Origin of the sequence: Staphylococcus sp. FSL W8-0304 (assembly GCF_038006565.1) — a bacterium.
GTDB lineage: Bacteria > Bacillota > Bacilli > Staphylococcales > Staphylococcaceae > Staphylococcus > Staphylococcus epidermidis.
Genome location: NZ_JBBOVL010000001.1, coordinates 1,153,433 through 1,211,103, shown reverse-complemented (window position 1 = coordinate 1,211,103; position 57,671 = coordinate 1,153,433). Strand labels below are relative to the sequence as shown.

Below are 57,671 nucleotides of genomic sequence, written 5' to 3'. Positions count from 1 at the left end.
TAATAGTTGTTTAAATAATTGTGGTGATTGTGGCAACGCGTAAAATTCACCCTCGTGTACACGGGAAGGTACTAAATAATCTCGCGCACCCTCAGGTGTTGATTTTGTTAATACTGGTGTTTCAATATCGAAGAACCCATTATTATCTAAGTATTGACGGATAGAACGCGTAGTTTGATGTCTCATTTTAAAAGTTTGTGCTAATTCTTGTCTACGCAAATCTAAATATCTATATTTTAATCGAATATTTTCATCAACGTTTACATTTTCTTCATTAATTGAAAATGGAGGTGTTTCTGATTTGTTAATAATCTCAATATTTGAAACTTGAACCTCAACTTGACCTGTTTTGATTTTTGGATTAATAGTTTCAGCATCACGTTTTGTTACTACACCTTGAACTTCGACTACATATTCTGAGCGTACTGTTTCAGCAACTTGCAATGCTTCTTCTGAAAAGTCAGGATTAAAAACTATTTGGACAATACCTTCACGATCTCTTAAATCAACAAAAATTAATCCACCTAAATCGCGTCTGTTATGAACCCAACCTTTTAATGTTACTTTTTCGTTTAAAAATTCTTCTGTGACTAAACCACAATACGTTGTTCTTTTATTCATTTTTAGACTTCCTTTCTATTTTTAAAATAGTTAATCAATTCATCTAATTGCACATTTTCTGTTTCACCTGAAATCATGTTTTTCACACCAATTTCATTATTTTCAAGTTCTTGATCTCCAATTACTACAGTATATTTAGCATTAAGACGATCAGCTTGTTTCATTTGTCCTTTAATTTTTCTGTTTAAGTAATCCTTATCTACCTTTATTCCATTTCTTCTTAAATCATTGATTAACTTAACAGCATAACGATCGGCATCTTCTCCCATTGTCACAACAAATAAATCAAAATCTTCACTTACATCTAATGAAATACCTTCTTCATCAAGTGCCATTAATAATCTTTCAATACTTAGTGCAAATCCAATACCTGTTTCATCTGGACCATCTAATAATTGTAACAATCCATTATATCGACCGCCACCACATAATGTAGTGATAGCTCCATCGTATTCAGGATTATCAATCATTAATTCAAAGGCAGTATGAGTATAATAATCTAATCCACGAACTAAGTTAGGATCTTCAACATAAGATATGTTCAAATTATCAAGATGTAATTTAACTTGTTTATAATAAGATTTAGAATCATTATTGAGATAATCTGTGATACGGGGTGCATTTTTTACTGCTTCTTTATCTCTATCGATTTTACAATCTAAAATTCTCATAGGATTAGTGTGTAATCTTGATTGACAATCTGAACAAAATGTATCAATCACAGGTTCAAAATGTTTTACTAATGCTTCGTTATATTCTTTACGTGACTCACTATCTCCAATACTATTGATAACTAACTTTAAGTGTTTTAATCCGAAAGACTCATAAATATGCATAACCATAGCGAGTATTTCAGCATCGATACTAGGGTTTTCCGCTCCTATTGCTTCGACACCAAATTGGTTAAATTGGCGATATCTTCCTTTTTGTTTACGTTCATATCTAAACATAGGACCATTGTAGTAAAGTTTGATAGGTTGATTGGGGTCACCTTGCATTTTATGTTCAATATATGAACGTACAACAGCTGCAGTTCCTTCAGGACGTAATGTTAAACTACGATCCCCTTTATCTTTAAATGTATACATTTCCTTTTGAACAACGTCAGTAGAATCCCCCACGCCTCTTGCAAAAAGTTCAGTACTTTCAAAAATTGGCGTTCTTATTTCTTTATAATTATACAATTCCATTAATGTGTGTAATCGATTTTCAATGTAACGCCATTTAGCAGAATCTTGCGGCAAGATATCTTGAGTACCTCTTGGCATCTTAATCATAAAACTCTCTCCTTTATTATTAAAAAAGATCAAAATAGTCTTTTATTTTCATATGGGTTGTAAAAAATTAAAAAGTCCCTTGTATAGTGCAAAACTATACAAGGGACGATTCACCGTGTTGCCACCCTATTTGATTATACTGATAAAAGCATAATCCACTCTAAACGCTTAACGTGCGCCATCCGACTTTTAATTAAAAGTACCTCTTCTTGCGTTCAAATTTTTAAATTACTAAGTACAATCTTACAGCCAAGGATTGTATTTCTACGCATTAAATGCTACCCACTTCATTTAAAATTTCAAGAATCATATCGGTTTTATTTATAAAGTTCATCAATAATGATAACGATTTTTAGAATAATTTGCAAGGTCTAGGATGAGAAATATTGTTTTAGACCATCAACAATAGCTTGTTCAACCACCTGTCTATGTAATTGATCATTAATCATAGATTCGTCAGTAGGGTTACTTATATAGCCTAACTCTAACAGTACTGCTGGTATATCTGTCTGTCTCAACACTTGATAATTTTGTTGTCTAGAACCTCGATTTGTCAATAATGCCTTCTTTTGAATTGCAGAATTTAAAGTTTGTGCAAGTGATTCTTGCTTGTCTTTAAACCAATAAACAGTTACTCCATTGGCATTTGAAGAATCAAGCGCATCATTATGTATACTAATAAATGCGTCACCCTTTATATTTCTATCATCCAGGGACACATATTTATCATTGGAACGAGTCATTTTTACATGAGCACCTTCCTTGTTTAATAACTTTTTCAATTCTTTAGCAGTTTTAAGCGTGTAATTTTTTTCGAGACTTTTAGATGGCGTACTACTTGAGGCACCCTGGTCACTTCCACCGTGACCAGGGTCAAGTACAATTGTTTTTCCTTTTAGAGGGTTTGACGAAAGTGATTGATCAGCAGGAATGTTCAAATTCGTGTGCCAACCAGCAACCCAGCCTTTCTCAGTGCCAGCATGATTTTGAACTTCAATCCATTTCCCTTTTCGATCTATTTTCTTAAAACTTTCGCCTTTATCTATTTTATATATAACAGGATAGGCGGCATTAGGTCCTGTTCTTAACTCAGCATTCTCAGTTATAGTAATTTGACCTGTATCTTCATCGCTTAAATTAACAAACATAAAAAGTAAAATTAAAAATATAATAAAAATTGCAATTACTACAAGCGTAAGTCGATTTTTTAGACCATGTTTAGTTAGCCATGAATCTATTTTCTTCATATTATTTTCCCATCCTGCGATTCATAGATCAATGTGACAGGTCCATCGTTATGAATTTCTACATTCATATGTGTTCCAAACTCACCTGTTTTGACAATTAAGCCATAACCTTCTAATTCTTTATTAAATTTTTGATATAAGTCTTTAGCTTGTTCTGGAGCTTTAGAATTTGAGAATCCAGGTCTATTTCCCTTTTTAACATCAGCGTATATAGTAAATTGGGAAACTGAAAGAATTTCTCCTTCGACTTGTTGAATATTTAAATTCAATTTGTCATTTTCATCTTCAAAGAGACGTGCATGAGCAATCTTTCTTGCGATGACTTTTACATCCTCTTCGGTAGAACTTTGACCTACTCCTACAAGTAAACAATACCCTTTATTAATTTGGTTATCAATTGTATCATTCGTAACTCTAGCATTTTTAACTCTTTGTACAATTATCTTCATTTCTTTTGCACCTCTAGTTCCAAACTCTAGATACTGTATAAACGTCACCTAGTTGTTTAATTTTTTCAACGACACGGTACACATCATTGACATTTTTCACCATCACGCTAATATTAATTACGGCATTTTTATCAATGTCTGAACGCCCAGAAACTTTAATCAAGCTTCCAGCAGTAGAATTCACAGCTTGTAATACTTCGTTGAGCAAGCCATTTCTATCATATGCAGTAACCTCTAAATCGACTTGATATTGTTGTGTTGAATCTTTAGATTTTACCCACTCTACCGAAATCAATCGATCTGTTTCATTTTTTATATTTGGACAATCTGTACGATGAACTTTAATCCCGTGTCCTTTAGTGATATAACCAACAATATCATCACCTGGTATAGGATTACAACATTTTGATAACTTGATTAAGACGTTTTCTAATCCCTCAACGTATACACCACTGTCTGTGGTAATATCTTTTTTTATAGGTACAGATTTTGTAACTTCCTGCGCCTCATTTAATGCCTTTTGTTTATCTAATATTCTTTGTCGTTCAGTTAATTTATTGACGATTTGTATTGATGTAACACCACCGAATCCAACAGCTGCGTACAAATCTTCATCATTTGCAAAATGATATTTTTCATTAACGACTTCTAAATTTTTCTCAGTTAAAATATCCTCAACACGGAATCCTTGTTCTTTAATCTCCGCTTCTACCATAAATTTACCTTTTTCTATATTAGAAGAACGATCTTGTTTTTTAAAGAAACTTTTGATTTTACTTTTAGCACTAGAAGATTTTACAATTTTCAACCAGTCTCTACTAGGACCGTAAGAGTGTTTACTTGTACGAATCTCTATAATATCACCAGTTTGTAGAACATAATCTATAGGTACGATTTTACCATTAACCTTAGCCCCAATCATTTTATTTCCTACTTCACTGTGTATTGCATAAGCAAAATCAATTGGTACTGCACCATAAGGTAACTCTATAACATCACTAGCTGGTGTAAATGCATATACCTTATCGCTCTGTAAATCATATTTTAAGGATTCCATAAATTCTTGCGCATCTGCAGAAGTATGGTCAGTTTCAGCAAGTTCTTTTAACCAATTAAGCTTATTTTGAAAATCCTGTGTTTTTTGATTAACTGTCTTACCTTCTTTATAAGCCCAATGTGCAGCAACACCATGTTCAGCGATTTCATGCATTTCGTGTGTTCGAATTTGTATTTCTAAAGGGTCGCCATTGGGTCCAACTACAGTGGTATGTAGTGATTGATACATATTTTGTTTAGGCATAGCTATATAATCTTTAAAACGTCCAGGCATTGGTTTCCATAATGTATGAACTAAACCAAGCGTCGCATAACAATCGTTTATCGAATTAACTATAATACGTATAGCAAGCAAATCAAATATTTGATCAAATTGCTTTTTTTGTTTAATCATTTTGCGATATATACTGTAAATATGTTTTGGTCTACCGTTAATTTCGCCCGAAAGACTCATTTTAGTCATTTCGTTTTTAATTTTATTGATTGCATTTGTAATGTAAGATTCGCGTTCACTACGTTTTTTCTTCATAAGATTAACGATGCGGAAATATTGGACACTGTCAATATATCTCAGCGCTGTATCTTCAAGTTCCCACTTTATCGTGTTGATTCCAAGTCGATGTGCTAGCGGAGCATAGATTTCTAAGGTTTCCTTAGAGATTCTTACCTGCTTCTCTCTTGGCATTGCCTTTAAAGTTCTCATATTATGAAGCCGATCTGCTAACTTCACTAAAATTACACGTACATCTTTAGCAATAGCAATAAATAGTTTACGATGGTTTTCTGCTTGTTGTTCTTCCTTAGAACGATACTTAACCTTTTTAAGTTTAGTTACCCCGTCTACGATTCGTGCAATTTCTTCATTAAACATATCTTTAACATCTTCAAATGTATAAGAAGTATCTTCAATCACATCATGTAGAAATCCAGCGACAATAGTGGGTCCGTCTAAATGCATCTCTGTTAAAATCCCTGCAACTTGAATAGGATGCATAATATATGGTAAGCCATTTTTTCTAAATTGACCCTTATGTGCCTCATAAGCTATATGATAACTTTTGAGAACATATTCATATTCACTTGTTGATAAATATGATTTAGCTTTATAAAGCACCTCATCCGCGCTATATGGATACTCGTTATTCACTTTAATGACACCCCACTCAATTCATTACTTTCGTTTAGTACTCATGTTGCAAAGATGTTTAACATACCACATGAAAGTACTTATTCATTGTTATTGTATTCATTTTACCATAAATCATTTATAGCTTAAGAAAGTAGAAAGGTTCTACATATATCAAATTATCATGTTCAACTATATAATTGAAACTCATTTATTAATTTTCTAAATAATAGTTTCATGATACTACAATATGACTTACAAATAAATAAATGATGTTAAACTTTAATCACACATTTAAATTTATATTTAAGTTGTCGGTTCCAATTAAAAAATTAAAACACATAATTTTATTTAATATCGATTTAAAACAATGTCCAATTATAAATAGAGATGAATACTTAGCTGATGTTCACAGCAGTTATAAAATAAACTAATATAAAATTGATAATCATTTTAATACATTAAGCTTTTCAAAAAGATTAATGAGCCTGATATTATTTTTTCAGGCTCATAAAAATCTAAATTTTATTATTTTTATTCATCATATGAAATCAAACTCATCACATCATAATCTTTTATTTTATCAATTCCATTCAAATATTTAAGTTCAATAATAAACGCAATACCTACAACTATACCACCTAATTGTTCAACAAGTTTTATTGCAGCTTCAATTGTTCCACCTGTAGCTAGTAAATCATCAGTAATTAAAACTCGTTGTCCAGGTTTAATCGCATCTTTATGCATAGTTAATACGTTAGTTCCATATTCTAAATTATATTCATAACGAATAACTTCTCGAGGTAGTTTTCCTTCTTTACGTACTGGAGCAAAACCAATGCCCATTGAGTAAGCAACTGGACACCCTATTATAAACCCTCTGGCTTCAGGACCAACTACTATATCTATATTTTTTTCTTTTGCATATTCAACAATTTGATCCGTAGCATAGCCATAAGCTTCACCATTATCCATTATAGTTGTTATATCCTTAAAGCTTACACCTGCTGAAGGCCAATCTTTTACTTCTGAAACATATTGTTTTAAATCCATTGTTTTTCCTCCTGAAAGCTATGTTAACTTTGATATTATCCATTCTTTTATATTTAAAAAATCATCATAGAGAAGGCGTTCTTCTACTTCCATACGTGCTTGTCTCATTTGGTAAATACGACTATTTTCTATATCTTGTTTATTAGGTGCTGGATTTATCTTAATCAATCCCTTTTCATCGTAAATAAACTCCAATTCTTTAAAGACTTTAAGCATGAATGTTAATATTTCTGGCTTAATATTTAAGTAATCACAAAGCAACATACCTTCTTTAATTAAGTCAGTTTCTTTTTTGTTTATTAAAGCTTTGTAACACTTTTTAAAAAGCGACTTGCTAGGGATACCTTCAAAATATATTGACTTTTCATGCTGCAAAACTAAATATAGTTGAGAAATTTGTGAATGTTCTAAAGTTTGTTCAATTTCAACCATAGTATTAGGTAAGTCTCTAAACACTATTTTATCATAAGGTCTATCAATAGCCTCACCATAATGATAGTAATGTGAATTGCTTTTTTTGAGTTTTGGATGAATGACATAGGCAACATTTGATTCAGTTTCTTTAAATTGTATAGTTTTACGTTTACTACGATAATCCAAAATTTGTAATTGGTCTATAGCAATATCTTTGATGATAAATTGAGGTGTTTGATTACCATTCCATTCATTAATTTGCAATGTTCCTATTATATGAATCGGTTGACTTGCTTCGAGTTCACTTGCTAAATGTCCATGATTCCAAAATAAAGCAGTTAAACCTGAATGACCAAGCGTTAACTTAAGATGTTTATTATCTTGTCCGATTCCTTTTGTTGACTTGACAATTAAATCTCTAACCATAAAAAGAGGACTATTAAAGTCCGTACCAAAAGGCCTTAATTGAAATATATCTTTAATATTTTTAATGTTAATTTCTGTTTCTTCAAGTTGCGCATCCACCTTTATTGAAGGCTCTAATGAAGTGGTAACAGTAAGTTCCTTCATCCACTCATCTAGCTCTTTATGTAAACCTTCAATATTATCGATGGGCATCGTCATTCCTGCAGCCATGTGGTGACCACCAAACTTATCAATTAACTGTTGATGATCATTTAAAATATCAAACATGGAAACTTGTTCAATCGACCTCGCAGAACCCTTGGCATGATTTTGATTTTCATCAATATTTAAAATTAATGTAGGTAGTGCATATGTTTCTACAATTTTAGATGCAACAATACCTAATACACCCTCATGCCACCCCTCTTTGGCAAGTAAAAGAAACAAATGTCCTTGATTGATTTGTTCCTCGGCTAATATCAATGCTTCATCAGTAATTTTAGATACTATATCTTTACGTTCTTGATTAAAATGTTCAACTTGTTCAGCTAAAAATTCCGCCTCTTCAAATTCATCGGACAATAAAAGTTCAGCAGCTAATGATGCATCTTCTAGTCTACCAACAGCATTTAATCGAGGTCCAATAATAAAACCAATCGTTTCTTCTGTTATTTCATCATTAAAACCCGCTTGATTTAAGATAGCCTTTATGGACGATGGTGTATGACTGTTTAATATCTTTAATCCTTGCTTTACAATATATCTATTCTCATCTGTTAATGATACTAAATCTGCAATCGTACCTATGGCAGCTAATGCTATGAAATGTTGAGGTGGATGCTTTATCAATCCTTGGGCCAATTTATAAGCAACACCCGCACCACATAAATATTTAAAAGGATATTCAAAATTAGGATGCATCGGATGTACAATTGCAAAAGCATCAGGTAAAGTTTCTCCTATTTCATGATGATCTGTCACTATAACATCTACACCTAATTCTTGTATGGTACTTATTTCATGATGTCCTTGTATACCATTATCTACAGTTATTATTAAGGAGATCCCTTCGTCATAAGCATTTTTAAATGCTAATTCATTAGGTCCATATCCTTCTGTAAATCTATTGGGAATATACCACCCCACCTGAGCGCCAAGTAGACGTAAAGTAGACACTAGAATTGTAGTAGATGTAACACCATCTGCATCATAGTCACCATAAACTAGTATTCGTTCATTATGATCGATAGCTAATTTAATGCGATCAATCGCTTTTTGCATATCACTTAATAACATATAATCATGACTAATGTTAGTGTCTTTAAATAGATTTTGAATCTCCTGATTATCCACAATATTTTTACTCTCTAATACCTTTTTTACTATGGGTGAAAGTTTAAATTGATCACAACTACTCTCACTTATAAAGGTGTCGGGTTGAGTTATATCCCAATTATATTTTGATTTAATCATTATAATCGTCCTCATTTCCACAGGTCATTATACCGAAATTTTAATGAAATAAAAAGTACTTGCATTTTTAAAAGAATATAAAGTTACAATTCTTCACAAAACTTTTATCGTTCAGTTTTTTCATTAACTGCTAACTTAATGATTAAACGCTAATACATGAAATCAAGCCAACCAAAGTAGATAATTCACCTTGGTTGGCTTGTAAACTTTTAAAATTATAAAAATGTGAAGAAGTTAAACTAAGATTTTTTCATCGTTAGATTTCTTCTCTTTGTGCACTATTAATTTATTATTTTTTGTCTTTTTAAACTGTCGTTTCTTAAACATGCCCCATAATGGTACAGCAATGAAAATTGATGAGAATACACCAGATAATAATCCAATTAGCAATGCTAAAGAGAAGTTAAATATTGTTGGTGCACCTAAAATTAAAATTGAAACTACCACTACAACTACAGTTAACACTGTATTAATAGAACGCGTCATAGTTTGTCTAATAGAGCGGTTGACTATATCATCAATTTGATCAGTATGCGTAATGACTTTAACTTTATGCAGATTTTCTCGAACACGGTCGAAAGTTACGATTGTATCATTGATTGAATAACCAACGATAGTTAATACTGCTGCAATAAACGTTAAATCTACTTCTATTCTAAACAAACTAAAGATTGCAATGATGATAAATACATCATGTAATAATGCAAGTACAGAAGATAGGCCCATACGCCATTCAAATCTTAGTGAAACATAGATAATAATACCTATAGAAGCAAGTATTAATGCAGTTACAGCATTTTTAGCAAGTTCTTGGCCAATGAGAGGTGAAACGGTATTAATTTGTGGATTATCTCCAAATTCAGATTTCACCTTAGCACTTAATTTATTGTCTTCCTCACGTGATAAATCTTTTTTAAACTGAACTGTGGCATTTTTATTTCCACTACCATTAATCTGTATTTGATCTGGTTCTAATCCAGCTGATTTTACAGTTTTCTCAACCTGTGCTTGTGTTATAGCATTTTTAGATTGAATATCTGCTCTTGTTCCGGATGAGAAATCAATACCTAAGTTTAATTTAAATATCGAAATGATAATCAATCCAATAATTACAATTAAAATACTAAGTGAAATAAGTGGCTTAGCTAATTTAACAAAGTTTAACTTTTCATATGATGTTTTTAAATCATGTACATCTTTACCTTCATTAATATCATGTCTATTCTTCTTCTTAACACCAAATAACCAGTATTGTTTTTTAAAGAGGTTTGAAGATACCAGTAATGATAACAACCCTCTTGATAAGAATACTGCGGTTACAAATATCATTAAGATACCTAAGAGTAACATCGTTGCGAAGCCTTTGACTGAACTTTCTCCAAAGAAGAAAAGCACAGCCGCAGCAATGACAGTTGTTAAATTGGAATCAAATATAGTTAAGAATGAACTTTTATTTGCTTTAGAATACGCTTGTTTAAGCGTGCGTCCAATTCTTAGTTCATCTTTAATACGTTCATACATAATGATATTGGCATCGACAGCCATACCTACACCTAAAACTAATGCCGCCAATCCAGGTAGAGTTAATACACCTGATATGAAATTGAATGCGACTAAAGTTAAATAAATATAAGTGGTTAGCGCAATGATTGCAACTAAACCAGGCAAACGATAGAAACCAAGCATAAATAAATAAATTAATGCTATACCTACAATTGATGCAAACATGGTCTTATCTAAAGCATCTTGACCAAATTGTGCACCAACAGAGTTAGAGTAAATTTCTTTTAAATCAACTGGTAATGAGCCGGCATTTAATAACTCAGCTATTTGTTTCGCTTCTTCAACACCTTTTTTACCATTGAAGCCACCTGAAATTTCAACACTACTAGAATTAATAGGTTGGTCTACACTCGCTGCAGATATAAATTTAGGCTTTTTACCTTCTTGTTGCTTTTTAGCTTCTTTCTTGTAACTATCGCCTTTTTCGAAATCTAACCAAACTACCATGACATTGTCACGTTTTTTAGAAATCTTTTCAGTTACTTTCTTAAATTTATCTTTACTTTTTACTTTAAATGTAACTGTTGGTTGATTAGTTTCTTGTTTAAATTCTTGTTTAGCAGAGCCTTGTTTAATGTCTGAACCAGACATTAAAACATGATCTTCAGCATCTCTAATTGTTAAATTAGCTTGTGTCGATAATAATTTACGCGCTTGTGCTTGATCCTTAATACCTGCTAATTGTACACGAATTCGATTAGGATCTTCGATTTGTATTTTCGGTTCTGATACACCTAGAACATTTACACGATTTTCTAATGTTTGAGATGTAGCCTGAAGTGCTTTTTTATCAATTTTATCTCCTTTATTTAAAGGATCTACTTGGAAGAGGACTTCAAAACCACCTTGCAAATCTAGACCTAAATTAACATTTTTAACTACATTCTTATACGTCATACCCATTCCAGTGAATAGTAGAGCTACGAGGAGTATGAATGCAATTATTCTACTCGTTTTCTTCACATGAACACCTCATTATTTACTTATGTATCTAGAATACTCGATGAATAAATTATCGTGCAAGTTAAAATGATATTACGTTCACTTTAACGGACTTACTTATATTAACATACTCATAGAAATAGTGAAATTATTGTCTAAAAATGCAACAATTTTATAATAATTTTTCTATTTAAACAATACTAAAAAAACCTGAGACAGAAATTGTCCCAGGCATTCTTAACATTATAATAATCAATACAGAAGTTAAAATGTATTTATCTTATTCATTCAAGACTAAAATTCTATTACTGTAAAAAGAAAACATTCCATAAGCAATTTATCCCATACATTTAGGTATCAATCTGTATTTATGAAGGATCTACTTGTTTTATAGCTGGTTTTTCAAAAGTCATTTCTGTTCCATTACTATTTACAGTAATGATTACAGAAGTTTCATCTACAGCTTTAATAGTTCCTTTAATACCACCGATTGTAGTAATCCTTTGACCCGCTTCTACACGGTTAATCATTGCACGATGTTCTTTTGCACGTTTTTGTTGTGGTCTTATTAATAAGAAATACATTACAACCAATAATAAAATTGGTATAATCAATGAAGTTAATTCCATTTTAGTTACTCCTCTTTAAAAGTTTTTAGGGTTTTCTACATTTAATCCATATTGTTCAAAGAATTCATCTTTAAAATCTAAAAGACGGTCTTCTCGAATGGCTTGTCTAATATCTTCCATTAATTTTAGCAGAAAATGTAAATTATGAATAGTAGTAAGACGGATACCAAAAGTCTCTTCCGCTTTAACTAGATGTCTAATATAAGCTCTTGTGTAATGTTGACATGTATAACAGTCACATTGTTCATCAAGTGGTCTTAAATCATCTGCATATTTAGCGTTTTTAACAACTAATCGACCATTTGATGTCATACAAGTACCATTTCTAGCAATTCTAGTAGGCAATACACAATCAAACATATCCATACCCCTAATGCTACATTCAATCAAAGCATCAGGAGAACCTACTCCCATTAAATATCTAGGTTTATCTTTCGGCATAAATTGTTCTGTATGTTCAACCATGTCATACATAACAGGTTTTGGCTCACCTACAGACAGCCCTCCTATCGCATACCCTGGAAAATCAAGACTGACAAGTTCTTTAGCACTTTGTTCTCTTAAATCTTTGTATTCTCCGCCTTGAATAATACCGAACAGTGCTTGATCTTCAGGGCGTTGATGTGCTTTTAAACATCTGGCTGCCCATCGAGTTGTACGTTCGATTGAATCTTTGACGTACTCATATTCAGCTGGCATTGGTGGACATTCATCAAATGCCATCATAATATCAGAACCTAAATCATTCTGTATTTGCATAGACTTCTCGGGACTCAAAAATAGCTTTGAGCCATTAGTATGGTGTCTAAATTCTACACCTTCTTCAGAAATTTTGCGCAAATTACTTAAACTAAATACTTGGAAACCACCAGAATCTGTTAAAATTGGACCGTCCCAATTCATGAATTTGTGTAATCCCCCAGCGTGCTTGATAATATCATTTCCTGGTTGTAACCACAAATGATATGTGTTTCCTAATATAATCTTTGCTTCTATGTCTCTTAATTCTTCCGGGCTCATTGTTTTAACTGTTGCTTTTGTCCCAACCGGCATAAACATTGGTGTTTCAAAAGATCCATGCGGTGTATGTACAATTCCTAATCTGGCACCGGATTGTTTACATGTTTTTATATGCTCATATGTCACTGCAGGCATATGTTAAACCTCACATTCTTTTATATAATTAACATTGCATCTCCAAAGCTAAAGAATCGATACTCCATTTCAACAGCTTTATGATAAGCGTTTAAAATATATTTTTTACTGCTAAATGCTGAAACTAGCATGACTAACGTTGACTTGGGTAAGTGGAAATTAGTAATTAACCCATCTATCGCTTTAAACTCAAAGCCAGGATAAATAAAGATATCAGTCCATCCACTTGTGGCAACAAATTGAGGATGATCACGACGTATCGTTTCTAATGTACGCGTTGATGTTGTTCCAACTGATATCACACGCTTACCATTTTCTTTTGTTTGATTTAATAAATCAGCCGTTTTTTGTGTCATTTGATAATACTCACTATGCATTTCGTGATCATCGATATTATCAACACTTACGGGTCTAAAGGTTCCTAATCCAACATGTAATGTAATAAAGGCAATATGAACCCCTTTTTGTTCAATTTTATTTAATAAATCATCAGTAAAATGTAAACCTGCTGTTGGTGCAGCTGCTGATCCACTCTCTTTAGCATAAACCGTTTGATACCTATCAGGATCATCTAATCTTTCTTTAATGTATGGAGGTAATGGCATCTCACCTAATTCATCTAAGCGTTCTTGAAGTATACCCTCATAATGTAGACGCATAATACGCCCACCTTGTTTAAGTTCCTCAATACACTCAGCAACGATTTTACCATCTCCAAAATTTAGATGATGACCTTTTTTAATTCTCTTTGCAGGTTTAAGTAAAACTTCCCAATCATTACCTTCAATTTGGGTGAGCATTAGCATTTCAACTTTAGCACCAGTTTCTTCTTTTAGGCCAAATAATCTAGCAGGCATAACACGTGTATCATTAAGAACTAATGTATCACCTGGCTCAAAATAATGGATGACATCTCTAAAATGTAAGTGTGTCATCTCACCAGTATCTTTTCTAAGAACTAACAATCTACTTTGGTCTCTGTTTTTTAGTGGTGTTTGTGCAATGAGAGACTCTGGCAAATGATAATCGAAATCTTCGATATTCAAATTATTTCCTCTTTTCGTTAGTAGTATTAAAGTGTTCAAAGGCTAAAGCAGTTGCTTTTCTCCCACGTGGAGTCCTTTCCAAGAAACCTTTTTGGATTAAGAAAGGTTCATATACATCTTCTATAGTCACTCGTTCTTCACCTATTGAAACTGCAATTGTATCTAATCCAACAGGACCACCGTTGTACTGATTAATAATACAATTCATCATTTTATGGTCGATGTAATCTAAACCTTGTTGATCGACCTGCAATAATTGTAATGCTCGTTTAGTCGTTTCAATATATATCTGATCGTCTTCATTTACTTGTTGGAAGTCTCTTACACGTTTTAGTAACCTATTCGCTATCCTAGGTGTACCTCTAGAGCGACGAGCTAATTCTAAAGCACTTTCCTTATCGATGTCCGTTCCAAGCACCTCTGCAGTTCGCGTGATGATTTCCTTTAAATCATTTTCATTATAGTACTCTAATCTAAGATGCACACCAAAACGATCTCTTAACGGACCCGTCAAACTACCGGCTCTTGTCGTTGCTCCAACTAATGTAAAAGGCGGCAAATCTATTCGAATGCTTCTTGCTTCATCGCCTTTACCAATAATGATATCTAAGAAAAAGTCCTCCATAGCAGGGTACAGAACTTCTTCAACAACACTACTTAATCTATGAATTTCATCGATAAATAACACATCACCTGGCTGTAACCCAGATAATATCGCTGCTAAGTCACCTGGTCTTTCTAAAGATGGTCCTGAAATAGTACGAATATTTACATTCATTTCATTAGCAATGATATTTGATAGAGTCGTTTTACCTAGTCCTGGAGGACCAAATAACAAGACATGATCGAGAGGCTCTTGTCTAAGTTTGGCAGCCTTGATAAAGACTTCTAAATTACTTTTTATAGAGGATTGACCTATATACTGCTTTAATTGTGTTGGTCTTAGTGATAATTCCAAGTCAGTATCTTCATTATGAAATTCTTGATCGACCATTCTTTTATCCATTTGACTTCCTCCATTAAGAAACTAGTGTTTGTAGTCCTATTTTAACGGCTTCATCCACACTATTCACATTATGTTTGTTGAGTGATTTTTCTACTTTACTTAATTCTCGTTTAGAATAGCCCAGTGCTTGTAAAGCTAATAGTGCTTCAGATATAATTTGATTTTGCTCATTACCATTAACTTGAGTTTGTAATAAATCGTCACTATTTTCTTCAGTAATTGTAACCTTCCCTTTTAAATCTAACACAATTTGTCTTGCAGTTTTCTTTCCTATCCCAGGAAATTGTGTTAAATAAGCATCATTTTCATTTTCGATAGCTAATTTAACTTCATGTGGTGTACTTGAAGCAAGTATCGCCAAAGCGGATTTAGGTCCTATACCAGTCACTTTTATTAAGCTAAGAAACATTTCTTTTTCCTCTTCATTGATAAAGCCATATAGTAATTGGGCATCTTCTCGTACAATTAGTGAAGTATAAATCTGGACTTCTTTTTCAAGATATTTTTGAAAACGATACGAATTAGGCGTTTGTATTTCATAACCTATGCCACATGTCTCAACTACTACATGTGTAGGGAACAATTGAGATAATGTTCCTTTAATATATGCATACATGTCAGTACTCCTTTACATAGTCATACTTATTAAGTCTACTTTAGTTACATGATTTATCTCTCTTAATGATTCAATGACCTCGTCAATGGATAAATTAGAATTTCTCGCATTCAAAGATAATGTGATTGTCGCTTTATCTTCAATTGGAACACTTTGATGTATTGTTAAAACTGATAATTTAAGTTGCGAGATTGCATTAAGAACTTGGGCTAACATTCCAACAATATCATTTACATATAAAATCAAAGTAAATTCTCTTTGATCTAATATTTTTTCATCTACTGGAAATATTGTCTCTCTGTATTTGTAAAATGCACTTCTAGAGAGATTGAATTGTTTTACAGCATCATAAATGGACAAATTCGAATTATTTTTTAAAGCATCCTTAACTTTTAAAGTTTTGATGACAGATTCTGGTAGTACATCTTCTCTAATTAAATAAAATTTTCGATTGTCTTTATTGTCCAATTTAGACACCCCTACTCGACAAATTCAAATTCTCCACCTAAGATTCTAACAATATCACCATTGCTACAACCTCTCTCTCTTAAAGCATCATCAATACCCATTGACCGCATTTGTCTTGCAAACCTTCTTACAGCCGGATCACTATTGAAATCAGTCATTTTAAACATTCTTTCAATAGCATTGCCACTCACTACATATGCGCCGTCATCATCTCTAGAAATAGTAAATTTATCTGCTGATGGTGTGTGTTTATATAATACACGATTAACACCTAAATTCTCATCTTCTTCAACCGAGAAGTCAACATCTTTAACTTCCTCGAGCTTATCAGCAATTTGATATAATAATTGATCAATATTGTCTCTCGTAATAGTTGAAACAGGAACGACTGTCACATCATTATCTAATTGTTCCTTAAAAAGTGACAAATTCCCTTGTGAATTAGGTAAATCCATTTTATTTGCTACTATAATTTGCGGACGATCTTCTAAGCGTTGTTTATAATTTATTAATTCTTGATTAATAATTTTATAATCATCTAATGGGTCTCGACCTTCTGACCCACTCATATCAATCATATGGACAATCACTTTAGTTCGTTCAACATGTCTTAAGAATTGATGTCCAAGGCCGACACCATCAGAAGCGCCCTCAATTAATCCTGGTAAATCTGCCATAACAAAACTTCTATGATCAGGCGTTGAAACGACACCTAGATTAGGTTTTATTGTCGTAAAATGATAAGCACCTATCTTAGGTTTCGCTTTAGAAACTATTGAAAGCAATGTGGATTTACCTACACTAGGAAAACCTACTAATCCAACATCTGCTAACAATTTCAACTCTAAAGTTACTTCTAATTCTTCGCCTGGCTCACCATTTTCACTAAAATCAGGTGCAGGATTTCTAGGGGTAGCAAATCTTGAGTTACCACGCCCTCCACGTCCTCCTCTAGCGACAATAGCACGTTGGCCATCTTCAACCAAATCTGCAAGAACTTCTTCACTTTCAACACTTTTAATAATTGTACCTGGTGGTACTTTTAACACTAAGTCTTCCGCATTTTTACCATGCATGTTGCTACTTTGACCATTTTCGCCTTTTTTAGCTTTAAAATGTCTTTGATATCTGAAATCTAATAAAGTTCTCAATCCTTCATCCACCTCAAATATCACAGAAGCACCTTTACCACCGTCGCCACCAGCTGGACCACCAAAAGGTACATATTTTTCTCTTCTATAAGCAGTGATGCCATTACCTCCATCACCAGCTTTTAGAGATATTTTCACTTGATCGACGAACATATATCTCACCTCTTTTACTCCGAAATTTTCATCTTATTAATTATATCACTATACATAATGATATAAAAACTATAGTCAATAAGTATTTTTACCTAAACAAAATAAAACACCAGAAGTATTCACTTCTGGTGTTTACTAGACAAAATTATTCAGCAACTGCGTATACAGAAACTTGCTTTTTGTCGCGACCTTTGCGTTCAAACTTAACAACGCCGTCGATTTTAGCGAATAATGTATCATCGCCACCACGACCTACATTTTCACCAGGGTAGATTTTAGTACCACGTTGGCGATAAAGAATAGAACCACCTGATACATATTGACCATCAGCACGTTTTGCACCTAAACGTTTAGACTCAGAGTCACGTCCGTTTTTTGTAGAACTTACCCCTTTTTTAGATGCGAAGAATTGTAAGTTTAATTTTAACATCGGGATACACCTCACTTATAATTTAATTTGATATTTTCATTATATTCTTCTTCTATCGTTTGTAAAGAAACTAACATTGCTTGAAGAATTAATTGAGCTTCTTTGTTATTCGTATCAACACTTCTTATATGAAAATATCCGCCGTCATCTTCATAGTTGATATCTGGCTTCTCTGATGTTAATCCCATTATAGCATTAACACTTCCAAATAAGACTGCTGATGCTCCTGCACAGACAATATCATGACCATATTCACCATGATTTGCATGACCATCCATGACTACATCTGTGACCTTACCTTCGTCATTAACCGTAATATCAACAGTAATCATACGATTATGCGTTGATTTTATCGATAGTTAATTTAGTATATGGTTGACGATGGCCTTTTTTACGTTTAGAGTCTTTACGACGTTTGTAAGTGAAGACAGTAATTTTTTTACCGCGTCCTTGTTTATTAACTGTCGCAGTTACTGATGCACCTTCAACTGTTGGAGCACCAACTTTAACTGAGTCGCCACCTACAAATAAAACTTTATCAAAAGTGAAAGAATCACCTTCGTTAGCATTTAATTTTTCAACGTAGATTTCTTGACCTTCTTCTACTTTGATTTGTTTTCCACCTGTTTCAATAATAGCAAACATACTTTGCACCTCCTATATAATAAGTCACGCCATATACAGGTGACAATATGATTGTACTTCAACCTGTATGTGAGCGGTTGTATGTAGCTTGAAACTACTCAACTACTGCATCTTACCATCACTAAGCCTTACTGTCAATTGTGTTTTTTATTTTTTTAGTAAATTTAATAATGATAGGAAATAACATAATTAGTAGTAAAAAATTAATGATGAGAGTTGGAATAAGTCTTAATAATACAAACTCTATTAAATTAAATTCAATGAAACCTATTACTCCATAAATCATAGCCACATATATTTCTAAAAATACTGTGGATAATAAAATGATAAAAAATAATACAGAATAATCACGATAAAAGATCTTAAAAAATTTATCAACTATAACAACTAAAATGATATATCCAAACATATATAGACCATATATACTTCCGAAATATAAATCAGTTACTATTCCGAAGAAGAAAGCTAAAGACATAGCAACGCCAAAACCTCGGTAAACCGTCATGATAAGAATGTACATGATAGTTAAATGTGGTACAAAAATAATATCAATTTTTCCGAAATGCATGGGGATGGTAAGCCCTATAATGGTATCAATATAAAATAGAAGTATTCCTATTAGAAAGTAATAAAAAGTACGCATTAATTATCACTACCTTCATTAGGAATAGTACTAACATCACGTTTAGCAACATATACATGAGTTAAGTCTGTCATATCAGCTCCAGTTTTGACCCGTACTTGTTTTGCAAGCCCGTATTGATCATTTTCGACTTTTGTTACTTCACCTATATACAACCCACTAGGTAATTGATCTGCTAATCCACTTGTTACTACTTTATCTCCTTTTTTAACGCTATCTTTGTTATTAATATCACTTATGATCAATTCTTCGTTTTTATTGTCGTATCGATCAATTAAACCAAAAATATTCTTAGTACCATGGTGAATATTAACAGATAATTTTCCTGCCCGAGTATGAGTGGAAATAAGGTCTACTTGTGATGAAAATTGATTAACTTTGGTTACTCTTCCCACTAATCCTTCTGATGTCATAACGGCCATATTATTTTTTATACCTGCTTTAGAGCCCTTATCTATTAATATCGTATTCATCCATTGATCTGGGTTTCTCGCAATAACTGTAGTAGAAATAGGTTCATATTTTGATAAATCTTTGATATCAAGTTCTTTTTTATATTTCTTATTTTCTGATTCTAACTCTTCATTTTTAGCTTCAAGTTGTTTGATTTTATTTTTATCCTTTTTTGAGCTTCCTTTTTCAAATAAATTACCAATAGATCCAGTAACAAATTGAATTGGATAACTAATAACTCTTTGTCCAAATGATACAGAGTCCCCTACGTACTGTTCAGGTGGAGATTGGGTCTGAGAACGTATCGATAACCCTATTAATGCAATAAAAATAATCATTGCACACAAAACGACAATGAGCTTGTTATTTCTAAAAAACTTAAGCACCCAGAACACCTCTATATGACTAAAATTAGTATCTTTATATATTTTATATTACTCATTCAGTTAAATAAAGCACTAACTTTACGAAATTGATTCTATTTTATTATTTGCCACTTTAGAACTAACATTAACTAATCTAATTAATAAAATATATAGATTAAACGAGCTTTGGAAAACGGCACTAAATCTTGATATAACTAGACTTCAAATAATTTTTCAGTATAATCATTAGCTGTCAGAACATAAAAGTACCTGGAACAAAATTCATCGTCCCAGGCTTAACACAAAGATCAAGATTTTATTTTTATTAAAATGATAAAAATATTTATATCATTCTAAAATGAGCAATTTTACTTACTGTATTACACTTACTGATTCACTTTACTTTGATAAGTTATTCTTTATCTTTCTTATTTGAAGACTTCTCTTTCTTTTCATCCTCACTATAAAGTGTTTCTTCTTTTCTCCAGCGAGCAAAAAGATTTTGCGCTTTTGCTTGTTCATTAGCTTGTTTTTCTTTCGATTGTTCAGCCATTTTGAATCACACCAACCTTTATAAATAATCTATATAAACCCTAACGTATTTAAAACTGGTTTTCAAATGAATCATTTCTATTGTTATTGATAGGCTTCAATTGGCTTCAAATTAATAGGTTGCTTTAATTGATTTAAGTCTTCGTTCATTTCGAATTCAGTATTATAAACTCGGATATAATCATCACCAAATTTATAAATAATAAATTCATCTCCTTGTTGGCCAGCAAGATATTCGTCATTGAATCCCATACGTTCTAAACCTGAAACAGACATAAATTCTGCCTTATCAATCATATTAAAAACTGTCTTGATTTGACTTGCTGGAACATTATTGATGATATCATTATCTTTTAAAATGTAACTTTTATCGTTACTAGGCTGTGAATAGAGTGTATTATTTTTTTGACTCGCTTTTTGTGTGATATTTTGATGATGATTGTTCATATCATTAAGTGGGTTCCATTCTTGATTTTTGAGAAATGGTGCATGTTGAAGAGCTATATATATAATCAATATTATCGCTATTACTGCAATAATATTTTTTATAACACTAAAGATATACCTCATACGACCCCCCCTTTACAAATCAAATTTAGTATAATTTAAAATATTTTTCATTACATCAGACTATAGCCGTATAGATGATGTATCTATAGACCGATGGCAAATCTGTTAATATAATATATAATACTACATATACAATATAAGTGATTTAAGGAGGTTCAACACAATGAGCATTTTAACGATTATTTTAATTGTTTTGCTAGTCATCCTCTTATTTAAAGTTGGATTATCTATATTACGCTTTTTGATTTCAGCTGGCATTGTTTTGTTATGTATCTATTTAGGTTATCAAGGTGTATTATGGTTATTTGAGCATTTTCAAAACTTTTCAGGTTTTATTCAATAATAAATGATAAGTTAGCTATACAAATTTTTTAATTAAAATTGTTAATGTATTTAGCTAGCTTTTTTATTCATCAAAATACCCCGCTTCAACTAAACTCGTAAATTTATTATCACCAATAATAATATGATCAAGTAAATTTATACCTAATATATCTCCGCACTCTTTAAGTCTATAAGTTGTAGTAATATCCTCTTTCGAAGGTGTTACATCACCTGAAGGATGATTATGTACAACTATTATTGAATTAGAAGACTCTCTTATTGCAATATTAAATACTTCTCTTGGATGAATAATCGAACTATTCAATGTGCCTTTATATACCCAAGCTTGTTTTGTGACTATATTTTTTGAGTTAAGTAAAAGTACAACAAAATGTTCTTGCTCTAAATCTTTCATTGTCGACATCATCAGACTAGCAACATCACTAGGATGTGTAATCTGTACTTTGTCTAAGGTGCTTGTAGAATTAATACGTTCACCTAGTTCAAATGCAGCCTGCAATATTACAGCTTTATAAATTCCAATGCCCTTTATTTTCAGTAGATCATTTATAGACATTTTTTTTAAATCTCTAATTGTGGATTGTTGCTTCAATAATTCGTTTGCAATGTCTATACTAGAAAATCCTTTTCTACCAGTGTTTAAGAGAATTGCTAAAAGTTCAACATTAGATAGAGTTTTAGCGCCATATGTAATTAAACGCTCTCTAGGTTTTTCATGCAGAGCCATTTCATTTATTCTCAATAAAATTCTCCCCCTAAAAGAAATAAAATATGACGATAAACTAATGAAGTTACTACGAATGATATGAATATAAATGGTATTAAAGGTAAATATTTAATATCTTTAAAAGAAAAAAATTTTAAAATTATGGCAAAAATCCCCCCAATAATAAACGTAAATACAACAATAAAAAAGAAAAAATTTAACGGAAATATAAGTCCCAATATGTTAAAAAGCAATATGTCTCCATACCCTATAAATTTAGATGCGAATAGATAAATGACATGTGAAATCAAAAATATCATTACAAAATTACCAAAATAGGTTTGGGTTACGAAAACGGATACGATTGTGTAGACAAATAAGAGTCTTAAATCTATATGCATTGAGTGAATATCGTAAAGACACATCGTCAGTAGAAACAGGAAAGTTGTTAAAAATAATGTGAAGTGTATATTAAAATGAGTAGGATAAAAGAGGAAAATCGCACCAAATGAAACGATTTCTCCGATTAAATATAAACGTTGTAATGGTTGATTACAACAACGAGATTGTCCACGAAGTTTTAAAAAACTTATAATAGGCAGTAAATCTAAGGATTTAATGATAGTATGACAAAAATCACAGTGAGACCTAGAATAAAGATATTGAAGTTTTAATATATTTTGATTGCAAAATTGATAAAGAAAACTAAATATAATGCTACAAATATAGGCAAGTAATAGCATATATCACACTCCTCAATATTTATTATAAACAGTCTTAAATAAAAGTAAATATGAGGGGAATTTTACAATTCATTCGTGAGTATGTCTTTTTTCTATACTTTAACAAACATAAATTATTAAAGAAGATTATACAAAGAAAGAGTGAAACTTACAGTTTTAACTGCAGTTGTCACTCTTTTGAATTTAATTAAAATTAATTTTTGCTTTTACCTCACTGATGAAGTATAAACTTCCAGTAATAATCAGCCCATCACCTTCGTAATTTTCAATAAAATCAACATAATCATCAATTAAATGTAAATTATCTAATTTCAATTCTTCGGCAATTTCTTCTTTAGCTAATGCTTTTGGAAACTCAAAATCTGCTATATAGAATTTTGAGGCAATATCATTTAATTTGTTAATCATACTATGAATTGGCTTTCCTTTAATGGCAGAAAATAAAATATCAATTTTATCTCTTCCATAATAATGTCTAATTGTGTCTACTAACGCATCAACACTTTCATTATTGTGAGCACCGTCAACAACCATTAATGGTTGTTCTTTTACTTGTTCTATTCTACCTGTCCAGTTCACAGATTCTATTCCGTCTATCATTTTATTAAAATCTAGTTCTATCATTTGTCTTTCATTTAATTCAATGAGAGCAGTAATTGCAAGTGCTGCATTTTCCTTTTGATGTTCCCCTAACATATTAAGAATGATAGTTTCTAATTCATAATCTTTATACCGATATGTGAACTCATCATCTTGGGAGACAACGGTAATCTCCCGATCCAATTCGATTGGTTTTGCGTTTTGTTCTAGCGCGTAATCCCTCACATACTTTAAAGCATCGTCATTTTTCACCGCATAAACAATCGGTATATGTGGTTTAATTATAGCTGCCTTGTCTTTTGCGATATCTAAATAAGTTGTACCTAAGATATCTGTATGGTCAAGTCCTATACTTGTGAGTATGGATAGCACAGGTTTAAAAACATTCGTCGAATCATTTTTTATTCCTAAACCTGCTTCAATTACCACAAAATCAACAGGATTTATCTCACCAAAGTAAAGGAACATCATTGTTGTTATAATCTCAAATTCAGTAGCCCCACCTAAATCTGTTTCTATCTCTAAGGCTTCACTAACAGGTTTAACTTGTTCAACTAATTGAACAAGTTCATCGTTCATAATTGGTACACCATTTAAACTGATACGTTCATTGAAACTTTCGATAAATGGTGAGGTAAATGTTCCGACTGAGTAACCGTTCTCAATTAATGCGGTTCTCAAGTATGCAACAGTTGAACCTTTACCATTTGTTCCACCTACATGAATACCTCTTATTTTATGTTGGGGATTATTTAATTGTTCTAGCATCCATTCCATACGTTTGACGCCAGGTTTGATACCAAATTTAGATCTTTCGTGTATCCAATACAAGCTGTCTAGGTAATTCATGATCATGCTCCTATGCCTTTAATTGTTCAATTCTTGATTTAACACCATTATATTTTTCTTGATAATGTTGTTGTTTTTCTTTTTCTTCATTAATTATTTTTTCTGGTGCTTTATTTACAAAATTCTCATTGGATAACTTTTTATCTACTCTATCTAACTCGCCTTGTAATTTATCTAATTCTTTTTCAAGTCGAGCAATTTCTTTGTCCATATCAATAAGACCTTCTAATGGCAGAACTACCTTACCAGCAACTACTACAGATGTCATTGCTTTTTCTGGAATTTCAATCTCAGTATCAATAGTCAATTGACTTGGATTACAGAATTTGTGTAGGTAACTTATGTTATCCATAAGTGTTTGTTTAATCTTTTCATCTTTAGTTTGAATTAAAATCGGTATTGTTTTAGATAACGGTGTATTAACTTCAACTCTTGATTGACGGACAGACTTAATAATTTCAACTAATTGTTCCATTGTTTGTTTACTTTCATTAAAGATTAATGCTTGATCAACAGTTGGCCAGTTAGCTTTAACAATTGTTTCTCCATGGTGTGGAAGACTTTGCCAAATTGTTTCTGTCACAAAAGGCATAAATGGATGTAACATTTTCATTATTTTATCTAAAACATAACTAAGTACTGATCGAGTCGTTTGCTTTTGAGATTCGTCCTCGTCATTCATAGGTATCTTGCTCATTTCAATATACCAGTCACAGAACTCATCCCAAATGAAATTATAAAGTGCACGACCTACCTCACCAAATTCGTATTTGTCACTTAATTCGGTTACTGTAGATATCGTTTCATTTAATCTAGTCAATATCCATTGATCTGCTAATGACAAATTACCACTTAGGTCTATATCTTCGACTTTAAAATCTTCACCAATATTCATTAAACTAAAACGCGCAGCATTCCATATTTTATTAATGAAATTCCAAACTGATTCAACTTTTTCAGTAGAATATCTCAAGTCATGACCTGGTGAAGATCCTGTTGCTAAAAAGTAACGTAGACTGTCAGCGCCATACTCGTCAATAACATCCATCGGATCAACACCATTACCTAATGATTTACTCATTTTGCGTCCATCTTCAGCTCTGACTAAACCGTGGAGTAATACATCATTAAATGGTCTTCTATCAGTAAATTCTAATCCTTGGAAAATCATACGGGCTACCCAGAAGAAAATGATGTCATAACCAGTAACTAATGCATTTGTCGGATAATATCGTTTAAAATCATCAGCATTTGTGTCAGGCCATCCTAATGTTGAAAACGGCCAAAGTGCACTTGAGAACCATGTATCTAATACATCCTCATCTTGTATCCAATTCTCGATGTCTTCAGGCGCTTCTTCACCAACAAAGACTTCACCTGTGTCTTTATGATACCAAGCAGGTATTTGGTGTCCCCACCATAGTTGACGTGAAATCGTCCAATCTCTAATTTCTTCCATCCAGCGATTGAATGTATTTTCAAATCTACCTGGGAAAAAGTCAATTCTATCTTTTGTATTTTGATTATCCAAAGCTCTTTGTGCCAAAGGTTTCATTTTTACAAACCATTGTGTGGACAAATAAGGTTCTACAATTGCACCAGAACGTTCAGAATGTCCAACTGAATGTGTATGTTCTTCAATTTTTATAACAAGATCTTGTTCTTTTAAGTCTTTAACAAGCTGATTTCTACAATCAAATCTATCCATCCCTTTGTATTTATCAGCTTTTTCGTTCATCTTACCATATTCATCCATGACTATAATATTTTCTAATTGATGTCTTTGACCAATTTCAAAGTCATTAGGGTCATGTGCCGGAGTAACTTTCATCGCTCCTGAACCAAATTCAATATCAACGTATTCATCAGCTAAAATAGGTAACTCTCTTCCTACAATAGGTAATATAACTGTTTTACCAATCACATCTTTATATCTTTCGTCATTTGGATTTACAACGATAGCAGTGTCACCTAACATAGTCTCAGGACGTGTAGTAGCTATTTCTATATATCCATTCCCATCAGCATAAGGATATTTAAAATGATAAAAAGCACCTTGGACATCTTCATGAATGACTTCAATATCTGATAAAGCTGTTCTTGCTTTAGGATCCCAGTTAATAATTCTTTCGCCACGATAAATAATACCTTTATTATATAAATCAACAAATACTTTTCTTACCGCTTTACTTAAACCATCATCTAACGTAAAACGTTCTCTGCTATAATCTAACCCTAAGCCAAGTTTAGCCCATTGTTGTCTAATAAATGTTGCATATTCTTCTTTCCAATCCCATGCTTGCTGTAAAAATTTCTCTCTTCCTAAGTCGTGTCTGGATATACCTTGTTCATTAAGTTTTACTTCAACCTTTGCTTGAGTTGCTATACCAGCATGATCCATACCAGGCAGATATAAAGTATCGTATCCTTGCATTCTTTTCATTCTAGTTATTATATCTTGTAATGTAGTATCCCACGCATGACCTAAATGTAATTTACCTGTAACATTAGGGGGCGGAATTACAATTGTATATGCCTCTTTAGATTTATCTTCAGATGGTTTAAAGTAACCATTACTTACCCATTCCTCATAACGACCCTTTTCAACTTCTCTTGGATCATATTTTGGTTTCATTTCCATATGTCTACCTCCTAAAAAATAAAAGAACATCCATCCTATAAAAAATAGGACGGATGTTCTGTTCCGTGGTACCACCTATATTCAAGAAGAAATAATTCATTCTTTTCTTCAAGCACTTAAGTCTATGATTAACGCTCATACACGCTTCTACCTACTTGTCATCTATGTTTCAATAGAAGTTATAAAATAGGGCTACCTTCAGACTTAATCATTTACATATTCACAGCCACCATATGCTCTCTTTAAAATGATATAAACTTACTCTTCCCAAATAATATATTCTTTTACCCATTTATATTATAATGGATATTAAAATAAGTCAATGTATTGGAGATGAATTTATGAACGAATGTGCTTTTAACACAACTGATCCCACATATCTAGAGTATCATGATTATTATTGGGGACAACCAATCTATGATAGCAAAGAATTATTTAAGCTAATGGCTCTTGAATCACAACATGCAGGTTTATCATGGTTGACAATATTAAAGAAAAAGGAATCGTATGAACAGGCATTTTACAACTTTGAACCTCAATTTATCGCACAAATGACTGAAAAGGATATTGATCATTTAATGAAATTCCCAAACATTATTCACAATCGTAAAAAATTAGAAGCAATTGTGAGCCAAGCGAAGGGATATTTAAAAATTGAAAAAGACTATGGTAGTTTTAGTAAATTTTTATGGTCCTATGTAAATCATCAACCCATAAATATGGGTTATAAAAAACCTAGAGATCGTAAAAAAGTTGATCAACGAGCTACTCAATTATCAAAAGATTTAAAAGCATATGGTTTTAAATTTTTAGGTCCAGTAACCGTGTTCTCATTTTTAGAAGCTGCTGGATTGTATGACTCACATCTTGAAGGATGTCCATTTAAACCAAATCATGGGTGAAACATAGCTAATAGTTGGTCTATGGGTATTCAAACAATATGAGTTTTTTCACACATACTAAAAGTTTACAACGTTTAATTTATCCAAATTTCACTTTTAAATAATTACATTTGCTCGCAAATATTTTCAAAGTTTTATTTAAAAAACGTATAACTCAGGTCATTAAAATCATTTTTCATTTAATTTAATATTAATAAAATAACCAATTAGTGGCGCAATGACAAATAATATAAAAAATATTCTAAAAATGTGATAGCTTGAAATCATCGCTACATCAGCTCCAGTAGCCATAGCCACTAAAACTATTTGACTCATACCTCCTGGTGCTGCTCCTAAAAACAATTCATTGATGGATTCATTAGTAATCAAATGGATTCCTATTATCATTATAAACGTTGTGACTATGAGCATTATATTTTGAAAAGCTATTGCTATTGCAATTCTTCCCTTTAAATCACTCATTAAGTTGGCAATCTGTAATCCAATACGTATCATATAAATAAGTTGCGCTGTGGCTAACAACCAATGATCTAGTGAAAATGTTAAATGTGTTGTCATATTCCATATAATTAAAACTATTATAGGTGCTAATAATTGTTTAGTGGGGAAGTTAATTTTTGACATTCCTATATAGATGATACCCACCATTGAGAATAAGATGATTATTTGCCATATATTTAATGTCTGAGAAAGTGCGGGGACTTCCATTGTAAGATGATTCATTTCATGATGTTTATCCCGAAAAAAATACGAAATAAGTGGTACTAAAATAACAACAAATATTACACGTGATGTCTGTGTTAAACTCACAACTAATATATTTGCTTTCTTATTTTCTTCTGCCATCACTAACATTTGGCTTAGCGCACCTGGTATAACACTTAAAATTGCCGTTTCTAAATTTACTTGTGCAATTTTCTTAAAAAAGAATGCAATTATCAAAGCCAATAAAATTAGTAGGATAGTGACAAAAACGATAGTTGACCAATTTTTACTTATGTCTTTAATCACTTGTTGTGTGAATGTAGAGCCAATTTGAACTCCAAGTAATATTAAACCGATTTGACTTAACCAAAATGGCCATCGTATTTTTAATTTTAATACTTTTACACATAATAACGCCGCTAATATTGGTCCAAACATAAATGGCAAAATCACATGTAGCATTTTTAATAATAGACTTAACATAATAGCAATTAATAATATGATTAAATTATTAATAAAATTCCGATTCAAAATACCACTCTACTTTCGTTAAAAGTAAGTCGAAAAAAATTTATAACTTTATTTAAATAAAAGAGTAGAACAAAATGCATCTTAAATTCCTTTTCACTATCGAACCCCAACTTGCTTTGTCTGTTGAATTTCTCAGTGAAATTTTCTGTATTGATGACATAAAATAGCTTTAAAATTTGATATAAGTGCATCTTCAATTCAGTTATAAACTACTTATAAGTTAAGAAAGTCCAGGACATTGATTTTTGCCCTAGACTCAATTAATTTAAATAATTATATTTTAAAATTATCACACAATACGACTTAATGCATTATCAAATGCTTGAATAGTTTTCTCAATATCATCTTTAGTATGTGCAGTTGATAAAAATGTTCCTTCAAATTGTGAAGGTGGTAAGAAAACACCTTCCTTAGCCATTTCTCTATACATATTACTAAATAATTTTAAATCACTTTTATTCGCTTCATCAAAATTTGTTACAGGCCCCTCATTTAAGAAGTAACCAATCATTGAACCAGCGCGATTTACTGTGATTGGAACATTGTGCTTAGCAAATACCTCTTTTAATCCTTTTTCAAGTATATCTCCTAGAGAATTAAAATACTCATAAGATTCAGGAGTAAGTTGACTCAATGTTTCATAACCACTAGTCATGGCTAAAGGATTACCTGAAAGTGTGCCGGCTTGATAAATAGTCCCAACAGGAGCAATGTAATCCATAATTTCTTTTTTACCACCAAAAGCTCCAACGGGTAAACCTCCACCTATCACTTTTCCTAAACAAGTTAAATCAGGTGTTACACCAAAGTATCCTTGCGCACAATTGTAACCTACACGGAAACCAGTCATCACTTCATCAAATATAAGTAATGCTCCATATTCAGTAGTAATATCTCTTAAACCTTGTAAAAATCCATTCACTGGAGGCACTACACCCATATTTCCAGCAACCGGTTCTACAATAACACCAGCAATATCATCGCCATATTTTTCGAACGCTAATTTAAGTGAATCTAAATCATTATATGGCACCGTGATAGTATTTTTAGCAATACCTTCAGGGACGCCTGGTGAATCAGGTAAACCTAGTGTTGCAACACCTGATCCTGCTTTAATCAGTAAAGAATCACTGTGTCCATGATAACACCCTTCAAATTTTATAATTTTATTACGTCCTGTATAACCCCTAGCTAAACGAAGTGTGTCTAAAGTAGCTTCAGTTCCTGAGGAAACCATTCTTACTTTTTCAATTGAAGGTACACGGTCAATCACAAGTTCAGCAAGTTTATTTTCTTGAAGTGTTGAAGCGCCGAAGCTTGTACCTTTATCAACTGCTTCATGTAATTTGGATATAACTTGTTGATTTTTATGTCCAAGAATTAATGGACCCCAACTTAGCACATAATCAATGTATTCATTTCCATCAATATCATATATTTTAGATCCTTCACCATGATCCATAAAAATAGCTGGTGTGTCTACTGATTTAAATGCTCTTACGGGACTGTTAACACCACCAGGCATTAATTTTTCAGCATGTTCCATTGCTTTAATAGATTTTTCAAAACTCATCATATGACCTCCACAATTATCATCTATTTATCTAAATAACGACAGATATCTTTTGCAAAGTAAGTAATTATTAAATCAGCACCTGCACGTTTCATAGATATCATTTGTTCCATAACAATTTTCTCTTCATCTATCCAACCATTTAGCGCTGCTGCTTTTGTCATACTATATTCTCCACTAACATTGTATGCTACAACTGGCACGTTCGTATTATTTTTTACATCTCTAATAATATCTAGATAACTTAAAGATGGTTTAACTATCATCATATCACAACCTTCTTTAAGATCACTTTCCAATTCTCTTAATGCTTCTAAACGGTTTGCAGGATCCATTTGATAGGTTTTTCTATCCCCAAATGAAGGTGCTGAATCTGCAGCATCTCTGAATGGACCGAAAAAGCTTGAAGCATATTTAATACCATAACTCATGATAGGAATATTTTGATATCCCGCTTGATCAAGGCCTTCACGAATTTCAGCAACAAAACCATCCATCATATTGCTTGGAGCAATGATGTCAGCTCCAGCTTCAACTTGAGAAATAGCTGTTTTTACAAGTAATGGAAGTGATTTATCATTGTCTACATCATGCGTATGATCGTCAATAACGCCACAGTGTCCGTGATCTGTGTATTCACAAAGACAAGTATCTGCCACAATAAGTAAATCCTTATATAAATTCTTGGATATTCGTGTCGCTTCTTGAACAACTCCATTATGATCATATGCACCAGATCCGATGTCATCTTTTTCATTTGGCACACCGAAGAACATAATTGCTCTAATACCTAAATCATATGCCTCTTTAATCTCTTCATGCAATAAATTTAAACTAATTTGGTATACACCTGGCAATGATTTAATTTCACTTTTTATATCATCTTGCTCAACTACAAATATTGGATATATTAAATCTTCTTTTCTGACATGAGTTTCTCTTACTAAATCACGCATTGTCTTAGATGAACGTAATCTTCTATGTCTATCAAATTTCATTTTGTTCCCTACTTTCTATAATTTTATCAATAAGTGAATCTAATGTTTGTTTATTTGCAACTTTTACAGATGCATTGAATTTTAAAATGGTCCTAGCAGTTTGCTTACCGATAGCAAAATAATGATCAAATTCAGGCACATTGTCCCCTTTGAAATAAAATTCAACTGCAGATGAACTTGAAAAAGTCACTGCGTCTATTTGATGTTTTCTAACAAGGGCCTTAACTTGACTTATATTTTTAAAATTTGGTACTGGTCTGTATAAATCTATTTTAACGATTTCATTATATTTGCTCAATTGTTGAACTAATTTTGGACGTGCTTTTTCACTTGAGGGCAATAATAAATGTTGTTCTCTAATCTTAAACTCGTCCAAAAAGCCTTCTTGCGAAAAATCACGTGGCACAAAGTCGACACTAATACCTAGTTCATTACAATACTGAGCTGTTTTATCACCTATAACAGCTACCTTTTTAACTTTAACGTTTTTTAAATAAGGATAAAAGTATTTTACTGCGTTTTTAGACGAAAAAATAAGCCAGTCGTAGCTATGATCAAGCAATTTTTCATTAAAATGAAGTTGTTTTAGTTGGATAAAAGGCTTGTGGATAATATCAACTAAATGACTATGAACTTCATTCGTCTGCGTCATAACTATAACTGGTTTCATAAACTTGTTTCACCTCTATAATAGAGTTTAGTATTATTCTGCTTCATTTAACTTTTTAATTATGTCATAAGCACCTTGTTTTTTAAGTACTTGACTCACTTCTATACCTAATTGTACAGGATCAGAACCCAATGTTGTATGTTCGTATCTTTCCTTACCATCTGGAGACATAATCAGTCCTGTAAATTCAATTTGGTTATCTTGAACAATTGTTGCATATCCACCTATAGGAACCTGACAGCTGCCATCCATTTCTGATAGAAAAGTACGTTCAGCAGTCACACATTGTGCTACATCATGATTGTGTACTTTAGTTAGTAAATCTAAAAGTTCTTTGTCATCACTCCTACACTCAATACCAAGTGCACCCTGACCTATAGCAGGCAGTAATACATCTCTATCAAGATAAGTCGTAACAATATTATCTGACCAACCCATGCGTTTTAATCCAGCGGCGGCTAATATAATTGCATCGTAATCTTCAGTCTCTAATTTTTTTAATCGAGTATCGATGTTTCCACGAATCCACTTAATTTTTAAATGTGGGTATTTTGATAAAATTTGAGCGCCACGACGTAAAGAACTTGTACCTACAATGCTACCTTCAGACAATTCTTCTAATGGAATATGATTTTTGGCTATATAGGCATCAAAAGGGATTTCTCTGTCAGGAATACATCCTAATGTGAGACCGTCAGGAATTATACTTGGTACATCCTTTAGTGAATGTATTGCCATATCTATCTCTTTGTTAAATAATTCATTTTGAATTTCCTTAACAAAAAGTCCTTTACCTCCAACTTTGGATAATTGTTTATCTACAATTTTGTCGCCTTTAGTTACAATTTCTTTTATTTCAATATCCAAAGACGGATCGATAAATTTTAATTTATCAATAAATTGTTGACTTTGTGTTAGCGCTAACTTACTTCTTCGCGACCCAACAATTAATTTACGCATACGTTAAATGCCTCCTAGATACCGATTTTTATATGAAAAACAGGTTATTTCTTACCTAAAATGAGTTAAAAAGAATAGATTAATCATACACAAACAAAATAATATAATGTTAAAATAGATAAGATTTCTTTGTGATATCCATTTTTTTATTCTAATCAAAATATAAACACCATATAATAAAGTAATAATTGATGAAAATATTACTTTTGGATCTATAAATATCCTTTTACCGACTGCAAAAATCCCCCATTGCGCACCTAAAATTGTACTTAATATAAGGATAATCCATGCAACAAGTGTAGAATAGAAAACGATTGTTTCTAAAGTAGCAACACTACCAATTCTAAAGTAATTTTGATCGAAATTTTTCTCCTTTAAATTTCGATATTGAATAATATAGAGTAATGAATTTACAAATGCGATTGCAAAAAATGCATAACTTAATACTGCAAGTGCTATATGAACAAGTAATAACTCATTAATTACTGCAACTTGTTGAATTTGCGTTTGATAATGTTCAGGCTGAAATGTATTTAAAGTCATTAGGATAAATCCTATCAAATTAAGGAAAAAAACGGAAAAATTCATTACTTTAATCAAATTCAATATCAACGAAATTGATATAATAATCCATGTTAAAGAGAAAAAAACGTCAAATATAGAACCTAGTGGCACTTGTTTAGTATGAATAAAAAAAATAGACAAAGAGATTGTTTGTAAAACCCAAACAATCCCTAATGAATAAAAACCTACAGTTCTAGTCTTATAATTTTTATTAATGAAATCAACAAAGTAACATATAATACTAAACAGATAAATCATTAATATGATTTCATGAAATCTAATTAACAGGGTTTCTTGCATATCATCACCAAATTAATATGCTTATTCAAAACTAAATATTCGATGCGCTAAGATTTCCTTTGCTCTACTCTCTTTTTCTAACTTTGCTTTTTCACGAGGATCTTCGGCTTCAATATCAAATATGTTTTGAAATAGCTCTAATTTTTCATTACTTTTTTTATCAGTACTTAATTCCTTAGCCTGTTTGATAGGATCTTTTAACATTTGATTGATAATACTTTTTGTATGTTTCGAAATGACTTTACGTTCTCTTTCAGAGAGATTTGGCAATTTACGATCAATACTTTCCATAGTTTCTGCTTGGATATTCATAGCTTTTTCACGTAAAGCTCTGATTACAGGTACAACGCCAAGCATATTAACCCATTCATTGTGTGAATCAATCTCCTCAGGTATTTGTGCTGCAATAGTTTCAGCAGCTAATTGACGTTCTCTTAAATTGGCATCTACCAAATCTTTCAAATCATCAACATCATAATTAAAAATATTTGTAATTGCATCAATACCTGGTTCAATGTCTCGTGGAACCGCAATATCAATCAGAACTAATGAATCCAGTTTTCTAGTTTCTGAAATTGTTTTCACCATAGAATTAGTGATGATATAGTCTTTAGCACTTGTAGAACTAATTACTATATCTGTAGTTTCTAATAAAGATGGTAATGCTGAAAGCGAATCATATGAAACATTGTGTTTTTCGGCTAAAATTTTAGCTTTAGACAATGTCCGATTAACAATTGTTACACTTGAAATTCCAGAACCTAAAAGATTTAAGAGTGATAATTCACCCATTTCCCCCGCTCCAATAACGACAGCATGTTTACTTTTTAATTTTCCAAATACCTTTTTAGCTAATTCAACAGCAGCATAAGAAACACTTACAGCATTATCTGCAATGTCTGTTTCACTGTGTGCTTTTTTAGCAAAAGTAATCGCTTGTTTAAATAGATGATTAAAAATCGTTCCAGTTGTACCAGCATTTTGTGCTAAGAAAAATGCATCACGCATTTGTCCTAAAATTTGTGTTTCACCAAGCACAATTGAATCCAAGCCAGAAGTGACACGCAATAAATGTTCAACTGCATCGTCCCCCACTTTAACTTCCGACATATCTTTAATATCATCTACTTCAAATCCAAAAGAGCGCGCTAAAAATCTTTGTATATAATAACGTCCTGTATGAACTTGATCAACAATAGCGTATACTTCAGTACGATTACATGTAGATAAAATGACATTTTCTAAAATTGCTTTAGTTTCATATAAATCTTCATGTGCTAATCGTAAGGCATCATCTCTAAAAGCAACTTGCTCTCTTAATGTTACATCAGCTGTTCGATGATTTATGCTAATTGCAACAAAATGCATTTATAACGCCCTCCATATACTAACAATAAAACAAGTATAACACATTTAAAAAGATGTTTAAGTGGAATGCTTAAATAAATTAGAAAGATTATAATCTACATTCAATTTTTTGTCAAAATAACGACATTTTTTTATTGTGGTTATAATACTTTTCTCTAATTGAAAAAATTTATATATATGTTTCAATAAAGTTCCAAATTTCTTGCTGTTTACTATTCTTAATTGAAGAATAGCTTATAATATTGTCTCCAGGCTCTAATTCTAATTTGTCTTTTATTCTTTTGATATGCTTTTGTACTTTTCCTTTAGCAATTTTATCTTCCTTAGTACATATTACAAGTGTTGGTATATCAAAATGTTTAAGATAATTGTACATTAGCACATCATCTTCAGTAGGTTGATGTCTTAAATCAACAAGTTGAATAACAAGTTTTAAATTCTCTCGTTGTGTAATATATTCTTCAATCATTTTACCAAATTTTTCTCGTTGAACTTTACTTACTTTAGCGTATCCATATCCCGGTACATCAACAAAAATAAGTTGTTCATCTATATTATAGAAATTCAATGTCTGCGTCTTACCAGGTTGTTGTGACGTTCGCGCCATATTTTTGCGCCCAATCATACTATTAATAAATGTAGATTTACCTACATTTGAGCGTCCACTTAACGCTACTTCTGTTAAACCAGTGTCAGGGTACTGCGCTTTTTTAACAGCACTTATAATTAAGTTGATATTATTTGGATTTATATTCATAAACTTCCTCTTTCTTATACTATTGTATAATTAACTTTAACATTTTTTCTATGTTTACATATAAAAATACTGAGTCACAATTCACGTGACTCAGTATTAAATCAAATTTTTTAAGCAGATGTCTTATTCTTATTAATTAGATTTCCTTCTTCATCATATAATTCAGGCTCTATTTCATCATTAATCGTTTGTTCAGTAATGACTACTTTACTTACATTTTCAGAAGAAGGTACATCATACATGATGTCAATTAATGCTTCTTCTATAATTGAACGTAATCCACGCGCTCCAGTTTTACGTTCGATTGCTTTTTCACTTATAGCAGATAGAGCCTCTTCAGAAAACTCTAATTCCACATTATCTAACTCTAGCATTTTAGTGTATTGTTTAACTAGCGCATTTTTAGGTTGAGTTAAAATATTTTTAAGTGCAGCAACGTCTAAAGTTTCAAGATTAGCAACTATAGGTACACGACCAATAAATTCTGGAATTAATCCATATGATTGGAGATCCTCTGGACGAATTTGTTCCAGTAAAGCTTCTTCATCATATTTATCTGCTTCATTACTAGCAAATCCTATCACTTTTTCTCCTAAGCGTCTCTTAATGACTTCATCGATACCATCAAAAGCTCCACCTAAGATAAATAATATGTTTGTCGTATCAATTTGAATTAATTCTTGATTTGGATGCTTTCGACCACCTTGTGGCGGTACACTAGCAGTTGTACCTTCTAAAATTTTAAGCAATGCTTGTTGTACACCTTCACCAGACACGTCACGCGTGATTGAAGTATTTTCAGATTTACGTGCAATTTTATCAATTTCATCGACATATATAATACCTTTTTCAGCTTTATCAATGTCGAAATCAGCAGCTTGAATAAGACGTAATAAGATGTTTTCTACGTCATCACCTACATAACCTGCTTCAGTTAAACTTGTAGCATCAGCAATTGCAAATGGTACATTTAGTGTTTTAGCTAGTGTTTGAGCTAATAATGTTTTACCGCTACCAGTTGGCCCAATTAATGCGATATTACTTTTTTGTAATTCAACATCATCTTCATTTGGACCTAATTGTTGAATGCGCTTATAGTGATTATATACAGCAACTGCTAATGATTTTTTGGCTTTTTCCTGACCAATGACATATTCATTGAGGTGATCCATAATTTCTTTAGGAGTTGGTAATTCCGTAAATCCTTCAGACGTATTTTGTGCTAATTCTTCTTCAACGATTTCTGAGCACAATTCAATACATTCATTACAAATATAAACGCCACTTCCTGCGACTAATTTTTTCACTTGATCTTGATCTTTACCACAGAAAGAACATTTTAAATTTTCTTCATCTTCATTGAATTTGAACATTCTTTTTTACACCCCTATTCCATAAAGACTATACTAAAAAGCATTTTACAATGCAACTTAACATATTTACAATCAAGATGCTTAAATAACTTGGAGCGGGACTGAAATCTTATTCTTAATGAATGATTTCATTGTCCCGCCCCTAAATTTCATTTAACATCAACAATAATAAATCATAATGATGCTATATTAAGTTGTCAATCTATACAATTGACACTGCCTATATTTCATTTAACTTATAGACAATTGACTAATTCAATATTAAGCATTCATTTAATGAACGATACTAGTCTTCTTTAGTAACTTCAACATATTTCGCGTTATCTCTTAATAAATCAATAACTTTTTGAATGCGTACATCATTTTTAACAATATCTGTATTACCTAAAGTAGATTTAATATCTTCTACAGAAATGTTAAATTGCTCGCTCATTTTTTCTAATTCTTTATCAATATCTTCATCAGATACTTCAATATTTTCTTCATCAGCAATCGCAGTTAACGTTAAGTTTGTTTTAACGCGTTGTTCCGCATCGTCTTTCATTTGGTCTCTTAGTTGTTCTTCGTTTTGACCAGAGATTTGATAATATGTTTGCAAATCTAAGCCTTGTTGTTGAATTCTTTGACCAAATTCTTGAATCATACGATCTAATTCAGTATTAATCATTGCTTCAGGAATATCAATTGAAGCATTTTCTGTTGCTTTATTAATAGCTTCTTCTTTTTCAGTATTTTCCGCTTCAGTTGCTTTCTGTTCACTTAAACGTTTGCGGAGATTTTCTTTATATTCGTCCACGTTTTCAGCATCAGAATCTAATTCATTAGCGATTTCATCATTTAATTCTGGTACATCTTTGAATTTAATTTCGTTGACTTTTGTTTTAAATGTAGCTTCTTTACCCGCTAATTCTTCAGCGTGGTATTCTTCTGGGAATGTAACAACTACATCTTTTTCATCGCCAGTTTTCATTCCTTCTATTTGTTCTTCAAAGCCAGGGATGAATGATCCAGAACCAATTTCTAGGTCATAACCTTCAGCTTGTCCGCCATCAAATTCTTCACCATCAACTGAACCTGAGAAATCAATGTTTACTGTGTCACCGTTTTCAACAGCACCATCTTCTTTAACAACCATTTCAGCAAGGTGACTTAAACTATGGTCGATTGATTCTTGTAATTCTTCATCAGAAAGTTCAGTTTCTTGCTTTTCAATTTCTAATCCTTTGTAATCACCTAATTTAACTTCAGGTTCAACTGTAACTGTAGCTTCAAAAATGAAATCTTTACCTTTTTCGATTTGAGTTACATTAACTTCTGGTTGTGCAACTGGACTAATTTCTGTTTCTTCAATTGCTTCACCATAAGCTTCAGGTAATAAGATATCCACTGCATCTTGATATAGTGCTTCTACACCAAAACGTTGCTCAAAAATCGGACGAGGCACTTTACCTTTACGGAATCCAGGCACATTAATTTGTTTGACCACTTTTTTAAATGCTTGATCTAATGCTTTATTTACTTTCTCTGCAGGAACAGTAACAGTTAAAACGCCTTCATTACCTTCCTTTTTTTCCCAAGTTGCTGTCATGTATAAATACCTCCATGATTGACTAATTTATTTTTTCAACTTCCCTATTATAGCATAGGTTTTTAGCGTTAACAAACTTTGAAAACGAAGGGTTGTTCAAGTTTATTTTCAACGATTTCTATATTAAAATTCTTTTACTCAATTTGCAACAAATTAAATTTTACATTTCATTATCTAATGATTTAATGAATTGTAAAGTGTCATTGTTACAGCCATTTATATCTATACCAATTAATTGTTTGAAGTAAACATCATATGCATCTATCCAATCATCAATAGTGTATAACGACTCTATATCTATAGGATACATGAGTATAGAATGATTATTCATCATATGTTGTGCTTCTTTTAAAATATGCACTGCTCCATCTTCTAATCTATTCATTACGACAGGAATAACCTTGTTTTTTATCGTCGTGTGCTCAATGCCACTTAAATGATTAGGATTGACATTTATCGTTTCACCATATTTAAGGATTGTAATTGTATGAGAATATTCAGCAAATCTTAAATATTCCAACATTAAGCTCACTAAATTTTTAGGTAACTCTATAGAAATTAATATATTCGCTACTGATTCTTTAAAATTATAATGCCCATTATCAATAAGTTGTAATATTAAAGATGTTTGTTCACGTGTATTAAGAGAACCAAAATCTGATAAAGATGAAGACAATGCTTCTCTATCTTCATCAAGTCTCGATATTGCATATTCTTTAAGTGGAAAAAGTTCCATTCTGGTTTTATGATTTTTAACTTCATCGATAATTTGATTAATTACTTCAACTGCTTCATAAAATTGACCTAAACCATTCAGACTTTTAATATAATATATCATCAATTCGTCATAACAGTTGAATCCACGTTTCAACAAAATAATTGCCTCTTCTCGTAACTCTAAATAAGCATTCAATTGTAAAAGCATTCGGCATTTCTTTAGTGCAATATCCTCGTTAAGGTCGAAATGCTGTTCATATACATTAAACAAATGGTACATCCTTTCAAAATCTGCATTTCTTTCTGCATCATTTATTTGTTTAATCACTTTAGTTTTAGACTGCGGAAAAGGTATAATATCAGCCATTAATTTAGCACTCCAATCATGATATATCTTGAAGAATTAATGCACTCCATGTTTCAAAATCCTCATAGGAATGAATGTCGCCTTGTTCTATCCATTTAATTTTTAGCGTATCAGTTTCTTTTGCTTCAACATCGTTTGATTGCACAGTGATTTTAAATACGACGCCCATATGTACTTTACCCACATCATTATCATCATCATTTATAAAACCTAAATATTCCATATTTTGAGATTTATTATTACTTAATCCTACTTCTTCTTCTAATTCTCGTTGAGCATTAACTCTTAAAACTTCATTAATTGAATCAGCTCCAGTAACATCATTCATATGACCACCAACACCGATAGATGACTGACCATGTAACCGTTCTTCACCCCCACCAGAAAGACGTTCGTAAACAAGGATTTCTCCCTTCTCATTTTCTAGTAGGCAATATGATATTAATTGTTTAAACGATGGATCATCTTCCATATCACCACGTCTTTTCACTTCATATTTACTTAACGCGCTAAAAATTTCTTTTCCTTTGAAATTATTTTTATGTAAAAAACCATTAAAAGCATTATTATCTTTGTTAAATAAAATATCTCTGTTTACAACAATTATTTGTTCATCAAATTTAGACATGATTATCTCCTTTTAGATATAGTATACTATCAGTCATTTTAGCAAAAATTATCATTTTTTGCGATTGAATATATGTATATGTAAAACGATAAAAGTGTCATTATATTCTTAATTAAAATAAGACACAATCTTACATCATTGATATGATGAAACTTTTAGCAAAGTAAAATTATACACCTCACTGTCATAACATGAATGAAAATTTATCTCATATTAGTTATTGACTTCGTATATATTGATTATTTCAAAGCATGATTTGAAATAACCTAGTATTATGAAAATGACCAAATAAATAAAATACGTCCGTCATTACATCAAGGTATTGTACTCAATATTTAAGTACTTTTAAATAATATATTAACAACAAGCATATAAAAAGACCTGAGACAAAGATTATTGTCTCAGGTCTTGTATAAATATTATTTTAAAGCTTCTTTAGCTTTTGATACTAATTCAGCGAAAGCTTTGTCGTCTGAGATTGCAATTTCTGATAACATTTTACGATTAATATCAATCTCAGCTTTTTTCAATCCGTTCATTAGACGTGAGTAGCTAATGTCATGTTGACGTGCAGCTGCATTAATACGTGTTATCCATAATTTACGGAAATCACGCTTACGTTGACGACGGTCACGGAAAGCATATTGTCCTGATTTCATTACTTGTTGTTTAGCTACTTTATATAATGTATGTTTTGAACCAAAGTAACCTTTAGCTAATTTAATCGTTTTTTTACGACGTGCTCTTGTTACTGTTCCACCTTTAACTCGTGGCATAATAAATTCCTCCTTAGATGATCTCTATCGTATATATTCGTTTAAAATCTTATTTTTTGTATGCTAATAATTGTTTAACACGTTTCATATCACTTTTAGAAACTAACTTAGCTTTACGTAATTGACGTTTTTGTTTAGTATTTTTATTTGCGAATAAGTGAGATGTGAAAGCTCTAGAACGTTTTAATTGACCTGAACCAGTTCTTTTAACACGTTTAGCTGCTCCACGGTGAGTTTTCATTTTAGGCATGATTCATTTCCTCCTATAATTTAACGTTTATTTTTCATTGATAGGCGCTAACATAATAAACATTTGACGCCCTTCCATTTTAGGCTTTTGTTCAACAGTTGCAATATCTTTACATTCATCTGCAAATTTTTCTAACACACGTTGACCAATTTCTTTATGTGTAATCGCACGACCTCTGAAACGAATTGAAACTTTACATTTATCGCCTTTAGATAAGAACTTACGTCCATTTTTCAACTTAGTTTGGAAATCATGTTCTTCAATAGTTGGGCTTAAACGTAATTCTTTAACGTTAATGACTTTTTGTTTCTTCTTCATTTCTTTTTCTTTTTTCTGCTGTTCGAATTTATATTTACCATAATCCATTATTCTTGCAACAGGTGGTTTTGCATTTGGTGCTACAACAACTAAATCTAAATCCACACGTTCAGCCATTTCTAAAGCTTCACGTTTAGATTTAACACCAATTTGTTCACCATCTTGGCCTATTAAGCGTAGTTCTTTTGCACGAATTTTCTCATTAATTTGAGTTTGATCTTTTGCTATGGTTGACACCTCCCAGAAATTTACGAAATTGTTCCAAGCAAAAAGAAGAGCGAGTATAACTACCCGCTCTTCTTAGACACAATAAATGTGTAACATGATTGACCTGCCAACTGCATTAGCGTCGCCACAGGTGAGAAGCGGGTGCTTCTACTTGGTTCGTTTCGTATTCAACATTAATAATCATATCAATATTTATTGTTTAAGTCAAACTTTTTTTAATTATTTTTATGGTGTCTTATTTCTTCCATCGAAACATCTTGCCTTAAGTCAACTTTGTTTAGAGGAATCTTTTTAGTTTTATATCTAAATTTATGGTAAAAGAAGAAAATTAAGAATACAGGAATTCCCATGTAAGTTATAAAAAATCTATTCATATCAAAGTTACCTGTTTTAATAAAATCTACATCTTGTCCAATGATAACTATTACACATAAAACACCTGCAAAAATAGGACCAAATGGGAATAACTTCGCTTTATATTTTAATTTTGACTTATCATAATTTTGTTTATCAAATGCGCGTCTAAATCTAAAGTGACTGATTGCTATACCAACCCAAGCAATAAAACCAGTCATCCCACTAGCAGCTACAATGTATTCATATGCATCTCCACTTAAATGTTGCAAAGCAAAAATAAGAATGACTAGTATTCCAGTAGCAATTAAAGATACATATGGTACCCCATTTTTATTTGTTTTTCCAAAAGAATTATAAGCTAATTTATCTCTACTCATTGAATATAACATTCTTGTTGAAGCATACATTCCAGAGTTACCTGCTGATAATACACTTGTTAATATAACAGCATTCATAAATGAAGCAGCAAATGCTAGTCCAGCGTTCTTAAATACTAATGTAAAAGGTGAAGTAGCTATACTATCACCACCGCCCATTAACGCCTTACTATCATATGGAATCAACATACCAATAATGAAAATAGCTAGAATGTAAAATAAAAGTATACGCCAAAATACCTGTTTAATCGCTTTTGGAACTGCCCTTTCTGGATTTTCAGATTCACCTGCTGTAATACCAATAAGTTCAGTTCCTTGGAATGAGAAGCCTGCGACTAGAAATACACCGAGAATTGATAGCAAGCTGCCACCTAAATTCCCACCTAATATTGGCCCATCTCCTTTTGTAAACGTATCAAATCCTACAAATTCTCCACCCATAATTCCTAAAATAGTTAAGATACCAATTCCTATAAATATGATGACAGTAACTACTTTGATAAGTGCGAACCAATATTCACTCTCTCCATATACTCTAACAGATAAAGAATTAAGCGCGAAAATAATAATAAGGAAGATACAACTCCAGACCCAAGCTGGTATACCTTGCATAGGGGACCAATATTGTATAACTTGCGCTGCAATAGTAACATCAGCTGCTACTGTAATCACCCAGTTAAACCAATAATTCCATCCTAAAGCAAATCCTAGTGAAGGATCGACAAAGCGTGTAGCATAAGTACTAAATGAACCTGACACAGGCAAATATGTCGCCATCTCCCCTAACGACGTCATTAGAAAAAACACCATCGCTCCAATAACTGCATAGGCAATCAAAGCGCCCAATGCACCTGCGTCATGTATAGCTCCACCAGAAGTCATGAATAGACCAGTTCCTATACATCCCCCAATGGCAATCATTGAAATATGTCTATCTTTTAACCCTCTTTGAACACCGTCAATTTGTTTATTATTCTTATTCATAGAAGCTCCCTTTCCTTCATAAGTAGAGGCTAACTTGTTACCACATCAATGCATATCATTGTTGTAGATAAATTTGGTATAGATGATATAAAAGTGAAATGATATTAATATCATTTTACTTTTATATCACTTATCTTTATATCTGTATCAATAATGTGAAAAGTGGTTACATACCTTTAAGATATGCAACCACTTAAGTTTATCTATATAAGGTAGCACATCACATAAAGTGACAGTACAACTTCTATTCGAAAGTTGTCCCAACAATGCTAACTTATGGAATTAACATCATTTCGGCATTATTACCTTTCGCTTATTCAACACTTGTCCCATACGACTTCTGATAAGTTAGTCATTAATAATGCAACCTCTAACTCTATTTATTATATTAATTTGTAATATACATGATATCCTTTATATTTTCAAGTTTATCTATGCTTTTTTAAACGGATTTCATCAATAACATTCCAAATAAATTCATCTTTTTCAACTGATTCTTGTTTTTCAGAACCATATTTTCTTACATTTACTTCTTGATTCTCTACTTCTTTGTCACCTACAACAATCTGATAAGGTATTTTTTTCATTTGAGCTTCACGAATTTTATATCCCATTTTTTCATTACGATCATCAATTTCAACGCGAACACCTTGCGATTTTAGTTCATCTTGTAAAAGTCTAGCATAATCATAATGTAAATCTACATTTACAGGAATAATTTCAACTTGCATTGGCGCCAACCAAGTTGGAAATGCACCTTTTGTTTCTTCAGTTAAAAATGCAACAAAACGTTCCATAGTAGAAACTACACCACGGTGTATAACTACAGGACGATGTTGTTCTCCATCTTGACCAATGTACGTTAAGTCAAAACGTTCTGGTAAAAGAAAATCAAGTTGTGCTGTTGATAAAGTTTCTTCTTTTCCCATTGCTGTTTTTACTTGAACATCTAACTTAGGCCCATAGAATGCTGCCTCACCAATGGCTTCTTCGTATGTTAAACCTAATTCATCTGATGCTTCTTTAAGCATTGATTCAGCTTTTTCCCACATTTCATCATCATCAAAATACTTGTGTTTATCTTCAGGATCTCTATAACTCAATCTGAAGCGATAATCTTCAAAACCAAAATCTTTGTATACATCTTGAATCATATTAACTACACGTTTAAATTCTTCCTTAATTTGGTCAGGTCTAACAAAAATATGCGAATCATTCAATGTCATTCCTCGAACGCGTTGTAAACCTGATACTGCACCACTTGCTTCGTAACGATGCATAGTACCCAATTCAGCAATACGTATAGGCAATTCGCGATAAGAATGGGGTTTATTTTTATAAATCATCATATGATGTGGACAGTTCATTGGTCTTAAGACCATAGCTTCGTCTTCATCTAACTTCATTGCTGGGAACATATCTTCTTGATAATGATCCCAGTGACCAGATGTTTTATATAAATCAACATTGGCTAATACTGGTGTGTAAACATGATCGTATCCCATACTTACTTCTTTATCGACAATATAACGTTCTATTTCCCTACGTATTGTAGCACCATTTGGTAACCATAACGGTAAACCAGCACCGACGAGTTGATTATTTGTAAACAATTCTAAATCTTTACCAATTTTACGATGATCACGCTCACGACGTTCTTCCAACATTTTTAGATGTGCTTTCAAATCTTTTTTGTCAAAGAAGGCTGTACCATAAATTCGTTGTAACATTTTATTATCACTATTTCCACGCCAATAAGCACCAGCTGTAGATAATAGTTTGAACTCTTTAATTTTAGAAGTTGAAGGTACATGTACGCCTCGACAAAGATCAGTAAATTCACCTTGTGTATAAAGTGTTACACTCTCATCATCAGGAATTGCATCAATAAGTTCTAATTTATAAGGATCATCCTTGAAGAAGTCTTTTGCTTCTTCTTTACTAACTACTTCTCTTACAATTTTATGATTTTCGTTCACAATTTGTTTCATTGTTTTCTCAATTTTATCAAAATCATCTGATGAAACCTTATCCTCCATATCAAAATCATAATAGAATCCGCCTTCTATTACAGGACCAACACCAAATTTAACGTCACCGTATAAACGTTTTAATGCTTGTGCCATTAAATGAGCTGTTGAATGACGAAGTACTTCTAACGCTTCTTCACTCCCAGGCGTAATAATTTCAATAGTTCCATCTTGTTCTAAAGGGCGTGTTAAATCGACAAGTTGACCATTGAATTTTCCCGCAACTGCCTTTTTTCTTAATCCTGGACTAATTGATTGAGCGATGTCTTCTGTAGTAGTCCCTTTATCAAATTCTTTTGTATTACCATCTGGAAATTGAATATTAATTTGATTCATATGTTATCCTCCTATTTAATAAAACATCTGATCGTTGGCTTATTGAATAAATTGACTTTACTGAGCATAAAAAAACTCGCCCCCTAGCAAGGGACGAGTTTGTCGTGGTACCACCCTAGTTAAGTATATGAAAAACATGCGTGATCAGTCATATACTATACTCTACATAAGATAACGGTCTTGAGCCGGATATTCATTACAAATATCAATAATAACGAAGTAGTAATAATTTAATGTGTTAGCCATATTCTCATCAGTTAATGACTTTCTGTGTAACAGAGATTAAATTATCGTATCTTCAATAGTTTCAACGATTAAGATTTATCTCTATTATACACCACATACTTTAAAATTCAATTGTTTCTATAATTTTTACCAGTCAAATAATAAGGTGACGATAAAGTTTTAATTCTTTCAATAATTCTAGCTGCTTTAGTCTTTTCAGTGCCATCTCTAGTTATTGAAAGATGATGCTCAAGTTCACTATAATTAAAATTAGAACTAAAAAATGTAGGAAGTTCATGTACCATTCTATAATGTAATAAAGGACCAATCACTTCATCTCTTACCCACGGTGTGACTTCTTCTGCGCCAATGTCATCTAACATCAAAATATTAGCTTCTCTCACACGTTGTAATTTTTTTTCAAAACTACCGTCTTTAAAACCACCTTTTAAAGTGCGTATAAATTCTGGTAAATATACAATAGTTGATGAAATCTTTTGCGATTTAAGTTGATTTGCAATAGCACCCAATATGAATGATTTTCCTGTACCAAAAGGACCATATAAATATAATCCTTTTACTTTTTCATCATTAGTAATTGCTGTACAGATTTTGTCAGCTGCCATTGCTACATCAAGTCTCTCTCGATTATTCATATAAATATCTTTTAGCTTTGCATGAAGTGTATCTCTTTGCATATGGTGAGATATAATAAGTTGTGAATCGAATCGTTCCTCATCATGTTTTATTTTACACGGGCAAGGTAGATATCTAATTTTGATTCTTTCATTTTCGATATATAGTTCAGGAACATGTCCTTTTACAAAATTCGGACAATCATCATAGCGATGTCCATCATAGACTTTTTGTTGGTCTTTATACTCTTGAAGAACATTTAAATCTTCGTCTATCATCTCATTAGTTAAATTACTACGATTTTTCTCAAGAAAATGTTTAACGTCAGGATCATTAATCACATTTTGTTTTATTTTTTGTATACGTTTATCCAGATTTTGAGAATCGCCCATGATATTTCTGAAACTTTTCATTAATTATCTTCCTCCTTCCACTTTTGATTTAACTTTTCAAGAAATGCTTGTCGATCTTCTTCGAGAGTGTCATCATTTATATCTTTATTATCTTCTTGATTGTCCCTATTTTGAAGCCATTTAGGCGTCTTTTCTTTGGATAAAAATTGATTTTGTCTTCCACGATTGTTCTGCCATTTATCATTAGAATGTGTTTCATAATTTTTAGGTTGATTAATTTGTAATGCGTATTCATATGCTTGTTTGGCATTTGAAATACCAATTTTCTTCCAGTTAGAAGCAATTTCGAAAATATAAGATTTTGGCAACTTCATATCTTCTTTTAGCATAACAAACTGTAAAAGTATATTGATTACACCAAAATTCATTTTTTCACGGTTAATCAATTCTTCTATCATACTTTTTTGCGACTGTGTAGGTTCTGAATCAGACCAACTTGCTAACATATCAATCGGACTTGTTTCATCTAGCAGTTGTAACCAATCATTTGTAGTATCTTTTGCGTGTCGATCTTTTTTTTCATCGTTAGTTTTATGTGTTTGATGCTCTAATTTAGGCAATTGATTATCATGTTCAATCAGATAATAAGTTCTAGCTTGCTTACGCATTTCTTCAAAAGATAACTGTTGTGCACTGGTAATGGAGTTTAATATAACATTTTTCATGCCATCTTCAGTAATCCCATAAAGCGTCGCAAGTTGTATAATCAAATTCTTAGCTTCTTTATCGATAATTTCATTACTAATAAAATGATGGTTCAACATCTGTCTCAACATTTCAAAATCAAAAGCTTCATTAGATAAATCTATGCCATTATAATGTTTGATTTGCTTTAAATTAATTTGATCTGAAACATTGACCTTTTTAGGTACATTGAATACTTCTGTAAATTTTCTAGTGGTCTGTTGATATTTGCTTAAATCTTTCTCATCTTTTTCGAAATAAGATTTAAGTGCTTGATAACGCTTTTTATCAACCTCACTAAATAAAAATACTGATAACATAGGATCATTAAAAAATTGATAGGCTGTTGGAGGCTGAATTAACTCATAAACAAAGTGAGAATACTTTTCTTCATGCCTTACAAATGTTTTAATCAATCCAATAGCCTCTAAATTGTCCATTTGCTCCCTAAAATCTAATAAGTTAATTTTTAGTTCATTCATGAATATATAATGCGTTAACCCGAGTTGTTGACTTTCGTCTATGAATTGACTCATAAAATGATAGAGTCCTATTGATTCAACTCCAATTAAAGGGGTAAATAGTCGATTTAAAATATCTAAATGTTGTGAGGTGAATTCGAAATGTGTAATCACCTCAAATCCATCTTGTGGTTTTAGACCATATTCATAGGTTTGTAACCCCATTTATTTATCACTCCGTTTATTATCACTCAAGATACCTTGCATTGACTCTAAGAGTTGATCAACATCTTTGAATTCTTTATATACAGATGCAAATCTTACATAAGAAACTTGGTCAACATGCATTAATAAATTCATAACATGCTCGCCAATTTCTCTAGAAGAAATTTCAGTTTGTCCTTCATCTCTAAGTTGCCACTCCACTTTATTAGTAATGTCTTCAAGTTGTTGATAACGCACTGGTCGTTTCTCGCAAGATCTTACTAAACCATTTAATATTTTTTCTCTTAAAAATTGTTCTCTAGTTCCATCTTTCTTCACTACTATTAATGGACTTACTTCAATATGTTCAAATGTTGTAAAACGCGTTCCGCAATTTTCACATTCTCTTCTACGTCTAATCGCATTGGCCTCATCTGCATGTCTTGAATCAACCACTCTGGAATGTGTAGAATTACATTTTGGGCATTTCATATATATCACCCTCCCAAGTTTGATCACCGTACATTATACTATAAAAGTACTGTGTAAAAAAGAAAGGTCAATTACAACTATAAATGAAAGAATGTAATGATACATTGATAACACCACTATGTGTAAAAAAGGAAAATATATCTTATAAATAAAGGTTTTAGTGTAATATGTTATTTATTAAAAATATTACATTTTAACGTGATTAAACATATTAAATGAATTTCAATCATTTAAGTGTACTACACAATTTTATAAATACGACCAAAAGTACCATTATTAAATTATAATTTAAAAGATGATTCGTTAAAATCACCTCATTTCAAAATCATCTCAACTTGATTAATAAATAATGACTATGGATTATTTTTCTATAAAGAAAGTATCTAGTAATATGTCTAAAGCTAATTGGTTATCTATAATAACATCAATGGTGCTTCAACTTTGTTTAGGGCTATTTGTATATAAATAAACCTGAGATAATATGGCTATCTCAGGTTTAGTGCAAGTATAAATATTCAGTTAAATAGCTTTTACCATTGCTTTATCATCAATTAATTGTCCAATTTTGTCAGCTACTTCAACAACTCTATTCGAATAACCCCATTCATTATCATACCAAGCGATAACTTTCACCTTATTTTGTCCCATAACCATCGTAGATTGAGAATCAATAATAGCTGAATGAGGATTTGTGTTAAAGTCTACAGAAACTAAAGGAGCTTCTTCAACATCAAGAACACCTGTTAAATCGGCATTTTTAAATGCATCATTAACTTGTGTAACTGTAACATTCTGTTCTAAATCAACAACTAAATCAACGAGAGAGACATTTTTTGTTGGTACTCTTAAAGCCATTCCATGAAGTTTACCTTCAACTTCAGGTAATACTTCTTTAAGTGCTTTAGCAGCACCTGTTGAGGTTGGAATAATACTTTCATTACAAGAACGTGCTCTTCTTAAATCTTTGTGAGGATTATCAATATTTTTTTGATCATTTGTTATCGCATGAACTGTTGTCATCAGACCATTTATGATTCCAAATTTATCATTGAGGACTTTTGCAACTGGACCGATACAATTAGTAGTACAAGATGCATTACTAAAGATATCGTATGTATCAATATCAAGTTGATTATCATTGACTCCTTTAACAATCATTTGAACGTCTCCACCTTTAGACGGTCCAGTGAGTAATACCTTTTTAGCACCTGCATTAATATGAGCAACTGCTTTATCTCCGTGATTAAATTTACCTGTAGCTTCTATAACAACATCAATATCCATCTCATTCCATGGTAAATTTTCTGGATTGCGATCAGAAAGTAATTTAATTTCATGTCCATTCACTTTAATACCACTTTCTATCGGTTCAACTTTTTTATCATAAACTCCATGCGTCGTATCATAATTAAGTAAATGTGCAATTGTTTCAGGTGGATAACTAGCGTTAATCGCTTTCACATTTAAATTTTTATTATTTAGTGCTATTCGTAACACCATTCTACCTATTCTACCCATACCGTTAATTGCAATATTCGTTGCCATTCAAAGCACCCCTTGTTTTATATGTTATACTTTATGGAAATAGTATAACATATTAAATTTTAAATGAAAGCGTTTACTGACAAATTTATCTATAAATATAAATTAAGCTTTATCATTTATAAGATTTTGATTCAAACATTGACTATGGAATTGAATAAATAAGGATTCTAATAAAACATCTACTTTTGTATTTACTCTATATCGATTAATCGTTTTATAAGAAGAATTTTGAATTTGTGAAAACCACATCATTCGAATACTATCATTAAGAAATTTTTCTACCCGAAAATACAGATTATGTGTAGGCATATAACACTACTTTCAACATCATATTGGGATGCTATAATGTTGCGAAACGATGGGTCTGAATTCAGTATCGGGAATTGTTTCAACAATATCATTCGCATATTGTGACATATCATGTGTGGGAATATGTACTGAAGTTTCCTTTAGTAAAGTAAGTTGAGTCATATTATAATCTTTATACATAAGGTACCTCGTTAATTTAGTTTAGTGGTATTTGTTAAATTATACGAAAGGACCTTAATTTTGAAAGTATTTCAATGTTAAATTACATATAAATACAAAGTATTTGAGCGAAACTCATGAGAAAATAGGACAAGCTAAAGACTACAGGATGAAGCTGTCCCCTAAGAAAGCGAGCCAACAATACGAAGTATTGTAAATAAAGAAGCCAGTAAATGAATTTATAAAAACTCATTTACTGGCTATTTTGCTAGGAATTATGTCCCAGCCTAATTTGTGGCTCTAATTGTTAGTGTTTAATATGTAATTATTTATTTATAATACATACACTTAGTGATAACAATATAAAAGCATTCTATACGATTTTCATTATATTTACTATTCACTCTCAGATTGAATATACCCTTCTTCTTCAAGTAATTTTTGTAAATTTTGTTTAAGTTCTAATTTATCACCTAGATTATCTATCACATGATCTGCCATCCTACTTTTTTTATCTATAGATATTTGACTATATACACGTGCTTTAGCATCTTCTAATGATAAATTATTCCTTTCCATTAAACGATCGATTTGAATACTTTCAGAAGTGTAAACCACCCAAACTTCATCTACAGTATCTTGTAATTCATTTTCGTACAACAATGGGATATCCATAATTACATGATATCCATGTTCAAGATAATTGTTTTTCTCTTGTTCCATTATCTCTCTTACTATAGGATGAACTATTTCATTAAGAGCCTCGCGTAAGTCAGGATGATTAAAAACAATCTCTCCTACATATTGACGATTCATCTCACCATTTTCGTCAATTGCTTCTTCCCCAAAAATCTCTTTAACTTGTTCAAGTCCCTTAGATCCTTTTTTAACTGCTTCGCGTGAAGCAATATCAGCATCTACGATTTTAAACCCATATGCTGTTAATAATTCTGAAACAGTTGATTTTCCAGTGGCAATACCACCTGTTATCCCAATCACTTTAGACATTATTTCACTCTTCCTTTATCTCTGACAGTTTGGACAAAAATGACTATTTCTTCCAGCTATCACTTTTGTTTCAATCGAATGACCACAAACCTTGCACTTTTTTTGTTTATATACATTTAAATGTAATTGCATTTGTCCTGTTTTACCATCTGCGTGCCTATAATCTGAAATACTAGTACCTCCATATTTTATACCCTCTTCTAAAACTTCTCGAACATAATAAAAGAGAGACTTTCTTTCTTGTTTAGTGAGTGAATTTGTAATTTTATCCGGAGTAATACCAGCTCTGAATAAAGCTTCACAGGCATAGATATTTCCAGCTCCTGCTATAACACGATGATCAAGAATCGTTTGTTTTATTGGTTTGTTCTTATATTTTTTCAAAGTCAAACATTCTAAATAGTGTTCAAATGCCACCTCTTCAAATGGTTCTGGAGCGATTTCTAATAAAGAGGGATAACTATCAAAATTGACTATATTTCTGATTTCCCCAAACCGTCTGATATCAGAATAGACTAATTTTTGATCATTATCCAAATCGAAAATGACTTGCCAATGCTTTCGATAATTCGGTGTACTTATCTCATCAAGGTTATTAACAACGAAAAAACCGCCTGCCATACCTAAATGACTAACTAAGATTCTGTCTTCGTCATGATAGGCTATATAAAATATAATGTACTTACTTCTTCTTTCAACTTTTTTTATAACATAACCTTCAGTAAGTTTTTTAAAAGTATCTAATTCCATACCTTTTATAATCGTCTCACGGTGATTATTCTTACCGTTAATTACATTTTTAGCAAAAGTTACTTTCTCTATTTTTGCACTTTTTATTAATGGCTCAATACCTCTTTTAACATGTTCAACTTCAGGTAGTTCAGGCATGATATTATCCTTTCTTTATTTAGCATCGTACCATGTTGCACCATAATTAGAATCTACTTTTAAAGGTACATCAAGCACTAATGCTTGTTCCATAATTTCTTCTACAAATTTACTAAAATCTTCTACTTCTGATTTTGGTATTTCAAATATGAGTTCATCATGAACTTGTAATAATAACTTAGCATGATATTTAGTTTCTTTAATCTTTTCACTGAATTTAACCATTGCTAATTTTATTATGTCAGCCGCACTACCTTGAATGGGCGTATTCATTGCTGTTCTTTCTGCAAAACTTCTTAAATTAAAGTTTCTACTTGTTATATCAGGAATGTATCGACGACGATGAAGTAGTGTTTCTACATAACCTTGTGCTTTTGCATCTTTAACAATGTCAGACATATATTGTTTTACACCTGGAAAACTAGCTAAATAATCATCAATAAATGCTTTAGCTTTTTTTCTAGTGATACCCAAGCTCTGACTCAATCCATAATCGCTGATGCCGTAAACAATACCAAAGTTAACAGCTTTTGCTTGACGTCTCATTAAACTATCAACCTGATCAGATTCAACATTAAATACTTTCATTGCTGTTGCAGTGTGAATATCATGTCCGTTTATAAATGCATGTTTTAAACTTTCATCTTGCGTGATATGCGCAAGTACACGTAACTCAATTTGTGAATAATCAGCAGATAAAATCACACTATCTTTAGAAGTTGGTTTAAAAGCCTTTCTAATCTTTCTTCCTTCTTCTAATCGTATAGGTATATTTTGTAAATTAGGATCAACACTAGATAATCTACCAGTTTGAGCAAGCGTTTGATTAAAACGTGTGTGAATTCTATGATCTTTGCTTATTACTTTTTGTAATCCCTCTACATACGTAGATTGCAACTTAGAAAGTTGTCTATATTCTAAAATATCATCTATAATAGGATGCTCACCTTGTAGTTTTTCTAATACATCTACAGCTGTTGAATAGCCCGTTTTGGTCTTCTTAATGACAGGCAATTGTAATGTTTCAAATAAAACAACACCTAATTGCTTAGGAGAATTTATATTAAATGCTTCACCAGCAGACTCATGAATATTGGAAATTAATACATCTAATTTTTTTTGAATTTCGAATTCCATTTCTTTCAAATCATTGATATCGGTATATATACCAATTTCTTCCATTTCACTTAAAATTCTTGCTAATGGTAATTCTAAATCTTTCAACAATTCAATTTGATTATAATCTTCTAACTGTGATTTCATGATTGGAGTTACAGCTGATATAGCTTCTGTCACGGAGGCAATGTGTTCGTTTAAAATTGATTCTTCAGGTATATGATGTTTCTTACCTTTCCCAAAAACTGTAATATTATCTTTTACATAATTTTGTCCATATAAACTTACAACAGATTTAACGTCATCAATAGAACGTGATGGGTCAATAATATAGCTTGCTAACATAACATCAAATTCAATATTTTCTATATTGATCCCTAATCGATGAGCAGATACATAAGTCTTTTTTGCATCATAGACAATTTTAGTTGTATTTTTATCTTCAAGCCATTGAACTAAATTTTTATAATCCTTTACATCATCAGCATTTATCACTACATGTTGATGATTTGTATAAAAACCAAATTTAAGAATAGCGTCTTTAAGATAATTAGTGCCTTCGAGTTCAAAATGTATTACCGCTTCATTTAAATCATTAAAATCTACATTTTGAAAGTCTTGCTCAATTTCAAAAGTCTTATCTATAACTTCTTCATTATTAGAAGATGTGTCTATATCTGCTAGTAGCTGTTTAAATTCTAGCTTTTTAAATAGTTCAATTTTTTCTGCAGTGTCGTCTTGAAGAGTTAATTTTGTATCTTCTAATGATACTTCAACCGGACTGTGAACATTGATTGTTGCTAAATCTTTACTCATTAGGGCATCATCTTTACTATTAATGAGTTTTTCTTTTAATTTTTTTGCAGTAACCTCCTCAATATGTTCATAGACCCCTTCTACTGACTCAAATTGATTAAGTAATTTAATTGCCGTCTTTTCGCCGACACCAGCGACTCCAGGAATATTGTCAGAGGTATCCCCCATTAGACCTTTCATATCGATAATTTGTTTCGGCACTAAACCCTGATATTTCTCTGCTATAAATTCAGGTGTATAATGATCAACATCGGTAACACCTTTTTTTGTATAATATATTGTAACATTATCAGTGGCTAATTGAGTTAAGTCTCTATCACCTGTAATAATAATAGTTTCAAAATCAGCTTCATCAGCTTGTCTACTTAATGTTCCTATAATGTCATCAGCTTCATAATTATCAAGTTCATATCTTTTAATATGATACGCATCTAATAGTTGACGAATATATGGAAATTGTTCACTTAGTTCAGGTGGCGTTTTTTGACGACCACCTTTATATTCACTGTACTTAGAATGTCTGAAAGTCGTTTTACCTGCATCAAATGCAACTAAAAAATGATTCGGTTTTTCTTCTTTAATTATTTTTTCTAAAAGCATAGCAAAGCCGTAAACTGCATTTGTATGAATACCTGCATGGTTTGAAAGTAAAGGAAGAGCATAAAACGCTCTAAAGCTTAAACTATTACCATCTATTAATACTAATTTATTCAAAATACGTAACCTCCAGAACAGATTTACATATATTTTAGCATATATACAAATACATAACGAGTAAGCGAGTTTAGTACTCACTACGCATTAACTATTACTAATAGTTAACTTATAAATGCTAAAAAAATATTAAGTTAAATGCTTCTTAAAAATTTCCCATCTATGAGTTTGCACTCATCTTATGTCTGTCAATGACAAGATGTATTTTGATTTTAATTAATAGCATAAGTCTTAACATTATATTTCTAAAATAATCACTACAACAAAGGACACCACTTTGTCTGTACCAACAATGTAGTGCCCTCAAATTTAATTATCATTAAATAGAACTTTGAATATCGAACCTTTGCCAGGTTCACTTTTAACGTCTATTCTACCATTGTGTGCTTCAACAATATGTTTTGTTATAGAAAGACCAAGTCCTGTACCACCTGAATCTCTACTTCTCGCTTTATCTACACGATAGAAACGTTCAAATATACGCTTTTGATCTGTTTCACTTATACCAATACCATAATCTTGAATCTCTAAATAAACTTTATTGTCATTTCTATATACTCTTACTATTACCTTATTATCTTCTGAGGAATAATTTATAGCATTTGATAGTAAATTAGTAATAACTTGCGCTATTTTATTTTCATGTGCCTCAATGATAACATCTTTTTCGATTTCAGATTGTATTTTGATTCTCTTATTTTGTGCTTGTGTTTGCAAATTATCTATTATATTAATAGCTAATTCAGACAAATTCATGTAATTTATTTCAAGTTCTTTTTGCTGTTCAATATGTGATAAATCTAATAAGTCTGTAACCAATGACTCTATTCTATTAGATTCTTTTAAAATAATATTTAAAAACATATCAAGCGATTGTTCATCATTTTTAGCACCTTCAATCAGAGTTTCTGCAAAACCTTTGATTGAAGTAATCGGTGTTTTGAGTTCATGT

53 protein-coding genes, 1 pseudogene, 1 riboswitch and 3 other annotated features (2 of these 58 running past the window's edge) are annotated in these 57,671 nt (G+C 31.7%); of the genes and pseudogenes, 2 read left to right on the top strand and 52 right to left on the bottom strand.

Annotated features, from left to right (window positions below):
- The 22 genes from aspS to NST35_RS05615 all read right to left on the bottom strand — a co-directional run.
- Positions 1-621 carry the 5' portion of an aspartate--tRNA ligase gene (aspS, locus tag NST35_RS05720; RefSeq protein WP_002457778.1) on the bottom strand. 1,146 nt of this gene lie to the left of the window's left edge, so 621 of the gene's 1,767 nt are visible here — the first part of the coding sequence; it begins with the start codon at positions 619-621; the stop codon falls past the left edge of the window.
- Between the two features lie 2 nt (positions 622-623).
- A complete protein-coding gene (hisS, locus tag NST35_RS05715) occupies positions 624-1,898 on the bottom strand; it encodes a histidine--tRNA ligase (protein ID WP_002457779.1) in 1,275 nt (424 codons plus the stop codon).
- A 371-nt stretch (positions 1,899-2,269) separates the two neighbouring features.
- On the bottom strand, positions 2,270-3,145 hold the full coding sequence (locus tag NST35_RS05710) for an N-acetylmuramoyl-L-alanine amidase (RefSeq protein WP_002457780.1): 876 nt from the start codon (positions 3,143-3,145) through the stop codon (positions 2,270-2,272).
- The gene (gene dtd, locus NST35_RS05705) at positions 3,142-3,594 is read right to left on the bottom strand and encodes a D-aminoacyl-tRNA deacylase (protein ID WP_002457781.1); all 453 of its coding nucleotides are present in this window, start codon (positions 3,592-3,594) and stop codon (positions 3,142-3,144) included. Before dtd ends, NST35_RS05710 begins: the two co-directional genes overlap by 4 nt.
- 13 nt (positions 3,595-3,607) lie before the next feature.
- The gene (locus tag NST35_RS05700; protein ID WP_002457782.1) at positions 3,608-5,797 is read right to left on the bottom strand and encodes a RelA/SpoT family protein; all 2,190 of its coding nucleotides are present in this window, start codon (positions 5,795-5,797) and stop codon (positions 3,608-3,610) included.
- A gap of 513 nt (positions 5,798-6,310) precedes the next feature.
- Complete coding sequence (locus NST35_RS05695; protein ID WP_001832698.1) at positions 6,311-6,829, bottom strand: adenine phosphoribosyltransferase; 519 nt, start codon at positions 6,827-6,829, stop codon at positions 6,311-6,313.
- An 18-nt stretch (positions 6,830-6,847) separates the two neighbouring features.
- The gene (recJ, locus tag NST35_RS05690; protein WP_340747274.1) at positions 6,848-9,121 is read right to left on the bottom strand and encodes a single-stranded-DNA-specific exonuclease RecJ; all 2,274 of its coding nucleotides are present in this window, start codon (positions 9,119-9,121) and stop codon (positions 6,848-6,850) included.
- A gap of 234 nt (positions 9,122-9,355) precedes the next feature.
- The gene (secDF, locus tag NST35_RS05685; RefSeq protein ID WP_002457784.1) at positions 9,356-11,647 is read right to left on the bottom strand and encodes a protein translocase subunit SecDF; all 2,292 of its coding nucleotides are present in this window, start codon (positions 11,645-11,647) and stop codon (positions 9,356-9,358) included.
- 347 nt (positions 11,648-11,994) lie between these two features.
- Complete coding sequence (yajC, locus tag NST35_RS05680) at positions 11,995-12,255, bottom strand: preprotein translocase subunit YajC (RefSeq protein ID WP_002446618.1); 261 nt, start codon at positions 12,253-12,255, stop codon at positions 11,995-11,997.
- A gap of 15 nt (positions 12,256-12,270) precedes the next feature.
- Positions 12,271-13,410 carry a tRNA guanosine(34) transglycosylase Tgt gene (gene tgt / locus NST35_RS05675; RefSeq protein ID WP_002475156.1) on the bottom strand — a complete coding sequence of 380 codons (1,140 nt, stop codon included), beginning with the start codon at positions 13,408-13,410 and terminating at the stop codon, positions 12,271-12,273.
- A 20-nt stretch (positions 13,411-13,430) separates the two neighbouring features.
- On the bottom strand, positions 13,431-14,456 hold the full coding sequence (gene queA / locus NST35_RS05670) for a tRNA preQ1(34) S-adenosylmethionine ribosyltransferase-isomerase QueA (protein WP_002457786.1): 1,026 nt from the start codon (positions 14,454-14,456) through the stop codon (positions 13,431-13,433).
- A gap of 1 nt (position 14,457) precedes the next feature.
- Positions 14,458-15,462 (bottom strand): Holliday junction branch migration DNA helicase RuvB, encoded by a 1,005-nt coding sequence (ruvB, locus tag NST35_RS05665; RefSeq protein WP_002457787.1) that lies wholly within the window; start codon positions 15,460-15,462, stop codon positions 14,458-14,460.
- Positions 15,463-15,475: 13 nt separating this feature from the next.
- On the bottom strand, positions 15,476-16,078 hold the full coding sequence (gene ruvA, locus NST35_RS05660; RefSeq protein ID WP_002457788.1) for a Holliday junction branch migration protein RuvA: 603 nt from the start codon (positions 16,076-16,078) through the stop codon (positions 15,476-15,478).
- A gap of 12 nt (positions 16,079-16,090) precedes the next feature.
- The gene (locus NST35_RS05655) at positions 16,091-16,546 is read right to left on the bottom strand and encodes an ACT domain-containing protein (protein ID WP_002457789.1); all 456 of its coding nucleotides are present in this window, start codon (positions 16,544-16,546) and stop codon (positions 16,091-16,093) included.
- Positions 16,547-16,557: 11 nt separating this feature from the next.
- Positions 16,558-17,850: a GTPase ObgE gene (gene obgE, locus NST35_RS05650; protein WP_002457790.1), complete on the bottom strand. Its 1,293-nt coding sequence runs from the start codon at positions 17,848-17,850 to the stop codon at positions 16,558-16,560.
- Positions 17,851-17,995: 145 nt separating this feature from the next.
- Positions 17,996-18,280, bottom strand: a complete 285-nt coding sequence (gene rpmA, locus NST35_RS05645; RefSeq protein ID WP_001830822.1) for a 50S ribosomal protein L27 — start codon at positions 18,278-18,280, stop codon at positions 17,996-17,998.
- A gap of 11 nt (positions 18,281-18,291) precedes the next feature.
- The gene (locus tag NST35_RS05640) at positions 18,292-18,612 is read right to left on the bottom strand and encodes a ribosomal-processing cysteine protease Prp (RefSeq protein ID WP_001830797.1); all 321 of its coding nucleotides are present in this window, start codon (positions 18,610-18,612) and stop codon (positions 18,292-18,294) included.
- A 4-nt stretch (positions 18,613-18,616) separates the two neighbouring features.
- Positions 18,617-18,925, bottom strand: a complete 309-nt coding sequence (rplU, locus tag NST35_RS05635) for a 50S ribosomal protein L21 (protein ID WP_001830820.1) — start codon at positions 18,923-18,925, stop codon at positions 18,617-18,619.
- Between the two features lie 12 nt (positions 18,926-18,937).
- Positions 18,938-19,014: a sequence feature (ribosomal protein L21 leader region), on the bottom strand.
- Between the two features lie 32 nt (positions 19,015-19,046).
- Positions 19,047-19,568, bottom strand: a complete 522-nt coding sequence (gene mreD / locus NST35_RS05630; RefSeq protein WP_002446625.1) for a rod shape-determining protein MreD — start codon at positions 19,566-19,568, stop codon at positions 19,047-19,049.
- Positions 19,568-20,407, bottom strand: a complete 840-nt coding sequence (gene mreC, locus NST35_RS05625) for a rod shape-determining protein MreC (RefSeq protein ID WP_002446626.1) — start codon at positions 20,405-20,407, stop codon at positions 19,568-19,570. Before mreC ends, mreD begins: the two co-directional genes overlap by 1 nt.
- 391 nt (positions 20,408-20,798) lie before the next feature.
- On the bottom strand, positions 20,799-20,939 hold the full coding sequence (locus NST35_RS05620) for a hypothetical protein (RefSeq protein WP_002446627.1): 141 nt from the start codon (positions 20,937-20,939) through the stop codon (positions 20,799-20,801).
- Between the two features lie 83 nt (positions 20,940-21,022).
- On the bottom strand, positions 21,023-21,508 hold the full coding sequence (locus tag NST35_RS05615) for a DUF4930 family protein (RefSeq protein WP_002446628.1): 486 nt from the start codon (positions 21,506-21,508) through the stop codon (positions 21,023-21,025).
- 163 nt (positions 21,509-21,671) lie between these two features.
- Here NST35_RS05615 and NST35_RS05610 point away from each other — a divergent pair, with 163 nt between their 5' ends.
- The gene (locus NST35_RS05610; RefSeq protein ID WP_002446629.1) at positions 21,672-21,851 is read left to right on the top strand and encodes a hypothetical protein; all 180 of its coding nucleotides are present in this window, start codon (positions 21,672-21,674) and stop codon (positions 21,849-21,851) included.
- A 63-nt stretch (positions 21,852-21,914) separates the two neighbouring features.
- On the opposite strand, the gene radC is transcribed toward NST35_RS05610, so the two are convergent.
- From radC to NST35_RS05590, 4 genes are all read right to left on the bottom strand, one after another.
- Entirely contained in the window at positions 21,915-22,595 is a 681-nt protein-coding gene (gene radC / locus NST35_RS05605; RefSeq protein WP_340747273.1) for a RadC family protein, read from the bottom strand.
- Positions 22,592-23,302 carry an A24 family peptidase gene (locus NST35_RS05600; RefSeq protein ID WP_002457792.1) on the bottom strand — a complete coding sequence of 237 codons (711 nt, stop codon included), beginning with the start codon at positions 23,300-23,302 and terminating at the stop codon, positions 22,592-22,594. The genes radC and NST35_RS05600 overlap by 4 nt, the downstream gene beginning before the upstream one ends.
- Before the next feature lie 183 nt (positions 23,303-23,485).
- Positions 23,486-24,751, bottom strand: coding sequence for a bifunctional folylpolyglutamate synthase/dihydrofolate synthase (locus NST35_RS05595; protein ID WP_002457793.1), 1,266 nt, complete (start codon positions 24,749-24,751; stop codon positions 23,486-23,488).
- Positions 24,752-24,761: 10 nt separating this feature from the next.
- Complete coding sequence (locus NST35_RS05590) at positions 24,762-27,392, bottom strand: valine--tRNA ligase (protein ID WP_002457794.1); 2,631 nt, start codon at positions 27,390-27,392, stop codon at positions 24,762-24,764.
- A 42-nt stretch (positions 27,393-27,434) separates the two neighbouring features.
- Positions 27,435-27,670: a binding site (T-box leader), on the bottom strand.
- Positions 27,671-27,733: 63 nt separating this feature from the next.
- Here NST35_RS05590 and NST35_RS05585 point away from each other — a divergent pair.
- On the top strand, positions 27,734-28,294 hold the full coding sequence (locus NST35_RS05585) for a DNA-3-methyladenine glycosylase I (protein ID WP_002457795.1): 561 nt from the start codon (positions 27,734-27,736) through the stop codon (positions 28,292-28,294).
- 168 nt (positions 28,295-28,462) lie between these two features.
- On the opposite strand, the gene NST35_RS05580 is transcribed toward NST35_RS05585, so the two are convergent.
- The 26 genes and pseudogenes from NST35_RS05580 to pnpS form a co-directional block, all read right to left on the bottom strand.
- Positions 28,463-29,530, bottom strand: a complete 1,068-nt coding sequence (locus NST35_RS05580; RefSeq protein WP_002457796.1) for an AbrB family transcriptional regulator — start codon at positions 29,528-29,530, stop codon at positions 28,463-28,465.
- A 289-nt stretch (positions 29,531-29,819) separates the two neighbouring features.
- Positions 29,820-31,103 carry a glutamate-1-semialdehyde 2,1-aminomutase gene (gene hemL / locus NST35_RS05575; protein WP_002499444.1) on the bottom strand — a complete coding sequence of 428 codons (1,284 nt, stop codon included), beginning with the start codon at positions 31,101-31,103 and terminating at the stop codon, positions 29,820-29,822.
- Positions 31,104-31,126: 23 nt separating this feature from the next.
- Positions 31,127-32,101 carry a porphobilinogen synthase gene (hemB, locus tag NST35_RS05570; RefSeq protein ID WP_002446637.1) on the bottom strand — a complete coding sequence of 325 codons (975 nt, stop codon included), beginning with the start codon at positions 32,099-32,101 and terminating at the stop codon, positions 31,127-31,129.
- Positions 32,091-32,771, bottom strand: a complete 681-nt coding sequence (locus NST35_RS05565; protein ID WP_002457798.1) for a uroporphyrinogen-III synthase — start codon at positions 32,769-32,771, stop codon at positions 32,091-32,093. The genes hemB and NST35_RS05565 overlap by 11 nt, the downstream gene beginning before the upstream one ends.
- Positions 32,772-32,804: 33 nt before the next feature.
- The gene (hemC, locus tag NST35_RS05560) at positions 32,805-33,731 is read right to left on the bottom strand and encodes a hydroxymethylbilane synthase (RefSeq protein WP_002457799.1); all 927 of its coding nucleotides are present in this window, start codon (positions 33,729-33,731) and stop codon (positions 32,805-32,807) included.
- A gap of 51 nt (positions 33,732-33,782) precedes the next feature.
- Positions 33,783-34,595, bottom strand: a complete 813-nt coding sequence (gene ccsA / locus NST35_RS05555; protein ID WP_002457800.1) for a cytochrome c biogenesis protein — start codon at positions 34,593-34,595, stop codon at positions 33,783-33,785.
- Positions 34,596-34,616: 21 nt separating this feature from the next.
- Positions 34,617-35,963 (bottom strand): glutamyl-tRNA reductase, encoded by a 1,347-nt coding sequence (gene hemA / locus NST35_RS05550; protein WP_002457801.1) that lies wholly within the window; start codon positions 35,961-35,963, stop codon positions 34,617-34,619.
- Positions 35,964-36,132: 169 nt separating this feature from the next.
- Entirely contained in the window at positions 36,133-36,720 is a 588-nt protein-coding gene (yihA, locus tag NST35_RS05545) for a ribosome biogenesis GTP-binding protein YihA/YsxC (RefSeq protein ID WP_002446642.1), read from the bottom strand.
- A 110-nt stretch (positions 36,721-36,830) separates the two neighbouring features.
- Positions 36,831-38,093, bottom strand: coding sequence for an ATP-dependent Clp protease ATP-binding subunit ClpX (clpX, locus tag NST35_RS05540; protein ID WP_002457802.1), 1,263 nt, complete (start codon positions 38,091-38,093; stop codon positions 36,831-36,833).
- 286 nt (positions 38,094-38,379) lie between these two features.
- The gene (gene tig / locus NST35_RS05535) at positions 38,380-39,681 is read right to left on the bottom strand and encodes a trigger factor (protein WP_002457803.1); all 1,302 of its coding nucleotides are present in this window, start codon (positions 39,679-39,681) and stop codon (positions 38,380-38,382) included.
- Between the two features lie 160 nt (positions 39,682-39,841).
- Positions 39,842-40,765 (bottom strand): hypothetical protein, encoded by a 924-nt coding sequence (locus NST35_RS05530; protein ID WP_002457804.1) that lies wholly within the window; start codon positions 40,763-40,765, stop codon positions 39,842-39,844.
- A 16-nt stretch (positions 40,766-40,781) separates the two neighbouring features.
- On the bottom strand, positions 40,782-41,393 hold the full coding sequence (locus NST35_RS05525) for an NUDIX domain-containing protein (protein ID WP_002457805.1): 612 nt from the start codon (positions 41,391-41,393) through the stop codon (positions 40,782-40,784).
- Between the two features lie 419 nt (positions 41,394-41,812).
- Positions 41,813-42,169: a 50S ribosomal protein L20 gene (gene rplT, locus NST35_RS05520; RefSeq protein ID WP_001830839.1), complete on the bottom strand. Its 357-nt coding sequence runs from the start codon at positions 42,167-42,169 to the stop codon at positions 41,813-41,815.
- A gap of 49 nt (positions 42,170-42,218) precedes the next feature.
- Entirely contained in the window at positions 42,219-42,419 is a 201-nt protein-coding gene (gene rpmI, locus NST35_RS05515) for a 50S ribosomal protein L35 (protein WP_001830767.1), read from the bottom strand.
- Positions 42,420-42,446: 27 nt separating this feature from the next.
- Entirely contained in the window at positions 42,447-42,974 is a 528-nt protein-coding gene (infC, locus tag NST35_RS05510) for a translation initiation factor IF-3 (protein ID WP_001830789.1), read from the bottom strand.
- A gap of 26 nt (positions 42,975-43,000) precedes the next feature.
- Positions 43,001-43,124, bottom strand: a sequence feature (ribosomal protein L20 leader region).
- 56 nt (positions 43,125-43,180) lie between these two features.
- On the bottom strand, positions 43,181-44,683 hold the full coding sequence (locus tag NST35_RS05505) for an amino acid permease (protein WP_002457806.1): 1,503 nt from the start codon (positions 44,681-44,683) through the stop codon (positions 43,181-43,183).
- A gap of 205 nt (positions 44,684-44,888) precedes the next feature.
- Positions 44,889-45,064, bottom strand: a riboswitch (Lysine riboswitch).
- Between the two features lie 47 nt (positions 45,065-45,111).
- Complete coding sequence (thrS, locus tag NST35_RS05500; protein ID WP_002457807.1) at positions 45,112-47,049, bottom strand: threonine--tRNA ligase; 1,938 nt, start codon at positions 47,047-47,049, stop codon at positions 45,112-45,114.
- Between the two features lie 353 nt (positions 47,050-47,402).
- A complete protein-coding gene (dnaI, locus tag NST35_RS05495) occupies positions 47,403-48,323 on the bottom strand; it encodes a primosomal protein DnaI (protein ID WP_002496768.1) in 921 nt (306 codons plus the stop codon).
- Positions 48,323-49,693, bottom strand: a complete 1,371-nt coding sequence (locus NST35_RS05490; protein WP_002457808.1) for a replication initiation and membrane attachment family protein — start codon at positions 49,691-49,693, stop codon at positions 48,323-48,325. The genes dnaI and NST35_RS05490 overlap by 1 nt, the downstream gene beginning before the upstream one ends.
- A complete protein-coding gene (gene nrdR / locus NST35_RS05485; protein WP_001830825.1) occupies positions 49,694-50,164 on the bottom strand; it encodes a transcriptional regulator NrdR in 471 nt (156 codons plus the stop codon).
- A gap of 519 nt (positions 50,165-50,683) precedes the next feature.
- Positions 50,684-51,709, bottom strand: a complete 1,026-nt coding sequence (gap, locus tag NST35_RS05480; protein ID WP_002446650.1) for a type I glyceraldehyde-3-phosphate dehydrogenase — start codon at positions 51,707-51,709, stop codon at positions 50,684-50,686.
- Between the two features lie 105 nt (positions 51,710-51,814).
- A pseudogene (locus NST35_RS05475) lies at positions 51,815-52,198 on the bottom strand (transposase); the annotation flags it as partial.
- A gap of 375 nt (positions 52,199-52,573) precedes the next feature.
- Positions 52,574-53,185, bottom strand: coding sequence for a dephospho-CoA kinase (coaE, locus tag NST35_RS05470; RefSeq protein WP_001830774.1), 612 nt, complete (start codon positions 53,183-53,185; stop codon positions 52,574-52,576).
- Between the two features lie 15 nt (positions 53,186-53,200).
- Positions 53,201-54,073, bottom strand: coding sequence for a bifunctional DNA-formamidopyrimidine glycosylase/DNA-(apurinic or apyrimidinic site) lyase (mutM, locus tag NST35_RS05465; protein WP_002446654.1), 873 nt, complete (start codon positions 54,071-54,073; stop codon positions 53,201-53,203).
- Between the two features lie 15 nt (positions 54,074-54,088).
- Entirely contained in the window at positions 54,089-56,719 is a 2,631-nt protein-coding gene (polA, locus tag NST35_RS05460; protein WP_002457810.1) for a DNA polymerase I, read from the bottom strand.
- A 309-nt stretch (positions 56,720-57,028) separates the two neighbouring features.
- Positions 57,029-57,671 carry the end of a two-component system histidine kinase PnpS gene (gene pnpS, locus NST35_RS05455; RefSeq protein WP_002446656.1) on the bottom strand. It continues 1,055 nt past the right edge of the window, so only the last 643 of its 1,698 coding nucleotides appear in the window; its start codon lies off the right edge, out of view; the stop codon is at positions 57,029-57,031.

What these genes read in the sequence shown, in the direction of transcription:
- hisS (WP_002457779.1), bottom strand. Translation starts at nt 1,898, where the DNA reads ATGATTAAGATGCCAAGAGGTACTCAAGATATCTTGCCGCAAGATTCT.
- NST35_RS05710 (WP_002457780.1), bottom strand. Translation starts at nt 3,145, where the DNA reads ATGAAGAAAATAGATTCATGGCTAACTAAACATGGTCTAAAAAATCGA.
- dtd (WP_002457781.1), bottom strand. Translation starts at nt 3,594, where the DNA reads ATGAAGATAATTGTACAAAGAGTTAAAAATGCTAGAGTTACGAATGAT.
- NST35_RS05695 (WP_001832698.1), bottom strand. Translation starts at nt 6,829, where the DNA reads ATGGATTTAAAACAATATGTTTCAGAAGTAAAAGATTGGCCTTCAGCA.
- recJ (WP_340747274.1), bottom strand. Translation starts at nt 9,121, where the DNA reads ATGATTAAATCAAAATATAATTGGGATATAACTCAACCCGACACCTTT.
- yajC (WP_002446618.1), bottom strand. Translation starts at nt 12,255, where the DNA reads ATGGAATTAACTTCATTGATTATACCAATTTTATTATTGGTTGTAATG.
- tgt (WP_002475156.1), bottom strand. Translation starts at nt 13,410, where the DNA reads ATGCCTGCAGTGACATATGAGCATATAAAAACATGTAAACAATCCGGT.
- ruvB (WP_002457787.1), bottom strand. Translation starts at nt 15,462, where the DNA reads ATGGATAAAAGAATGGTCGATCAAGAATTTCATAATGAAGATACTGAC.
- ruvA (WP_002457788.1), bottom strand. Translation starts at nt 16,078, where the DNA reads ATGTATGCATATATTAAAGGAACATTATCTCAATTGTTCCCTACACAT.
- obgE (WP_002457790.1), bottom strand. Translation starts at nt 17,850, where the DNA reads ATGTTCGTCGATCAAGTGAAAATATCTCTAAAAGCTGGTGATGGAGGT.
- rpmA (WP_001830822.1), bottom strand. Translation starts at nt 18,280, where the DNA reads ATGTTAAAATTAAACTTACAATTCTTCGCATCTAAAAAAGGGGTAAGT.
- NST35_RS05640 (WP_001830797.1), bottom strand. Translation starts at nt 18,612, where the DNA reads ATGATTACTGTTGATATTACGGTTAATGACGAAGGTAAGGTCACAGAT.
- rplU (WP_001830820.1), bottom strand. Translation starts at nt 18,925, where the DNA reads ATGTTTGCTATTATTGAAACAGGTGGAAAACAAATCAAAGTAGAAGAA.
- mreD (WP_002446625.1), bottom strand. Translation starts at nt 19,568, where the DNA reads ATGCGTACTTTTTATTACTTTCTAATAGGAATACTTCTATTTTATATT.
- NST35_RS05620 (WP_002446627.1), bottom strand. Translation starts at nt 20,939, where the DNA reads ATGGCTGAACAATCGAAAGAAAAACAAGCTAATGAACAAGCAAAAGCG.
- NST35_RS05615 (WP_002446628.1), bottom strand. Translation starts at nt 21,508, where the DNA reads ATGAGGTATATCTTTAGTGTTATAAAAAATATTATTGCAGTAATAGCG.
- NST35_RS05610 (WP_002446629.1), top strand. Translation starts at nt 21,672, where the DNA reads ATGAGCATTTTAACGATTATTTTAATTGTTTTGCTAGTCATCCTCTTA.
- NST35_RS05600 (WP_002457792.1), bottom strand. Translation starts at nt 23,302, where the DNA reads ATGCTATTACTTGCCTATATTTGTAGCATTATATTTAGTTTTCTTTAT.
- NST35_RS05595 (WP_002457793.1), bottom strand. Translation starts at nt 24,751, where the DNA reads ATGAATTACCTAGACAGCTTGTATTGGATACACGAAAGATCTAAATTT.
- NST35_RS05590 (WP_002457794.1), bottom strand. Translation starts at nt 27,392, where the DNA reads ATGGAAATGAAACCAAAATATGATCCAAGAGAAGTTGAAAAGGGTCGT.
- NST35_RS05585 (WP_002457795.1), top strand. Translation starts at nt 27,734, where the DNA reads ATGAACGAATGTGCTTTTAACACAACTGATCCCACATATCTAGAGTAT.
- hemL (WP_002499444.1), bottom strand. Translation starts at nt 31,103, where the DNA reads ATGAGTTTTGAAAAATCTATTAAAGCAATGGAACATGCTGAAAAATTA.
- hemB (WP_002446637.1), bottom strand. Translation starts at nt 32,101, where the DNA reads ATGAAATTTGATAGACATAGAAGATTACGTTCATCTAAGACAATGCGT.
- NST35_RS05565 (WP_002457798.1), bottom strand. Translation starts at nt 32,771, where the DNA reads ATGAAACCAGTTATAGTTATGACGCAGACGAATGAAGTTCATAGTCAT.
- hemC (WP_002457799.1), bottom strand. Translation starts at nt 33,731, where the DNA reads ATGCGTAAATTAATTGTTGGGTCGCGAAGAAGTAAGTTAGCGCTAACA.
- ccsA (WP_002457800.1), bottom strand. Translation starts at nt 34,595, where the DNA reads ATGCAAGAAACCCTGTTAATTAGATTTCATGAAATCATATTAATGATT.
- hemA (WP_002457801.1), bottom strand. Translation starts at nt 35,963, where the DNA reads ATGCATTTTGTTGCAATTAGCATAAATCATCGAACAGCTGATGTAACA.
- yihA (WP_002446642.1), bottom strand. Translation starts at nt 36,720, where the DNA reads ATGAATATAAATCCAAATAATATCAACTTAATTATAAGTGCTGTTAAA.
- clpX (WP_002457802.1), bottom strand. Translation starts at nt 38,093, where the DNA reads ATGTTCAAATTCAATGAAGATGAAGAAAATTTAAAATGTTCTTTCTGT.
- tig (WP_002457803.1), bottom strand. Translation starts at nt 39,681, where the DNA reads ATGACAGCAACTTGGGAAAAAAAGGAAGGTAATGAAGGCGTTTTAACT.
- NST35_RS05530 (WP_002457804.1), bottom strand. Translation starts at nt 40,765, where the DNA reads ATGGCTGATATTATACCTTTTCCGCAGTCTAAAACTAAAGTGATTAAA.
- NST35_RS05525 (WP_002457805.1), bottom strand. Translation starts at nt 41,393, where the DNA reads ATGTCTAAATTTGATGAACAAATAATTGTTGTAAACAGAGATATTTTA.
- rplT (WP_001830839.1), bottom strand. Translation starts at nt 42,169, where the DNA reads ATGCCACGAGTTAAAGGTGGAACAGTAACAAGAGCACGTCGTAAAAAA.
- rpmI (WP_001830767.1), bottom strand. Translation starts at nt 42,419, where the DNA reads ATGCCTAAAATGAAAACTCACCGTGGAGCAGCTAAACGTGTTAAAAGA.
- NST35_RS05505 (WP_002457806.1), bottom strand. Translation starts at nt 44,683, where the DNA reads ATGAATAAGAATAATAAACAAATTGACGGTGTTCAAAGAGGGTTAAAA.
- thrS (WP_002457807.1), bottom strand. Translation starts at nt 47,049, where the DNA reads ATGAATCAAATTAATATTCAATTTCCAGATGGTAATACAAAAGAATTT.
- dnaI (WP_002496768.1), bottom strand. Translation starts at nt 48,323, where the DNA reads ATGAAAAGTTTCAGAAATATCATGGGCGATTCTCAAAATCTGGATAAA.
- NST35_RS05490 (WP_002457808.1), bottom strand. Translation starts at nt 49,693, where the DNA reads ATGGGGTTACAAACCTATGAATATGGTCTAAAACCACAAGATGGATTT.
- nrdR (WP_001830825.1), bottom strand. Translation starts at nt 50,164, where the DNA reads ATGAAATGCCCAAAATGTAATTCTACACATTCCAGAGTGGTTGATTCA.
- gap (WP_002446650.1), bottom strand. Translation starts at nt 51,709, where the DNA reads ATGGCAACGAATATTGCAATTAACGGTATGGGTAGAATAGGTAGAATG.
- coaE (WP_001830774.1), bottom strand. Translation starts at nt 53,185, where the DNA reads ATGTCTAAAGTGATTGGGATAACAGGTGGTATTGCCACTGGAAAATCA.
- mutM (WP_002446654.1), bottom strand. Translation starts at nt 54,073, where the DNA reads ATGCCTGAACTACCTGAAGTTGAACATGTTAAAAGAGGTATTGAGCCA.